This window comes from Modestobacter sp. I12A-02662, assembly GCF_041028325.1.
In the GTDB taxonomy this organism is placed as follows: Bacteria; Actinomycetota; Actinomycetes; order Mycobacteriales; family Geodermatophilaceae; genus Modestobacter.
In genome coordinates this window covers 343,065-398,034 of record NZ_JABGDE010000004.1, presented here as the reverse complement: position 1 = coordinate 398,034, position 54,970 = coordinate 343,065, and the positions used below count along the sequence as shown (strand labels likewise).

The 54,970-nt window shown below is 75.4% G+C and carries 62 protein-coding genes (2 of these 62 only partly in view); 38 read left to right on the top strand and 24 right to left on the bottom strand.

The window, feature by feature from the left end; all coding sequences use genetic code 11:
* A protein-coding gene (locus HL189_RS07100) for a hypothetical protein (protein ID WP_369132984.1) crosses the window boundary here: on the bottom strand, positions 1-562 show its 5' portion. 245 nt of this gene lie to the left of the window's left edge; only the first 562 of its 807 coding nucleotides appear in the window; it begins with the start codon at positions 560-562; its stop codon lies off the left edge, out of view.
* 191 nt (positions 563-753) lie between these two features.
* Here HL189_RS07100 and HL189_RS07095 point away from each other — a divergent pair, with 191 nt between their 5' ends.
* Positions 754-2,994: a LytR C-terminal domain-containing protein gene (locus tag HL189_RS07095; RefSeq protein WP_369132983.1), complete on the top strand. Its 2,241-nt coding sequence runs from the start codon at positions 754-756 to the stop codon at positions 2,992-2,994.
* 33 nt (positions 2,995-3,027) lie between these two features.
* On the opposite strand, the gene pstB is transcribed toward HL189_RS07095, so the two are convergent.
* The 6 genes from pstB to HL189_RS07065 all read right to left on the bottom strand — a co-directional run bounded on the left by pstB (position 3,028) and on the right by HL189_RS07065 (position 9,005).
* Entirely contained in the window at positions 3,028-3,807 is a 780-nt protein-coding gene (gene pstB / locus HL189_RS07090; RefSeq protein ID WP_369132982.1) for a phosphate ABC transporter ATP-binding protein PstB, read from the bottom strand.
* Between the two features lie 23 nt (positions 3,808-3,830).
* Entirely contained in the window at positions 3,831-4,910 is a 1,080-nt protein-coding gene (pstA, locus tag HL189_RS07085; RefSeq protein WP_369132981.1) for a phosphate ABC transporter permease PstA, read from the bottom strand.
* On the bottom strand, positions 4,910-5,854 hold the full coding sequence (gene pstC, locus HL189_RS07080; RefSeq protein WP_369132980.1) for a phosphate ABC transporter permease subunit PstC: 945 nt from the start codon (positions 5,852-5,854) through the stop codon (positions 4,910-4,912). The genes pstA and pstC overlap by 1 nt, the downstream gene beginning before the upstream one ends.
* 109 nt (positions 5,855-5,963) lie before the next feature.
* Positions 5,964-7,085, bottom strand: a complete 1,122-nt coding sequence (pstS, locus tag HL189_RS07075; protein WP_369132979.1) for a phosphate ABC transporter substrate-binding protein PstS — start codon at positions 7,083-7,085, stop codon at positions 5,964-5,966.
* Positions 7,086-7,299: 214 nt separating this feature from the next.
* On the bottom strand, positions 7,300-8,211 hold the full coding sequence (mshD, locus tag HL189_RS07070) for a mycothiol synthase (RefSeq protein WP_369133065.1): 912 nt from the start codon (positions 8,209-8,211) through the stop codon (positions 7,300-7,302).
* Positions 8,212-8,264: 53 nt separating this feature from the next.
* A complete protein-coding gene (locus HL189_RS07065; RefSeq protein WP_369132978.1) occupies positions 8,265-9,005 on the bottom strand; it encodes a winged-helix domain-containing protein in 741 nt (246 codons plus the stop codon).
* 112 nt (positions 9,006-9,117) lie between these two features.
* On the opposite strand from HL189_RS07065, the gene HL189_RS07060 reads away from it, so the two are divergent.
* The 6 genes from HL189_RS07060 (at position 9,118) to HL189_RS07035 (ending at position 13,212) form a co-directional block, all read left to right on the top strand.
* Entirely contained in the window at positions 9,118-9,930 is an 813-nt protein-coding gene (locus tag HL189_RS07060) for an alpha/beta fold hydrolase (RefSeq protein WP_369132977.1), read from the top strand.
* On the top strand, positions 9,927-10,748 hold the full coding sequence (locus HL189_RS07055) for a hypothetical protein (RefSeq protein WP_369132976.1): 822 nt from the start codon (positions 9,927-9,929) through the stop codon (positions 10,746-10,748). The genes HL189_RS07060 and HL189_RS07055 overlap by 4 nt, the downstream gene beginning before the upstream one ends.
* Positions 10,745-11,458 carry a DUF2993 domain-containing protein gene (locus HL189_RS07050; RefSeq protein WP_369132975.1) on the top strand — a complete coding sequence of 238 codons (714 nt, stop codon included), beginning with the start codon at positions 10,745-10,747 and terminating at the stop codon, positions 11,456-11,458. The genes HL189_RS07055 and HL189_RS07050 overlap by 4 nt, the downstream gene beginning before the upstream one ends.
* A gap of 47 nt (positions 11,459-11,505) precedes the next feature.
* Positions 11,506-11,838 carry a thioredoxin family protein gene (locus HL189_RS07045; RefSeq protein WP_369132974.1) on the top strand — a complete coding sequence of 111 codons (333 nt, stop codon included), beginning with the start codon at positions 11,506-11,508 and terminating at the stop codon, positions 11,836-11,838.
* 246 nt (positions 11,839-12,084) lie between these two features.
* Positions 12,085-12,912, top strand: coding sequence for a sulfurtransferase (locus tag HL189_RS07040; RefSeq protein ID WP_369132973.1), 828 nt, complete (start codon positions 12,085-12,087; stop codon positions 12,910-12,912).
* 6 nt (positions 12,913-12,918) lie between these two features.
* Entirely contained in the window at positions 12,919-13,212 is a 294-nt protein-coding gene (locus tag HL189_RS07035; RefSeq protein WP_369132972.1) for a DUF1416 domain-containing protein, read from the top strand.
* Between the two features lie 95 nt (positions 13,213-13,307).
* On the opposite strand, the gene HL189_RS07030 is transcribed toward HL189_RS07035, so the two are convergent.
* A complete protein-coding gene (locus HL189_RS07030; RefSeq protein WP_369132971.1) occupies positions 13,308-13,985 on the bottom strand; it encodes a TetR/AcrR family transcriptional regulator in 678 nt (225 codons plus the stop codon).
* Positions 13,986-14,111: 126 nt separating this feature from the next.
* Here HL189_RS07030 and HL189_RS07025 point away from each other — a divergent pair, with 126 nt between their 5' ends.
* From HL189_RS07025 to HL189_RS07015, 3 genes are all read left to right on the top strand, one after another.
* Positions 14,112-15,044, top strand: a complete 933-nt coding sequence (locus HL189_RS07025; RefSeq protein ID WP_369132970.1) for an NAD-dependent epimerase/dehydratase family protein — start codon at positions 14,112-14,114, stop codon at positions 15,042-15,044.
* A gap of 144 nt (positions 15,045-15,188) precedes the next feature.
* Positions 15,189-15,761, top strand: a complete 573-nt coding sequence (locus HL189_RS07020; protein WP_369132969.1) for an FABP family protein — start codon at positions 15,189-15,191, stop codon at positions 15,759-15,761.
* A gap of 5 nt (positions 15,762-15,766) precedes the next feature.
* Positions 15,767-17,482: a DUF885 domain-containing protein gene (locus HL189_RS07015; protein WP_369132968.1), complete on the top strand. Its 1,716-nt coding sequence runs from the start codon at positions 15,767-15,769 to the stop codon at positions 17,480-17,482.
* Between the two features lie 91 nt (positions 17,483-17,573).
* On the opposite strand, the gene HL189_RS07010 is transcribed toward HL189_RS07015, so the two are convergent.
* From HL189_RS07010 to HL189_RS07000, 3 genes are all read right to left on the bottom strand, one after another.
* Entirely contained in the window at positions 17,574-18,299 is a 726-nt protein-coding gene (locus HL189_RS07010) for a hypothetical protein (RefSeq protein WP_369132967.1), read from the bottom strand.
* 322 nt (positions 18,300-18,621) lie between these two features.
* Entirely contained in the window at positions 18,622-19,923 is a 1,302-nt protein-coding gene (gene nhaA / locus HL189_RS07005) for a Na+/H+ antiporter NhaA (RefSeq protein ID WP_369132966.1), read from the bottom strand.
* Between the two features lie 70 nt (positions 19,924-19,993).
* Positions 19,994-20,854, bottom strand: a complete 861-nt coding sequence (locus HL189_RS07000; protein WP_369132965.1) for an aminotransferase class IV — start codon at positions 20,852-20,854, stop codon at positions 19,994-19,996.
* Positions 20,855-20,893: 39 nt separating this feature from the next.
* Here HL189_RS07000 and HL189_RS06995 point away from each other — a divergent pair, with 39 nt between their 5' ends.
* The 8 genes from HL189_RS06995 (at position 20,894) to HL189_RS06960 (ending at position 26,752) form a co-directional block, all read left to right on the top strand.
* Positions 20,894-21,349, top strand: a complete 456-nt coding sequence (locus HL189_RS06995) for a Fur family transcriptional regulator (RefSeq protein WP_369132964.1) — start codon at positions 20,894-20,896, stop codon at positions 21,347-21,349.
* Positions 21,346-22,470, top strand: a complete 1,125-nt coding sequence (locus HL189_RS06990) for a folate-binding protein YgfZ (RefSeq protein ID WP_369132963.1) — start codon at positions 21,346-21,348, stop codon at positions 22,468-22,470. Before HL189_RS06995 ends, HL189_RS06990 begins: the two co-directional genes overlap by 4 nt.
* Positions 22,467-23,315, top strand: coding sequence for a 3-keto-5-aminohexanoate cleavage protein (locus HL189_RS06985; protein ID WP_369132962.1), 849 nt, complete (start codon positions 22,467-22,469; stop codon positions 23,313-23,315). Before HL189_RS06990 ends, HL189_RS06985 begins: the two co-directional genes overlap by 4 nt.
* Complete coding sequence (locus tag HL189_RS06980) at positions 23,312-23,875, top strand: aerial mycelium formation protein (RefSeq protein WP_369132961.1); 564 nt, start codon at positions 23,312-23,314, stop codon at positions 23,873-23,875. The genes HL189_RS06985 and HL189_RS06980 overlap by 4 nt, the downstream gene beginning before the upstream one ends.
* A 134-nt stretch (positions 23,876-24,009) precedes the next feature.
* Positions 24,010-24,951 carry an asparaginase gene (locus tag HL189_RS06975; RefSeq protein ID WP_369132960.1) on the top strand — a complete coding sequence of 314 codons (942 nt, stop codon included), beginning with the start codon at positions 24,010-24,012 and terminating at the stop codon, positions 24,949-24,951.
* Positions 24,952-25,033: 82 nt separating this feature from the next.
* Positions 25,034-25,510 carry a helix-turn-helix domain-containing protein gene (locus tag HL189_RS06970; RefSeq protein ID WP_369132959.1) on the top strand — a complete coding sequence of 159 codons (477 nt, stop codon included), beginning with the start codon at positions 25,034-25,036 and terminating at the stop codon, positions 25,508-25,510.
* Entirely contained in the window at positions 25,507-26,310 is an 804-nt protein-coding gene (locus tag HL189_RS06965) for a hypothetical protein (RefSeq protein ID WP_369132958.1), read from the top strand. Before HL189_RS06970 ends, HL189_RS06965 begins: the two co-directional genes overlap by 4 nt.
* Before the next feature lie 151 nt (positions 26,311-26,461).
* On the top strand, positions 26,462-26,752 hold the full coding sequence (locus HL189_RS06960) for a DUF2516 family protein (RefSeq protein ID WP_369132957.1): 291 nt from the start codon (positions 26,462-26,464) through the stop codon (positions 26,750-26,752).
* Between the two features lie 16 nt (positions 26,753-26,768).
* Here HL189_RS06960 and HL189_RS06955 read toward each other — a convergent pair whose 3' ends face one another.
* From HL189_RS06955 to HL189_RS06940, 4 genes are all read right to left on the bottom strand, one after another.
* On the bottom strand, positions 26,769-26,981 hold the full coding sequence (locus HL189_RS06955; protein WP_369132956.1) for a PspC domain-containing protein: 213 nt from the start codon (positions 26,979-26,981) through the stop codon (positions 26,769-26,771).
* A 33-nt stretch (positions 26,982-27,014) separates the two neighbouring features.
* The gene (locus HL189_RS06950) at positions 27,015-27,875 is read right to left on the bottom strand and encodes a spermidine synthase (protein ID WP_369132955.1); all 861 of its coding nucleotides are present in this window, start codon (positions 27,873-27,875) and stop codon (positions 27,015-27,017) included.
* A gap of 67 nt (positions 27,876-27,942) precedes the next feature.
* Complete coding sequence (locus HL189_RS06945; protein WP_369132954.1) at positions 27,943-28,455, bottom strand: cupin domain-containing protein; 513 nt, start codon at positions 28,453-28,455, stop codon at positions 27,943-27,945.
* Positions 28,456-28,565: 110 nt separating this feature from the next.
* On the bottom strand, positions 28,566-29,423 hold the full coding sequence (locus HL189_RS06940) for a class I SAM-dependent methyltransferase (RefSeq protein ID WP_369132953.1): 858 nt from the start codon (positions 29,421-29,423) through the stop codon (positions 28,566-28,568).
* A gap of 44 nt (positions 29,424-29,467) precedes the next feature.
* Between HL189_RS06940 and HL189_RS06935 the strand changes: the two genes are divergently transcribed.
* Positions 29,468-30,496 (top strand): UDP-N-acetylmuramate dehydrogenase, encoded by a 1,029-nt coding sequence (locus HL189_RS06935; protein WP_369132952.1) that lies wholly within the window; start codon positions 29,468-29,470, stop codon positions 30,494-30,496.
* Between the two features lie 280 nt (positions 30,497-30,776).
* Here HL189_RS06935 and HL189_RS06930 read toward each other — a convergent pair whose 3' ends face one another.
* Positions 30,777-31,559: an SDR family oxidoreductase gene (locus HL189_RS06930; RefSeq protein WP_369132951.1), complete on the bottom strand. Its 783-nt coding sequence runs from the start codon at positions 31,557-31,559 to the stop codon at positions 30,777-30,779.
* An 85-nt stretch (positions 31,560-31,644) separates the two neighbouring features.
* On the opposite strand from HL189_RS06930, the gene mshA reads away from it, so the two are divergent.
* The 4 genes from mshA to HL189_RS06910 all read left to right on the top strand — a co-directional run bounded on the left by mshA (position 31,645) and on the right by HL189_RS06910 (position 36,537).
* The gene (gene mshA / locus HL189_RS06925) at positions 31,645-33,000 is read left to right on the top strand and encodes a D-inositol-3-phosphate glycosyltransferase (protein WP_369132950.1); all 1,356 of its coding nucleotides are present in this window, start codon (positions 31,645-31,647) and stop codon (positions 32,998-33,000) included.
* On the top strand, positions 32,997-33,533 hold the full coding sequence (locus HL189_RS06920; protein WP_369132949.1) for a YbjN domain-containing protein: 537 nt from the start codon (positions 32,997-32,999) through the stop codon (positions 33,531-33,533). The genes mshA and HL189_RS06920 overlap by 4 nt, the downstream gene beginning before the upstream one ends.
* Positions 33,530-35,089 carry a DHA2 family efflux MFS transporter permease subunit gene (locus HL189_RS06915; protein ID WP_369132948.1) on the top strand — a complete coding sequence of 520 codons (1,560 nt, stop codon included), beginning with the start codon at positions 33,530-33,532 and terminating at the stop codon, positions 35,087-35,089. Before HL189_RS06920 ends, HL189_RS06915 begins: the two co-directional genes overlap by 4 nt.
* Before the next feature lie 197 nt (positions 35,090-35,286).
* Positions 35,287-36,537, top strand: a complete 1,251-nt coding sequence (locus HL189_RS06910; protein ID WP_369132947.1) for an aminotransferase class I/II-fold pyridoxal phosphate-dependent enzyme — start codon at positions 35,287-35,289, stop codon at positions 36,535-36,537.
* Between the two features lie 127 nt (positions 36,538-36,664).
* Here HL189_RS06910 and HL189_RS06905 read toward each other — a convergent pair whose 3' ends face one another.
* Positions 36,665-37,423: a class I SAM-dependent methyltransferase gene (locus HL189_RS06905; protein WP_369132946.1), complete on the bottom strand. Its 759-nt coding sequence runs from the start codon at positions 37,421-37,423 to the stop codon at positions 36,665-36,667.
* A gap of 56 nt (positions 37,424-37,479) precedes the next feature.
* Here HL189_RS06905 and HL189_RS06900 point away from each other — a divergent pair, with 56 nt between their 5' ends.
* Positions 37,480-38,235, top strand: coding sequence for a phosphoglyceromutase (locus HL189_RS06900; protein ID WP_369132945.1), 756 nt, complete (start codon positions 37,480-37,482; stop codon positions 38,233-38,235).
* A gap of 31 nt (positions 38,236-38,266) precedes the next feature.
* Here the strand turns inward: HL189_RS06900 and phoU are convergent, their stop codons facing one another.
* Positions 38,267-38,929 (bottom strand): phosphate signaling complex protein PhoU, encoded by a 663-nt coding sequence (gene phoU / locus HL189_RS06895; RefSeq protein WP_369132944.1) that lies wholly within the window; start codon positions 38,927-38,929, stop codon positions 38,267-38,269.
* A gap of 208 nt (positions 38,930-39,137) precedes the next feature.
* Here phoU and HL189_RS06890 point away from each other — a divergent pair, with 208 nt between their 5' ends.
* Positions 39,138-40,415 carry a sensor histidine kinase gene (locus HL189_RS06890; protein ID WP_369132943.1) on the top strand — a complete coding sequence of 426 codons (1,278 nt, stop codon included), beginning with the start codon at positions 39,138-39,140 and terminating at the stop codon, positions 40,413-40,415.
* On the top strand, positions 40,412-41,092 hold the full coding sequence (locus HL189_RS06885; protein ID WP_369132942.1) for a winged helix-turn-helix domain-containing protein: 681 nt from the start codon (positions 40,412-40,414) through the stop codon (positions 41,090-41,092). The genes HL189_RS06890 and HL189_RS06885 overlap by 4 nt, the downstream gene beginning before the upstream one ends.
* Positions 41,093-41,105: 13 nt before the next feature.
* On the opposite strand, the gene HL189_RS06880 is transcribed toward HL189_RS06885, so the two are convergent.
* Positions 41,106-41,318: a DUF3072 domain-containing protein gene (locus HL189_RS06880; protein WP_369132941.1), complete on the bottom strand. Its 213-nt coding sequence runs from the start codon at positions 41,316-41,318 to the stop codon at positions 41,106-41,108.
* 10 nt (positions 41,319-41,328) lie between these two features.
* A complete protein-coding gene (locus HL189_RS06875; protein WP_369132940.1) occupies positions 41,329-41,592 on the bottom strand; it encodes a hypothetical protein in 264 nt (87 codons plus the stop codon).
* Between the two features lie 81 nt (positions 41,593-41,673).
* Between HL189_RS06875 and HL189_RS06870 the strand changes: the two genes are divergently transcribed.
* Positions 41,674-42,768, top strand: a complete 1,095-nt coding sequence (locus tag HL189_RS06870; RefSeq protein ID WP_369132939.1) for a helix-turn-helix domain-containing protein — start codon at positions 41,674-41,676, stop codon at positions 42,766-42,768.
* Here the strand turns inward: HL189_RS06870 and HL189_RS06865 are convergent.
* On the bottom strand, positions 42,664-43,503 hold the full coding sequence (locus HL189_RS06865; RefSeq protein WP_369132938.1) for a hypothetical protein: 840 nt from the start codon (positions 43,501-43,503) through the stop codon (positions 42,664-42,666). The two genes, HL189_RS06870 and HL189_RS06865, sit on opposite strands and share 105 nt — an antisense overlap.
* A gap of 38 nt (positions 43,504-43,541) precedes the next feature.
* Here HL189_RS06865 and HL189_RS06860 point away from each other — a divergent pair, with 38 nt between their 5' ends.
* The gene (locus HL189_RS06860; protein ID WP_369132937.1) at positions 43,542-44,486 is read left to right on the top strand and encodes a hypothetical protein; all 945 of its coding nucleotides are present in this window, start codon (positions 43,542-43,544) and stop codon (positions 44,484-44,486) included.
* A gap of 467 nt (positions 44,487-44,953) precedes the next feature.
* On the top strand, positions 44,954-45,514 hold the full coding sequence (locus tag HL189_RS06855) for a hypothetical protein (protein WP_369132936.1): 561 nt from the start codon (positions 44,954-44,956) through the stop codon (positions 45,512-45,514).
* Positions 45,515-45,539: 25 nt separating this feature from the next.
* Here the strand turns inward: HL189_RS06855 and HL189_RS06850 are convergent, their stop codons facing one another.
* Positions 45,540-45,893 carry a DJ-1/PfpI family protein gene (locus HL189_RS06850; protein WP_369132935.1) on the bottom strand — a complete coding sequence of 118 codons (354 nt, stop codon included), beginning with the start codon at positions 45,891-45,893 and terminating at the stop codon, positions 45,540-45,542.
* Between the two features lie 250 nt (positions 45,894-46,143).
* Between HL189_RS06850 and proC the strand changes: the two genes are divergently transcribed.
* From proC to HL189_RS06825, 5 genes are all read left to right on the top strand, one after another.
* Positions 46,144-46,965 carry a pyrroline-5-carboxylate reductase gene (gene proC, locus HL189_RS06845; RefSeq protein ID WP_369132934.1) on the top strand — a complete coding sequence of 274 codons (822 nt, stop codon included), beginning with the start codon at positions 46,144-46,146 and terminating at the stop codon, positions 46,963-46,965.
* Between the two features lie 560 nt (positions 46,966-47,525).
* Positions 47,526-47,744, top strand: a complete 219-nt coding sequence (locus tag HL189_RS06840) for a helix-turn-helix domain-containing protein (protein WP_222194786.1) — start codon at positions 47,526-47,528, stop codon at positions 47,742-47,744.
* A 225-nt stretch (positions 47,745-47,969) separates the two neighbouring features.
* Positions 47,970-48,068, top strand: coding sequence for an AURKAIP1/COX24 domain-containing protein (locus HL189_RS06835; protein WP_012854759.1), 99 nt, complete (start codon positions 47,970-47,972; stop codon positions 48,066-48,068).
* A 10-nt stretch (positions 48,069-48,078) separates the two neighbouring features.
* Entirely contained in the window at positions 48,079-49,194 is a 1,116-nt protein-coding gene (locus HL189_RS06830; protein WP_369132933.1) for an NAD-dependent epimerase/dehydratase family protein, read from the top strand.
* Complete coding sequence (locus tag HL189_RS06825; protein WP_369132932.1) at positions 49,187-50,089, top strand: lysophospholipid acyltransferase family protein; 903 nt, start codon at positions 49,187-49,189, stop codon at positions 50,087-50,089. Before HL189_RS06830 ends, HL189_RS06825 begins: the two co-directional genes overlap by 8 nt.
* 59 nt (positions 50,090-50,148) lie before the next feature.
* On the opposite strand, the gene HL189_RS06820 is transcribed toward HL189_RS06825, so the two are convergent.
* On the bottom strand, positions 50,149-50,901 hold the full coding sequence (locus tag HL189_RS06820) for an isocitrate lyase/phosphoenolpyruvate mutase family protein (protein WP_369132931.1): 753 nt from the start codon (positions 50,899-50,901) through the stop codon (positions 50,149-50,151).
* A gap of 60 nt (positions 50,902-50,961) precedes the next feature.
* Positions 50,962-51,876, bottom strand: a complete 915-nt coding sequence (locus tag HL189_RS06815; protein WP_369132930.1) for an HAD family hydrolase — start codon at positions 51,874-51,876, stop codon at positions 50,962-50,964.
* Between the two features lie 343 nt (positions 51,877-52,219).
* On the opposite strand from HL189_RS06815, the gene HL189_RS06810 reads away from it, so the two are divergent.
* The 4 genes from HL189_RS06810 to HL189_RS06795 form a co-directional block, all read left to right on the top strand.
* Positions 52,220-53,830, top strand: a complete 1,611-nt coding sequence (locus HL189_RS06810; protein WP_369132929.1) for an AMP-binding protein — start codon at positions 52,220-52,222, stop codon at positions 53,828-53,830.
* The gene (locus HL189_RS06805; RefSeq protein ID WP_369132928.1) at positions 53,823-54,074 is read left to right on the top strand and encodes a glutaredoxin family protein; all 252 of its coding nucleotides are present in this window, start codon (positions 53,823-53,825) and stop codon (positions 54,072-54,074) included. Before HL189_RS06810 ends, HL189_RS06805 begins: the two co-directional genes overlap by 8 nt.
* A gap of 214 nt (positions 54,075-54,288) precedes the next feature.
* A complete protein-coding gene (locus HL189_RS06800; RefSeq protein ID WP_369132927.1) occupies positions 54,289-54,966 on the top strand; it encodes a redox-sensing transcriptional repressor Rex in 678 nt (225 codons plus the stop codon).
* Positions 54,963-54,970: the start of a glutamyl-tRNA reductase gene (locus HL189_RS06795; protein ID WP_369132926.1), read on the top strand. It continues 1,414 nt past the right edge of the window; only the first 8 of its 1,422 coding nucleotides appear in the window; the start codon lies at positions 54,963-54,965; its stop codon lies off the right edge, out of view. The genes HL189_RS06800 and HL189_RS06795 overlap by 4 nt, the downstream gene beginning before the upstream one ends.

Genomic DNA, 54,970 nt, shown 5'->3' with positions numbered 1-54,970 from the left:
CCTCCGCCGGGCTGAACTCCGTGGCGAGCCGGCCGACGACCGGGGCGAGGTCGGTGAGCACCGGGCGGTAGGCGTCCAGCAGCGGCTGGACGGCGGACAGCATCGCCTCCGCCCGGTCCAGGGTGCCGTTGGCCCCGTCGGCGGTGCCCGCGATGTCCACGACCAGCTGCGCGGCCGCGTCGGTGCTGCGGCGCACGGCCACGACGGCCTCGTCCGCGGCGCCCTGGCTGGACCGCACGGCTGCGATCGCGTCGTCCGCGGAGCGGCGGGTCCCCTCCATCGCGGTGATGGCGACGTCGGCCGCCTCCTGGGACCGCGTAATCCGCTCCATCGCCTCGTCCGCCCGGGCGCGGGCCTCGTCGACGCGGGTCATCGCCACCTCGGCGCGGGCGGTGGCGGCCTCGATCCGGTCCAGCAACCCCGACGTCCGGTCCAGCAGCTGCTCGGCGGCGCCCACCGCGGCGACCACGCGGGGGAGGAGCGCGAGGCCCTGCGCGACCCCGTCCCGCAGCCCCTCTACGGCACCCAGGACGTCGGACGGGCCGGGGATCGAGAGCCTCATCCCGCGCACGCTACGCAGCAGCGGGCGCGGCCGCCGGTCGGCTGAGCGGTGGTCGGCCCGCGTGCCCGCCGGGCAGTGGCCTCGTGCACACGTATCGTCAACGGCCTGTGTGCGGCCCGTCCGGCCGGGCGCGGAGACGGACGGCGGCCCACCCCCGGGCCGAGCACCACGACGATGGGAAGTCGACACACGTGGCCGACGAGCCGACGCGGAACGGAGCCGACGGCACCTCCGCCGGGGACCCGTCCGGGCCGAGCACCCGGGCCGGGAAGGCCGTTCCGGGCGGGGGACCGCCGGCCCCCCTGACGGTGCAGGAGCTGATCGCCCGGTCGGGCGGCACCGGGGTCGGCCGTCGCCGGGCCGAGCGGCGCGGCGCGCCGCCGGCTCCCGGCGGCCGGCAGCCGGCCGACCCGGCGCCCCGGACCGGCCCGCCCGCGCCCCCCGTGCTGCCCACCGGCTGGCAGCCCGCGATGCCGAGCACCCCGCCGGAGGACGACGAGGCCCCGCGGCCCGCCACGCCGCCGTCGTCGCCGTCGCCGTCGCTACCGCTACCGCCACCGCTGTCGGCGTCGCCGTCGGCGCCCGAGCGGCCGGCCGGCCCGCCGGTGCGCCGGTCCGCCGCGCCCGAGGTCGCCCCCGAACGCCGGCCCACCGCCCCGCCCCGCCCGCCCGCCCGGCCGGCACCGCCGGCCACCGGTTCCACCGCTGCGCCGTCGTCCCCGCCGGTCCCGGTCCCGCCCCGCCCGTCGGCCGGGCCGGCCACGCCGGCCACCCCGGCCGCACCCCCCGCGGTGCCCGACCGGCCGCGGCCGACGCCCACCCCGACGCCCCGGCCCCGACCGGCCGTTCCCGCCGCCGCGCCACCGGCGGCGCCGCCGCGGCCACCGGCGGCCGAACCGCGGCCGGTGCCCGCGTTCCCGGGGACGGCGCACCCCTCGGCCCCGGTGCCGGGGGTGCGGCGCAGCCTGCCGATCCCACCGATCCCCGGCCTCGACGTGCCGGCCGGCGGGAACTCGGCCGCCGACCCCGGGCCGGGCGCCGAGCGGCCCCCGCCCAGCGCCCGCCGCCGCCGGCTGACCCGCATCGCCGTGGCCGTGAGCGCGCTGCTCGGCCTCGTCCTCGCCTACCACGTGGCTCTCTACTTCTACGTGGACCGGTCGATGAGCCGGGTCGACGCGCTGGTCACCGATGGTCCCGAGGTGGTGGCCCCCCAGCTGCAGGAGTCGTCGCAGACCTACCTCGTGGTCGGCACCGACCTGCCCGGCCGCTCCGGGTTGGCCTCGGTGAGCACGCTGGTCGCGCACCTCTCCGCCGACGGCGAGCGCGCCACGCTGGTCTCGGTCCCGCCGACCGCGGCGACCGACACCCCGGCCTGCCGCACCGGCGAGGACGACGTCCGCCCACCGGTCACCGAGCCGTTCGCCGCCGCCCTGCTCGAGGGCGGGCCCTCCTGCCTGGTCCGCTCGGTGCAGCAGCTCACCGGCCTGCGGATCGACCACTACCTGGCCGTGGACCTGGGCCGGCTGCCGGGGCTGGTCGACGCCCTCGGGGGTGCAGCGGGCTGCCTGCCCGGCGCCGCCGGGGAGCCCACCGGCGAGCAGGCGCGCGAGTACCTGGCCGGCAGCGTCGGGCCGAACGGGACCGACGTCACGGGGGCGGCCGCGGCCGAGCGGCAGCGGCGGCTGCTGGCCGCCACGCTCGGGCCGGGCATGTCGGCCGGCCTGGTCACCGAGCCGGTGACGCTGGCCCGGTTCCTCACCCGGGCGGCCGGCGCCTTCACCGTCGACGAGGACACCACGCTCGCCGAGGTGCGGACCCTGGCCTCGACCCTCGGCGACCTCTCCGGCGACGCACTGCAGACCGCCACGGTGCCGGTCGCCGCAATCGGTTCCGTCCCGGCCGGCGGCGACCAGGCAGCGGTGGTCGTGGACGGGACGGCGACCCGCGCGCTCTTCGACGCCGTCATCTACACCGGCCGGCTCCCGGAGGACGACCCGGCGGAGGCCGCGGCCGCACCGGCCGAGCCGGCGCCCGCCCCGGCGGCGGTCGACCCGGTGCCCGAGGGGACGACGGTGACGGTCGTCCCGGCCGCGGTCACCGTCGACGTGCTGGACGCCACCGGCGGCGGCCGCACCGCGGAGGTCGCCGACGCACTCGTCGGCCAGGGCTTCCGCGTCGGGGCGCGCGGGGCCGAACCGGCCGCCGTCACCCGGACCGTCGTCCGGTACGCCGCCGCCTCCCTCGAGCTGGCCCGCACCGTCGCCGCGGCCGTGCCCGGCGCGGTGCTCGTGGAGACACCGGAGGTGGGCAGCGCGGTGCAGCTGGTCATCGGCCCCGACGTCGCCGGTCCGGTCCCGGTCGACATCGGCACCCCGGTGCCTCCCGCCGCCGCGCCGACGGCCCCCCCGGCCGCGTCGTCGTCCTGCGGCTGAGGGGGCCGTCGAGGCGCCCGGATCAGGTGCGGCTCATCCGAAGCGGCCGCTGATGTAGTCCTCGGTCGCCTTCTGGTCGGGGTTGCTGAAGATCTTCTCGGTCGGGTTGAACTCGACCAGCCGCCCGGGCTGGCCCACCCCGGCGAGGTTGAAGAACCCGGTGGACTCGCTCACCCGGGCCGCCTGCTGCATGTTGTGGGTGACGATGACGATGGTGAAGCGGTCCTTCAGCTCCGTCATCAGGTCCTCGATGGCGAGCGTGGAGATCGGGTCGAGCGCGGAGCACGGCTCGTCCATCAACAGCACCTCCGGCTCCACCGCGATCGCCCGGGCGATGCACAGCCGCTGCTGCTGGCCGCCGGACAGCCCCGAGCCGGGGCGGTTGAGCCGGTCCTTGACCTCGGTCCAGAGGTTGGCCCCGCGCAGCGACCTCTCCACCAGGTCGTCCAGCTCGGACTTCTTCATCCGCGTGCTGTTCAGGCGCACGCCGGCGACGACGTTGTCGTAGATCGACATCGTCGGGAAGGGGTTGGGGCGCTGGAACACCATGCCGATCTGCCGCCGGACGTCGACCGGGTCGATCTCGGCGCCGTAGAGATCCTGGCCGTCGATGACGACCTTGCCTTCGACGCGCGCGCCCGGGATGACCTCGTGCATGCGGTTCAGCGACCGCAGGAAGGTCGACTTGCCGCAGCCCGAGGGGCCGATCAGCGCGGTGATGCTGCGGGGCTCGATGGAGATGTTGACGCCCTCCACGGCCTTGAAGTTGCCGTAGTAGATGTCCAGGTCCGAGACGTCGATGCGCTTGGCCACAGTGTCCTCCGGGTGGGTCGGTCTCAGCGACCGGTCTTGGGGGCGAAGAAGCGGCTGATCAGGCGCGCGACGACGTTGAGCGCCATGACCAGCATGATGAGCACGAGCGCGGCCGTCCAGGCCCGCTCGATGGCGAGCTCGGGCGGGAAGCCCGGCTGGGTGAGCTGGTAGAACGCGAAGACCGGCAGCGTCGCCATCCGGCCCTCGAACGGGTTCAGGTTGGTGCCGTTGATGATCCCGACGGTGACCAGCAGCGGGGCGGTCTCGCCGATCACCCGGGCCACCGCGAGGGTGACACCGGTGCCGAGGCCGGCGATCGCGGTCGGGATGACGACCTTGACGATCGTCCGCCACTTGGGCACGCCCAGCGCGTAGCTGGCCTCGCGCAGCTCGTTGGGGACGAGCTTGAGGACCTCCTCCGAGGACCGGACGACGACCGGGATCATCAGCACCGACAGCGCGACCGCGCCCATGACGCCCAGCCGGATCCCCGGGCCGAAGAACAGCGCGAACAGGGCGAAGGCGAACAGGCCGGCGACGATCGACGGGATGCCGGTCATCACGTCGACCAGGAAGGTGATCGCCCGCTTCAGCCGGCCGGTGCCGTACTCGACGAGGTAGATCGCGGTCAGCAGGCCGATCGGCACGGAGATCACCGTGGTCAGCAGCGTGATGATCACCGTGCCGAGGATGGCGTGGTAGGCGCCGCCGCCCTCGCCCACGACGCCGAGCATCGAGGAGTTGAAGAAGGTCCCGTCGAAGCGCCGCAGCCCGTTGTCCAGGACGGTGTAGACCAGGGAGACCAGCGGGACCATCGCGATGGCGAACGCCGTGGTCACGATTGCGGTGACCAGCCGGTCGGTGCTCTTGCGGCGGCCCTCGACCGCCCGCGAGGTCAGCCAGACGGCGAGCGTGCCCAGGACGGCGCCGTAGACGACGGTGAGCGCGACGCTGAAGCCGGTCACCGCCGACAGCAGCGCCCCGAGGACGAGACCGGCCAGGTACACGCCGGTCGCGGCGAACCGGGGCAGGCGCCGGTGGCTCCGGACCGGGCCCGGGTGCTCGGTGACCGGAGCCGGAGCGGAGGGGGTCTGGGTGCTCATCAGTTGGCTCCGGAGAAGTCGGCGCGCCGGTTGACGATCCAGCGGGCGAGCATGTTGACCGCCATGGTGATCACGAACAGGGCGAGCCCGCTGGCGATCAGGGTGTTCACGGCCAGCCCCGTCGACTCGGGGAACTGCAGCGCGATGTTCGCCGCGATGGTCGAGGGGTTGCTGCTGGAGATCAGGTTGAAGGTGATGCCGCCCGACCCGGAGAGCACGATCGCGACGGCCATCGTCTCGCCGAGCGCGCGGCCCAGGCCGAGCATGGCGCCGCCGATGACACCGGACTTGCCGTAGGGCAGCACGGCCATCCGGATCATCTCCCAGCGGGTCGCGCCCAGCGCGAGGGCGGCCTCGCGGTGCAGCGCGGGTGCCTGGCTGAACACCTCGCGGGAGATCGCCGAGATGATCGGCAGGATCATCACCGCCAGCACCAGGCCGACGGTGAGCATCGTGCGGCCGGTGGCCGAGGCCGGCCCGGCGAAGAACGGGATGAAGCCGAGGTTGTCCTCGAGCCAGCCGTAGAGGGGGACCAGGGCGGGCGCGAGTGCCGCGATGCCCCAGAAGCCGTAGACCACGCTGGGGATCGCGGCGAGCAGGTCGATCACGTACCCCATGCCCGCCGCCAGCCGGCGCGGCGCGTAGTAGGTGATGTAGAGGGCGATCGCCACGGCGAGCGGGGTCGCGACCAGCAGCGCGATGACCGAGGCGATCAGCGTCCCGAAGACCAGCGGCCCGATGTAGGCCGTCAAGGTGTGGCCACCGGGGAGATCCGCGGCCTGTGCGGTGATCGCCGGCCAGGCCTCGGCGATCAGGAAGATCGCGACACCGGCCAGCACCAGCAGGATGAGGATCCCGGAGCCGGTGGCGCTGCCGGCGAAGATCCGGTCCCCGGCGCGCCGCTTCGGGCGCGGGGGAGTGGGGGGTGCGCTGGTGAGGGTCACCGATCGCTCCGTGGCTCGTCGCAGGGGGTGGTCAAGGGGTGAGGGGGGACGCGCCACGGCGGCCCGGAGTGTCCGTGGGACTCCCCGGGCCGCCGCATCGGTCCGTCGATCAGCCGGCGGCCGTGATGGCGTCGACGGCGGTCTGCGCCTGCTGACGCAGGGTGTCGGAGATCGGGGCGCTGCCCGCGGCGTCGGCCGCGGCCGACTGGCCCTCCTCGCTGACGACGTGGCCCATGAACGCCTTCACCGCGTCGGCCTTGGCCTGGTCGTCGTACTCGACGCAACCGATGTGGTAGCTGACGAGGACGATCGGGTACTCGCCCGAACCCTCGGTCTGCCGGTTGACCTCGATCGCGAAGTCGTACTGACCGCGGCCTTCGAGCGCCGGGCTGTTCTCGACGACCGCCGCAGCGGTCTCGGCGCTCGGCGCGACGAACTCGCCGCCGACACCGATGCTGGCGACCCCCAGCTCACCGGCCTGGCTGGCGTCGGCATAACCGATGGCGCCGTTGCCGGCCTGCACCGCGGAGATCACGCCGGAGGTGCCGTTGGCGGCCTCACCGCCGGGCAGCGGCCACTCGCCGTCCGGCTCCGAGGTCCACACCTCACCGGCCGTCTGGAACATGTAGTCGGTGAAGTTGTCCGTGGTGCCCGAGTCGTCCGCGCGGTGCACCGGCGTGATCGCCAGGTCCGGGAGGGTGACGCCGGCGTTGTCGGCGGCGATCGCCGGGTCGTTCCAGTTGGTGATCGTGCCGGCGAAGATGCCCGCGACGGTCGCCGGGGAGAGGTTCAGCTGGTCGACGCCCTCGAGGTTGTAGACGACGGCGATCGGCGAGATGTAGTTGGGCAGCTCGAAGACCTCGCCCCCGGCGCAGCGCTCCTGTGCCGAGGCGAGCTCCTCGTCGTCCAGGGCGGCGTCGGAACCGGCGAAGTCGGTGCCGCCGGCGATGAACTGCTCACGGCCACCACCGGAGCCGACCGGGTCGTAGCTGAAGGAGACGCCGGGCTGCTGGCTGTTGAAGCCGGCCTGCCAGGCCTGCATGGCGGCCTGCTGGCTGCTGGCGCCCGCGCCGACCAGGTCGCCGCTGAGCTGTTCGGCGCCGGCGTCGCCGCTGCCCGCGGCGCCGGCGCCGCCACTCGTCTCGTTCGCGGCGCCACAGGCGGCGAGGGCGAGGGTGGCGGCGAGCCCTGCGGTGAGGGCCGCGGCGCGCGTCGTGGTGCTGAGCTTCAACGCAGTGCCTTTCGATGGAGGTGACCCGGACGTCGATGCCGGGTGGCGAGTTCCTACGAGGCACAGCGTGGGCGGCGCAGATGGACGGATCCGGGTGCCCGGGTGAACGCCCGGTGAACGACTGTCGAGGCTTCGGTCACGACTCGTCAGACACTGTCCGTCCAACGGGTGAACGCGCTCCGGAAAGGTCCCTGGACGGGGGAACGCGGCCGGTTCAGCGAGGAGCGGGCGAGCGTTCCCAGGAGACGTCGACGGCGTGCCGGGTGAACCCGCTGCGCTCGTACAGCGCCACCGCCGCGGTGTTGTCCGCGTCCACGTACAGCAGCACGGTGGACAGCCCGGCCCGCCGCAGGTGGGCCAGCCCGGTGTCGGTCAGGGCCCGACCCAGCCGCATGCCCTGGGCGTCGGGGTCGACGCCGAGCACGTAGATCTCACCGACCGGTTCGTCGCCGGCCTCACCGGCCGGGTGCACCTTGGTCCAGTGGAAGCCGAGCAGCCGGGGACCGGCCGGCTCCGCGCGCCAGGCGAGGAAGAAGCCGGCCGGGTCGAACCACGGCTCGGCCTGCCGGATGGCGAGGTCCTCGGGGGTCCAGCGGCCCTGCTCGGGGTGGTGCGCGAAGGCTCGGGCGTTCACGGCCAGCCAGGCCGCCTCGTCGACGCCGGGCCGGAACGTGGCGATCGACAGCCCCGGCGGCAGGGACGGGCGCGGGTCGGTGTCGACGCCGGACAGCGGACGGCGCATCTGCAGCAGCACCCGGGCCCGCCGGTACCCGCGCGCGGTGGCCAGCTCGGTGGACCCGGGCAGCTCGCCGTGTGCCCACACCCGCAGCGGCCGGTCCCCGGCCAGCTCCTCGAGCCGGGCGAGCAGGGCCTTGCCGACGCCCCGCCGCCGGGCGCCGGGGGCGACGACCAGCTCGGCCTCGGCCTCGGCCGGCTCCTCCGGCAGCTCCAACCGGGCGTAGCCGACCAGCGCGCCGTCCGGCGTGCGGGCGGTCAGGTCGCTGCCCCCGGGGGGACCCCCGTGCTGCAGGCGCAGCTCGGACTCCTCCGAGACCGGGCGCACGCCGTCGGCCGCCAGCGCGGCACCGAGCAGGTCGAGGACCTCGGCCACCGCGGGCGGGGTCAGCCGCCCGGTGCGCTCGATCGCTGCCGGGCCGGGGCCGGCGGCGGGGGTGGGGGTCAGGAGACCGGGGAGGCGGCGTCGGCCGGCGACACGCTCGCGGCGGCCGCGGTCGCGTCGGCCACCTGCTGGTCGAGCTTGTAGCCGACGTTGCGGACCGTGCCGATCAGCGCCTCGTGCTCGGCACCGAGCTTGGCGCGCAGCCGCCGCACGTGGACGTCGACCGTCCGGGTGCCGCCGAAGTAGTCGTAGCCCCAGATCTCCTGCAGCAGCTGCGCGCGGGAGAACACCCGGCCCGGGTGCTGGGCCAGGTACTTGAGCAGCTCGAACTCCTTGTAGGTGAGGTCGAGCGGGCGACCCCGGAGCTTCGCGGAGTAGCTGTGCTCGTCGATGACGAGCTCACCGGCCCGGGTCACGGCACCGTCGCCGCCGTCGGCCGGCGCCGCGGCGGCCAGCCGCCGGGCAGCGGCCCACTTCAGCCGCGCGTCGACCTCGGCCGGGCCGGCCGTGTCCAGGACGACGTCGTCGACACCCCAGTCGGCCGACAGCGCCACCAGCCCGCCCTCGGACAGCACGGCCACCAGCGAGGCGGCCACCCCGGTCGAGGACAGCAGGGCGCAGAGCGTGCGCGCGGAGACCAGGTCGTGCCGGGCGTCGACGAGGACGACGTCCCCGGCTTCACCGTCGAGCAGGCTGGACAGCTCGGGAGCGACCACGCGCACCTGGTGGGCGAGCAGGCCCAGTGCCGGGAGGACCTCCGTGGTCGCCTGGCGGGCCGAGGTCATGAGCACGAGCCGCATGTCGTCTCCTCATCGTGCTGCCGTACCGGGGCCGTCGACCGCACTGTCGAGGTGGGAGGGCAGGATAACTGATGTGCCCCGCCGTCCTCCCCGAGCTGCGGAGGAGCGCACGGTGCGTGTCCGCGCCGCGGACGGCGTCGAGCTGTCGGGCATCGTCGTGCCGGCGCTGCCCGGGGCCGCCGCGGCCGGCCGGCCGGTCACCTTCGTCCTCGCGCACGGCTTCACCAACTCGGTGTCCCGGGAGCCGTTCCGCCGGCTCGCCGGGTGGCTGCGGGCCTTCGGCGAGGTCCGGGCGCTGGACTCGCGGGGGCACGGGCGCTCCGGCGGCGGCACCACCGTGGGAGGCGATCCCGAGCTGGGTGACGTCGACGCGGCGGTGCGGGCCGCTCGGGCCGACGGCGCCGACGCGGTGGTGACCCTGGGCCTGTCCATGGGCGGTGGGGTCGCGCTGCGCCAGGCCGCCCTGGGCACCCACCGGCCGGACGCGGTGGTGTCGGTCAGCGCGGTGAGCCGCTGGTACGTGCGGGAGACCCCGCCGATGCGGCGCGTGCACTGGCTGCTGGAGACCACCGCCGGTCGCCGGGTCGCCGCCGGGCTGCTCGGCCTGCGGCTGGGCGTGCCGTGGGAGACCGTGCCCCCGGCACCGGTGGAGGTCGTCGCCCGGATCGCCCCGACACCGCTGCTGCTGGTGCACGGCGACCGGGACGAGTACTTCCCGCTGGAGCACTTCCGCGCCCTGGTCCAGGCCGCCGGGCCGGCGGCGACGGCCTGGGTGGTGCCGGGCATGGGGCACGCCGAGAACGGGATGACCGGCCCGCTCGCCGAGCGGATCGGCCGGTGGGCGTGCGCGGCCGTGGCCGGGCCCGACACGGCCGGCCGGCCTGCCCCGGTCACCCCGCCGTCCTCTGCGACGATCGTCGGATGACCTCCGCCGCGCCGGACGCCCCGGTGTCCCCGCGGGCCCACCACCTCCCGGCGGCGGGCCTGGCCGTGGTCGTCACCGCCCTGCTCGCCGGCCTCCCGCTCGCGCTCGACGGGATCGGCCGGGTCGTCGCGGTGGCGGCGCTGCAGGCCGCCCTGATCGCCGCCTGGGGCCGGGCCACGGGCATCCGCGGGCCGGCCGGCGCGCTGGTGGTCGGCGCGGCTGCCTCGCTCGCGGCCGACGTCGTCCTGCTGCTGCCCGAACGGCCCACGCTCGACCCGCTCGCCGCGGTGCTCGGCCTGGGCCTGCTGGCCGCGGTCGTGCACCAGATGACCCGGCCGGCACCCCGGGCGCAGCTGGTCCCCTCGCTGGCCGGTGTGGTGCTGCTGCTGTGCGCGGTGTGCGCGCTGGCGGTGCTGCTGGTCGTCGGCCGGCTGGACGACGGTCCGGGCGCGGTGATCGGTACGGCGCTCGTCGTGGGGGCCGCGCTGGTGGTGCGACACCTGGTCGACCTGGCGCTGCCCCGGCCGGCGGTCGCGCCGGGCGTGCCGTGCGGTGCGGCTGCGCTGGTGCTCGCGGTCGCCGCCGGCGCGGGGGCCGCCCTGCTGCTCGGCGACCGCGGGTCGCTGGCCGACGTGCTCTCGGCCGTGACCTCCGGTGCCGCGGTCGGCGCGGTCGCGGCGCTGACGTCGCTGGGTGCGTCCTTCGTCGTGGTGGAGCGCGCGGAGTCCGGCTGGGCCGCGGCGGTGCTGCAGGCGGTGCTGCCGCTGGCCGCGGCCGCGCCGGTGGCCTACGCGCTCACCCTGAACGGGCTCGGGTGAGCCGGCGCCGGGCCGGGTGCCTGCCCGTCCTGGTGGTGCTGCTGCTCCTGCTGGTCGGCGCGCTGGTGGTGGTCGACCGGGTCGCCGTGGGCGTCGCCGAGGACCGGGTGGCCGAGCAGGTCGCCGCTCGCGGCGGGCTCACCGCGCCGCCGGAGGTCGACATCGCCGGCTTCCCGTTCCTCACCCAGGCGCTGTCCGGGGAGTACGAGGACGTCCGCATCCGGCTCACCGCCGAGGAGCTGGCCCAGCCCACCGGCACCCGCGCCGACGTCGTCCTGCGCGGCGTACACCTGCCGCTGTCGGACGCGCTGTCCGGGCAGGTCTCCGAGATCCCGGTCGACCGGGTCGACGGGACGGCGACGCTGTCCTACCCGCTGCTCGCCGAGCGGATCGGCGGCGACACCGCGCTGGCGCAGGAGGGGGACGGCATCCGGGTCACCCGCACCGTCGAGGTGCTCGGCCTCGAGCTCCCGGTCACCGCGACCGGCACGGTGGGCCTGGACGGGCAGGACCTCGTCATCGACGTCGGCAACGCCTCCGCCGGCGCGGCCGACGTCCCCGACGCGGTGCTCGACCGGGCCGCCGGCCTGCTGGAACTGCGCTACCCGGTGCCCGCCCTGCCGTTCGGGCTGCAGGTGGTGGGCGTCACCCCGGCGGCGGACGGCGTCGTCGTCCGGGTGCAGGCCGCCGACACCGTGCTGCGCGGCTGATCCCGGCCCACCGGAATGCACCCGGCGGTGCGCCCGTTGCCGGGAGCGTGAGCGCAGCGGGTCTGGCGGTGCTGGAGCGGTTGGGCGTCCGGCCGGCCGAGGCCGACCTCACCGTCGTGCAGTTCTCGACCGCCTTCTGCGGCCCGTGCCGGGCGACGCGGGCGCGGATCCGGCAGCTGCAGGCCACCCGGCCGGGCCTGGCCTACCTGCACGTCGACGCGGAGAGCCACCTGGAGGCGGTGCGCGAGCTGGACGTCCGGCGCACCCCGACGCTGTTCTACCTGGGCCGGGACGGCACCCTGCTGGGGCGCAGCTCGGGGGCGCCGCGGCCGGCGGAGCTGACCGCACTCGTGGACGCCCACACGGGGGTGGACCGGTGATCCGCTACCCTTCGGCCGTGGGCACCTTGCTGACCTCGCGCCGCACAGTGGACCTGTGCCGCGTCGGCAGCTGCCTCTGTCCGACCTCCTGAGGGGACGATCGCTCGTCCCGGAACGCGCCGTCCCGCCGTCCCGAGGTCCTCTCCGCCGCCCGTTCCGCTGGGGTGCGGCGACCGTGGCGGGTGCCGGCCCCGCGAGTACCGACACACCTTCCCGCACATCCCCGGACAACTGATGGAGGAACACATGGCTCGCAACGACGTGCTCGTCACCGCCGACTGGGCGCAGGAGAACCTGGGCAAGCCCGGCCTGGTCTTCGTCGAGGTCGACGAGGACACCAGCGCCTACGACGGCGGTCACCTCGAGGGTGCCGTCAAGCTGGACTGGAAGCAGGACCTGCAGGACCCGCTGCGCCGCGACTTCGTCGACAAGGCCGCCTTCGAGGCGCTGCTGTCGGCCAAGGGCATCAGCAACGACGACACCGTCGTGCTCTACGGCGGCAACAACAACTGGTTCGCCGCCTACGCGTACTGGTACTTCAAGCTCTACGGGCACCGCGACGTCAAGCTGATCGACGGCGGCCGCAAGAAGTGGGAGCTGGACGGCCGCCCGCTGTCCAAGGACACCGTCGAGCGCCCGGCCACGCAGTACCGGGCCAGCGAGCCGGACCTGTCGATCCGCGCCTTCCGCGACGAGGTCGTCGCGTCGATCGGCTCGAAGAACCTCATCGACGTCCGCTCGCCCGACGAGTTCTCCGGCAAGATCCTGGCCCCGGCCCACCTGCCGCAGGAGATGGCGCAGAAGGGCGGCCACGTCCCGACCGCGAAGAACATCCCGTGGAGCAAGGCGGCCAACGAGGACGGCACCTTCAAGTCCGACGAGCAGCTCGCCGCCCTCTACGCCGAGCAGGGCTACGACGACAGCAAGGCCACCATCGCCTACTGCCGCATCGGCGAGCGCTCCAGCCACACCTGGTTCGTGCTGCGCGAGCTGCTCGGCAAGCCCGACGTGAAGAACTACGACGGCAGCTGGGTCGAGTACGGCTCGCTCGTCGGCGTCCCGATCGAGAAGTGAGCTGACATGTGCGGAGCCCCGAAGCAGGGCGGGACCCTCGCCGGCATCGACCTGACGACCCAGACGGTGATCCAGGGCCAGGTGTGGCACGACGGCGCCCCGGTCGCCGGCGCCTACGTCCGGCTGCTGGACGGCACCGACGAGTTCACCGCCGAGGTGGTCACCAGCCCCGAGGGCGAGTTCCGGTTCTTCGCCGCCCCGGGTGAGTGGAAGCTGCGCTCGCTGTCCCCGGTGGGCAAGGGTGAGCGCGTCGTGAGCGCGGACGTCGGCCTCAACGAGACCACCGTCGTCCTCGCATAAGGACCCCTTCCTCCCCGCCCTTCGCAGGCTCAGGGCGGGCCCCTGGAAGGGGGCCTACGGGCCCGTCTCCCCGGGAGGCGGGCCCGTCGCGTTCCCTACAGGCCGAGGAGGCCGGCGAGGTCGCGCATGGCGGCGTCGAAGAACGCGTCGGCGTCGGTGACCGCGCCGGTGAAGTGGCCGAACAGCTCGAAGCTGATCGCGCCGAACAGGCTGCTCCACGCCAGCAGCCCACGCGCGCGCACCGTGTCGTCCAGGGCCGGGTGCTCCCCGCCGAGCACCTCGGCCGTCGCCTCGCTGATCGTGCCGGTGACCGCGCCGGAGGCCGCCGGGAGCCGGCCGGCCCGGGCGGCGTCGCCGAGGACCCGGCCCAGGACGACGCCCACCCGGATCGCGGCCGGGACCGTGTCCCGCGGCGCCTGGTAGCCCGGCACCGGGGAGCCGTACAGCAGCGCGTACTCGTGCGGGTGCGCCAGCGCCCACCCGCGCACCGCCCGGCAGACCGCGAGCCACCGCTCGGCCGGGGCGGCCGTCGGGTCGTCGGCCTCCTCCGCCGTCGCGCCGAGGGCGTCGTACCCGTCGATGATCAGCCGGGTCAGCAGGTCGTCGCGGCTGGGGAAGTACCGGTAGACGGCGGAGCTCACCATCCCCAGCTCCCGCGCGACGGCCCGGAGCGACAGGCCGGTCGCCCCGACGGTGGCCAGCTGGGCGCGCGCCAGGTCGGTGATCTCGGCGGTGATCTCGGCGCGGGCGCGTTCACGGGCGGTGGGCGGCACCCGTACAGGATGCCTCACGAGATCGGTGCACGCAATCGAGGGCAGTGCTCTTGACATGGCCGGCCCGACGCGGCACGGTGGTCATCGAGCGAGAGCACCGCTCTCGACCGAGGGGAGGATCAGAAGATGGCGCGACACGTGGTGGTGGGCAAGGGCCCGGTGGGCTCGGCGACAGCCCAGCTGCTGGCCGAGCGGGGGCACGAGGTGCTCGTGCTCTCGCGCAGCGGCGGCCGGAGCACCGACGCCGTCGAGCACCGGGCGGTCGACGCCGCCGACGCCGGAGCGCTCACCGCGGCGGTGGGGCGGGCGGACGTCATCTACAACGCGGTGAACCCGCCTGCCTACGACCGCTGGACCCAGGACTGGCCGCCCATCGCGGCGGCGCTCCTGCAGGCCGCTGAACGCAGCGGGGCGCTGCTCGTCGTCATGGGCAACCTCTACGTCTACGGCCGGCCCAGCGGGCCGATGACCCCGCGGAGCCCGCTGGCCGCCACCGACGTCAAGGGCCGGATCCGGATCCGGATGTGGGAGGAGGCGCTGGCCGCGCGCGAGGCCGGACGGGTCCGGGTCACCGAGGCGCGGGCCTCGGACTTCGTCGGCCCGACGGTGCCCGCGGGGCAGTCGCACCTGATGCGGCAGCTGGCCACCCTCCGCCGCGGCCCCCGCGCCTGGGTGATCGGCGACCCCGACGCCCCGCACAGCTGGTCCTACGTCCCCGACGTCGCCGCCACCCTGGCGGCCCTCGGGACCGATCCGCGGGCCGAGGGCCGGGCCTGGCACGTGCCCACGACACCGCCCCGCTCGCAGCGCCAGGCGCTGACCGACCTCGCGGCGGCGATGGGCGCTCCACCGGCGCGGGTGAGCGGTGTGCCGTGGCCGGTGCTGCGGGCCGTCGGGGCGACCAACGGCCAGATGCGCGAGATCGTGGCCATCCGGCACCAGTGGGACCAGCCGTTCGTCATCGAGGCCACGGAGACCACCGAGGTGCTCGGCCTGACGGCGACCCCCTGGGACGACGTCGTCCGGGCCACCGTGCAGGCCGTGCCCGCGGGGGCCTGACGGGCGGCCCGAGCCGCGCGGATACCGTGACGGCATGGGTCTGGTGTCCGCCTGGGTGTTGGTCGCGCTGACCGCGCTGACCTCGATCGGCCTCGCGGCCTCGGCCTGGCGCGTCGCGCGGCGCGACGGCGGGGAGCGCACCCGATGAGCGCCCCGACGCCGCCCGGCCTGCCCAGCGGTCCCGTCCCGGGGCCCACGGAGCTGCCGGTGCCCGACACCGTCGACGTCCGGGAGGGGCCGGAGGTCGCCCCGGAGCTGCTCTCGGTCCTGCCGCTGCTCGGCGAGTGGCACGGCGAGGGGCAGGCCGCCGGGCCGGCGGGCGACCACCGGTTCGGTCAGTGGGTCCGCTTCGCGCACGACGGTCGGGACTTCCTGTTCTACGAGTCGCGCACCTGGCGGCTGTCCGACGACGGCCAGGTGGACGGCCCGGACCAGCGGGAGACCGGCTTCTGGCGCCCCCGTGGGGACGAGGAGGTGGAGCTGCTGGTCTGCTCACCGGCCGGCCTGGTGGAGATCTACGCCGGCCGGGCGCGGACGACGACGAGCTGGGAGCTGGTCAGCGACGTGCTGGCCCGCACGCCCGACCACCCCGACACCAGCCGGGCCACCCGGCTGTACGGCATCGTCGACGGCGCGCTGATGTACGCCGTCGACCGGGCCGCCGGCGACCAGCCGCTGCGGCCGACCATGTCCGCCCGCCTGGAGAGGATCCGCTGACCCCCGTGACCGCCACCGCGCCGTCCCCCCGCCCCGCCACCCCGCGCCAGGTCGCCGACGCCTACGTCGACGCGCTCACCGAGCTCGACCCGCTGCTGGCCACGGCGCTGGGCACCCGGCCCGGCGACGACCGGCTGCCGGACACCAGCCCGGCCGGCGCCGAGGCGGAGGCGGAGCTCGTGCGCCGGACCCTGGCCGAGCTGGACCGGGTGCTGGCCGAGGACCCCGCGCTGGCCGAGGACCCGGTCGAGCGCCGCTGCGCCCGGCTGCTGCGCGAGCGGCTGGACGCCGGACTGGCCCTGCACGAGGCGGGGGAGCACCTGCGGGCGGTCTCCAACCTCTTTTCGCCGGTGCACGCGATCCGCCAGGTGTTCTCGATGATGCCGACCCGGGACACCGAGGACTGGGCGGTGCTGGGCCGCCGCCTGGCCCGCGTGCCGGAGGCCTACCGGGGCTACCGGGAGTCGCTGGCCGCCGGCGCGGGCCGGGGGCTGCTCGCCGCGCCGCGGCAGGTCCGCACCGTCGTCGGGCAGCTGGACGAGTGGCTGGCCGGTCCGTACTTCGCCGGGGTCGTCGCCGGCGGGCCCGAGGAGCTGCGCGGTGAGCTCGACGCGGCGGCCGCCGCGGCCGACGCCGCCGTCGCCGAGGTCCGCGACTTCCTGCGCGACGAGTACGCCCCGGAGGCGGAGGGCACCCCGGACGCCGTCGGCCGGGACCGCTACGCCCGCTTCGCCCGCTCGTGGAACGGCGCGGACCTCGGCGTCGGCACCCGGCTGGAGGAGGCGTACGCCTGGGGGTGGGCGGAGCACCGGCGGATCCTGGCCGAGCAGCGCGCCGAGGCCGAGAAGGTGCTGCCCGGGAGCACGCCCATGGCGGCGATGCGCTGGCTCAGGGAGAACGGCGAGGCGGTCGAGGGCGTCGAGGGGATCCGGCAGCGGCTGCAGTCGATGATGGACCAGGCGATGGACGCCCTCGACGGCGAGCACTTCGACATCGCCGGGCCGGTCCGCCAGGTCGAGGCGATGATCGCCCCGCCCGGCAGTGCGGCGGCCCCGTACTACACCCGCCCGGCGCAGGACTTCTCCCGTCCCGGGCGGACCTGGCTGCCCACGCTCGGGCAGGAGCGGTTCCCGCTCTGGGACCTGGTCTCCACCTGGTACCACGAGGGCGTTCCCGGCCACCACCTGCAGCTGGCCCAGTGGGTGCACGTCTCCGGTCAGCTGTCGACGTACCAGACGTCGGTGGGCTCGGTCGGCGCGAACGTCGAGGGCTGGGCGCTGTACGCCGAGCGGCTGATGGACGAGCTGGGTTTCCTGCAGGACCCGGGCGCGCGGCTGGGCTACCTGGACGCGCAGCAGATGCGCGCGGTGCGGGTGGTCGTGGACATCGGCATGCACCTGGAGCTCCCGGTCCCCGAGGGCGTCGAGGGGTCGGTGGCCGGGCACGCCGGGCAGCCGTGGACGCCGGAGCTGGCCCGGGCCTTCTTCGGCGACCACTGCGGCCGCGACGAGGCGTTCCTCGACAGCGAGCTGGTGCGCTACCTGGGCATGCCGGGGCAGGCGATCAGCTACAAGCTGGGGGAGCGGGCCTGGCTGGAGGGCCGGGAGGCGGCCCGGCGCGCCCGCGGCGCGGAGTTCGACCTGAAGGCCTGGCACATGGCCGCCCTCTCCCAGGGCAGCCTCGGCCTCGACGACCTCGCCGCCGAGCTCGCCCAGCTCTGAGGAAGGGCCACGCTGCCCCCCACCGCTCGCAAGCTCGCGGCGGGCCCTTGCAGCGTGGCCGGATCAGGGGCCATGTTGGCCAACATGGCCGCTACTCCGGGGCGTCGGCGGGGACGGGGTTGACCTCGTCGGCGTCCCAGGTGGTCCTGTCCCGCGGGTCGGCGGGCGCGATCTCCAGCCCGGCGACCGCCAGCAGCTCGCCGATGCACGCGGCGGTGCCCCCGACGTAGGTGGTGACCAGGTCGACGTCGGTCACCACGCACCACGCGCGGTCCGCCGGCCACCAGAGGTTCGCGCTCTGCTCGAAGGGCTCGGCCGCGAAGTTCGCCATCGCCAGCTCTATCGGACCGTTGACCAGCCAGTACTCCCGAGAGGGCAGGACGAGCGGGGTGTGGTCGGTGATGATCGTGCCGCCGACCGCCACGCCGAACCAGCAGACGTCGGGGGTCGTGGTGTGCCGGGAGAGGACGGGGACCATCCGCTCGGCCACCGGCACCGGCAGGTGGCCGCGCGCGGGGGCGCCGTGCCACAGCGGTGCCTGGTCGTCGTTCTCGAAGTAGTCCATCGCGCCGGTGACCGAGCCCCACTGCATGAGCGGGTGCGGGGTGGTGGCGTTGGCCGCGGCCACGGCGGCCCAGGGCACCTCGACGTCGTCGTCCCCGACGTACCGGACGGCGGGGTGGAAGACGCGGGCCACGGCCTCGAAGCGGGCCGGGACGTGCGCGGCCACGGTGTCCGCGCGGGCGCCGCGGGTGGCCTCGGCGAGCCACAGGCCGGCGGAGGTGTCGAGCGCGACGGCCCGTCCGGCGAACTGCACGCGGCCATTCTCGCAGAGAACAGACAACCCCCGGGCTGCTCCGCGGCGCTGGACCCCGCCGGAGCGGGGGAGCTGCACGCGGGCCGACTGGACAATGGTCGGCGGCCCGGGGGTCGGGTGACTGTCCGGTTCTCGCTCGCCGCCGTACGACGGACGGGCGATCATGCCTCCGTTCGGAATCCACTCCGAACGGGCGGCCCATCTGGACGGCGGCTAGCGGACAGCCACCTCACGAGTCCGATCAGCATGCAAGTTACGGACCACCTCCTCTCTCGTGTGCCACGACGGTACGTCGGGATCCGGAGAGCGGCAACGCGCTTTTTCAGCCCTCGGCGGACGGCCGCTGGTAGACGTCGGGCACCCCGTCGGCGTCCGCGTCGGCGGTCTCCGCCTCCTCGATCAGCCGGTACCGGCGGTCCCGGAGCCGCAGCAGCACCGAGGCGAGCGCGGCGGCGGTCAGGGTGCCGACCAGGACGCCGACCTTGACGTGCTCGTCGCGCGTCGACCCCTCGCCGTAGGCGAGTGCGCCGATGAGCAGCGAGACGGTGAAGCCGATGCCGGCGAGCATCGCCAGCCCGATCACGTCGGGCCAGCCCAGCGACTCGTCGAGCTGGGCGCGGGTGAACCGGGACACCAGCCAGGTGGCCAGGGTGATGCCGATGGTCTTCCCGGCCACGAGGCCGACGACGATGCCGATCGCCACCGGGTCCGACAGCGAGTCGACCAGGCCGGAGAACCCGCCGATGGTGACGCCGGCGGCGAAGAAGGCGAAGACCGGGACGGCGAACCCGGCGGAGATCGGCCGGATCCGGTGCTCGAGGTGCTCGGCCAGGCCGGGGCCGGCGCCCGGCCCACCGGCCGCCTCGCTGCGCACCACCGGGACGGTGAACGCGAGCAGCACACCGGCGACGGTGGCGTGCACGCCGGACTCGTGCATCAGCACCCAGGTGGCGACGGCCAACGGGATCAGGAGCCACCAGGAGCGGACCCGCTTCTGCACGAGGAATCCGAACACCGCGATCGGCACGAGCGCCAGCAGCAGCGGCGTGATCGCCAGGGAGGAGGTGTAGAAGATCGCGATCACGGCGATCGCCAGCAGGTCGTCGACGACGGCCAGGGTGAGCAGGAACGTGCGCAAGGCGGTCGGCAGGTGGGTGCTGATCACCGCGAGCACGGCGAGGGCGAAGGCGATGTCGGTCGCCGTCGGGATCGCCCACCCCCGGAGCGCGCCGTCCCCGGTGCGCAGGTTGACCAGGATGAACAGCACGGCGGGGACGATCATCCCGCCGACCGCGGCGGCGACCGGGAGGACGGCCCGCCGCGGCTCGCGCAGGTCGCCGGCCACGAACTCCCGCTTGAGCTCGAGTCCGACCACGAAGAAGAAGACCGCCAGCAGCCCGTCCGCGGCCCAGGTGCCCAGCGTCAGGTCCAGGTGCAGGGATTCCGGCCCGACGCGCAGGTCGCGCAGCGACTCGTACGCCGCCGACCACGGGCTGTTGGCCCAGATGAGGGCGATGACCGCGCCGATGATGAGCAGTACGCCACCGACGGTCTCCCTGCGCAGCACCTCGGCGATCCGCGAGGTCTCGGCCCAGGAACCGCGGCGGAAGAGGGGACTGGTCATCGGGCGGCTCCAGGGTGCGGCGTCGGTTCGGGAGTTGCCGACCAGACTTCCCGGCGCACCACGGCGGAGCTTACCGGGCGAGCAGTTCGCGGATCGCCCGGGTGAGCCCCGCGTCGCCGCGGTCCACCCCGTCCAGCCGGGTCACCGGCGCCGCGCCGCGGATCCCCGACAGCAGCCAGACCGCGTCGGCGGCGTGCAGGTCCTCGACGGTGCCCGGCGTGACCGCCGTGGGCCGGCCGTCGGCCTCGGCCGCGGCGAACAGCCGGGCCTGCGTGGTGCCGGCGAGGATCCCGGTCTCCACCGGCGGGGTGTGCAGCCGGCCGCCGGTCGCCCAGACCACGGTGGACGTCGGCCCCTCGAGCAGCTGCCCGTCCAGCGAGGTGAAGACGACGTCGTCCGCGGCGGCCGCGCGGGCGTGCCGCAGCGCGGCCATGTTCACCGCGTAGGACAGCGTCTTCGCCCCGCCCAGCAGCCACGGCGCCCGCGCGCGGAGGTCGGCCGGCACCCCCAGCGACAGGGAGACGACGGCGACGCCCTCGTCCCGCTGCCGGATCGTCTCCGCGGGGACGGGCGCCAGCAGCGCGACCAGCGTGGGCGGCGTGCCGTCGCCGAGGCCGCGGGTGAGCAGCACCCGGCAGGCGCCCTCCACGTCGGCCGGCCAGCCCTCGACGACCGCGGCGACCACGGCGCGGACCGCGTCGTCGCCGGGGTGGGCGAGGTCCAGCAGCCGCGCCGAGCGGCCGAGCCGGGCCAGGTGGGCGGGCAGGCGCGGCGTCGTCCCGCTGGTGACGAGCACGGACTCGAAGGCGCCGTCCCCGCGGCCCAGCCCGAGGTCGAAGGCGCTGACGACGGGCTCGTCCCAACCCGCCGTGCGGGCCGCCCCGTCCCGCCAGGCCGCCACCCGCGCACCCGTCTGCTGCAGCTCGATCACGGCCCCACCCTGCCGTACCGGCTGACTAGGCTCGGCAGGGTGTCCGGTGAGGAGAGCGTCCCGCTCGCCGCGCAGCTGCGCGCCCGGGGCATGCGGCTGACCAGCCAGCGGCAGCGCGTGCTCGCCGGGGTGGCCGCGCTGGAGCACGGCACGCCGGAGGAGATCCACGCCTGGCTGAAGGCCGAAGCCGGAGCGGGGGGCGCCGCGCCGGACACCTCGACCGTGTACCGCAACCTCGAGGTGCTGGAGCGGCTCGGCCTGGTCTGGCACACCCACCTGGGCAAGGGCGCGCCGGTCTACCACGCCGCGCAGCACCCGCACCTGCACGTGGTGTGCCAGTCCTGCGGGCAGATCATCTCGGCCGACCCCGGGCTGCTGGACAGCGCCGCGGAACGTCTGGCCGCCGACCTGGGTTTCACCGTCGACGTGGGCCACGTGGCGCTGAGCGGCACCTGCCGGGCCTGCGCGGAGAAGACCCGAACGGAGCACCGATGACCACCCCGTCCCCCCTGCTGTCCCGCCCCGGCGCGGTGGCGTTGGCGCTGCCCGACGGCGGCACCGGCACCGTCGCCGGCCACTACGGCGACCCGCTGCCCGAGCAGCGCCGGCTCGCCGAGGGCGCCGGACTGGTCGACCGCAGCGACCGGGACGTGCTCGTCGTCCCCGGCGCCGACCGGCTGACCTGGCTGCACAGCCTCACCAGCCAGCACCTGGAGCGGCTCGGCGACGCCACCGGCAGCGAGGCGCTGGTGCTCTCGCCGCACGGGCACGTCGAGCACCACGTCGTCCTCACCGACCTGGGCGGCACCACCTGGGGCGACGCCGAGCCGGGCACCGGTGGCGCGCTGGTCGACTTCCTGCAGCGGATGCGGTTCATGCTCCGGGTCGACCCGGCGCTGGTCACCGGCGAGTGGGCGCTGCTGTCGCTGGTCGGCCCGCGCGGTGACCAGGTCCTGCGCGCGGCCGGCTGGCCGGTGCCTGCGGGCGCGTACGCCGTGGCCGCCCTGCCCGGCGGCGGGTGGGTGCGCCGCATGCCGGCGATCGGCGACGGGAGCGCCGCCGTCGTCGACCTGCTCGTGCCGCGCGCCGACGTGTCCGCCCGCGCCGACGAGCTGCTGGCCGCCGGGGCGACCCTGTCCGGCCTGGACGCCTACGAGGCGCTGCGCGCCGAGGCCCGCCGGCCGCGGGCCGGGGTCGACTCCGACCACCGCACGATCCCCAACGAGCTGGAGTGGCTGCGCACCGCCGTCCACCTGGAGAAGGGCTGCTACCGCGGCCAGGAGACCGTCGCCCGGGTGCACAACCTCGGGCGCCCGCCGCGCCGGCTGGTGCTGCTGCACCTGGACGGGATGAGCGAGACCCTGCCCGTGCCCGGGACGCCGGTCACCGCGGGGGCGCGGGAGGTCGGCCGGGTGGGCACCGTGGTGCGCCACCACGAGCTCGGGGTCATCGCGCTGGCGCTGGTCAAGCAGTCGGTGCAGCCCGGCACGGCGCTGCACGTCGGGGAGGCGGTCGCCGCGATCGACCCGGACGACGGCCCGCAGGGGGTCGACGCGGACGTCGCGGCGGCCCGTGAGCGGGTGCGCGCGGTGCGGTCTGCCACGATCAACCGGTGACCTCCGGCACGCTCATCACGCTGGCCCCCACGGGTGCCGAGTCGGCCAAGGCCGACGTGCCCGCGCTGCCGGTTACCGTCGAGGAGGTCGTCGCCACCGCGCGGGACTGCCAGGCGCTCGGGGCGGCGGTGCTGCACCTGCACGTCCGCGGCGCCGACACCCGCCCCACCCTCGACCTGGGCCGGGTGCGCGAGGTGGTCACCGCCGTGCGGGAGGCCACCGACCTCGTCGTCCAGCTGTCCACCGGCGGGGCGGTGACCGACCCGTTCGACGCGCGCCTCGCCGTGCTGGACGCGGCACCGGACGCCGCCTCGCTGTCGCTGGGCACGGTGAACTTCGGCCGCGACGTCTTCAGCAACCCCTGGGACCTCATCGTCGAGCTGCACTCCCGGATGCAGGAGCGCGGCATCGTCCCGGAGTACGAGGTCTTCGACCTCGGGCACCTGGCCACCCTCGCGCGGTTGCTGGACCGGCACGGCCTGCCGCACGGTGGGCACGTGCACGTCGACCTGGTCATGGGCGTGCCCGGTGGCATGCCCGGGACGACGGCGGCGCTGGCCGCGTGCCTGCCCTTCCTGCCGCCCGGCGCGACGTTCGCGGCGACCGGGGTGGGCCGCACCTCGCTGCCGGTGATGCTGGCCGCGCTGTCGGCCGGCGGTCACCTGCGGGTCGGCATGGAGGACACCCTGACCTACGCGCCCGGTGAGCCGGTGCGCGACAACGCCCAGCTGGTGGCCCGCGCGGCCGGGCTCGCCCGGATCGCCCAGCGGCCGCCGCTGTCGACCCTCGAGGCCCGGCAGCTGCTGGGCATCCCCGTCCGACGCACCGTGGAGGTCTCCCCGTGACTGCCCCGACCCCGGCCGCCGGCGGCGCCGCCGTCGACGCGCTGCTCGACCCGGCCTTCCTGGACGGCATCGAGGAGCTGTCGATGGCCCAGGTGCGCGCCGTGCGGCACCAGGCCGAGCAGGAGGAGGTCAACCTCTCCTACACCCGGCGCCTGCTGCAGGGCCGGCTGGACATCGTCCGCCGGGAGCTGCAGCGCCGGGCCGAGCACGACGGCCGCTCGCTGGTCGACCTGCTCCCGGAGATCCTCTCCGAGAAGGGCCGCGGTCCGGCGCACGGGCTGGGCCGGCACCAGACGGTGCAGCCCACCGCGCCGGAGCACATGGAGCACTGGGTCAACAGCCTGGCCCCGGACGTCGACCTCTCCGACGTGCCGGCCCTGCCGGACGACAAGCTGGAGTCGGCCGCCCGCGCGCTCGGCGCGGGCGAGCGCAGCCTGTCCGAGCGACGCCGCGGCGTGCAGCAGGTGATGGACGCCGTCGCCGGTGAGCTCGCCCGCCGGTACCGCGACGGGCTGGCCGACGTGGCGCAGCTGCTGGCCGACGAGTCCCGGCACCGGTGAAGGTGGAAGGACCCCGTCCCCCTCAGCACTCGCACGCTCGCGCTGAGCCTCCGGACGGGGCCGACCACTCGCGAGCTCGCGGCGGGGCCCTGCAGGGCGGCCGTTCCGGCACGTCACCATGGCCCGACGCCCCGGTGCTGGTGGAGGTGTGGCGCTCGGGTTTCCTCGAGTCGGTGCACCGCGGGGCGCTCGTCGTCCTGGACGCCGAGGGCCGGCCGCTGGTGCAGGCCGGGAACGTCACCCGGCCGGTGCTGCCCCGCTCGTCGAACAAGCCGGTGCAGGCCCTGACGTACCTGGCCGCCGGCTGGGAGCCGCGCGACGACCGGGACCTGGCGATCGCCGCGGCCTCGCACAACGGGGAGGACGGGCACCGGGAGCTCGCCGGTGAGCTGCTGGCCACCGCCGGGCTGGGCCCCGACGACCTGGGCTGCCCGCCGGCCCTGCCGCAGCACGAGGACACCCGTGCCCGGTGGCTGGTGGCCGGCCGGGCGCCGGAGCGGCTGGCGATGAACTGCTCGGGCAAGCACGCCGCGATGCTGGCGGCCTGCGTGGCGGCCGGCTGGCCCACCGAGGGCTACCTGGAGCGCGAGCACCCGCTGCAGCAGTCGATCGAGGCGCGGCTGGGTGAGGCCGCCGGTGAGCCGGTGACCGCGGTGGTCGTCGACGGCTGCGGCGCGCCGCAGCACGCGCTGTCGCTGACCGGGCTGGCCCGCGGCGTCCTCTCGCTGGTGCAGTCGGCGGTCGGCACGCCGGAGCGGCGGGTGGCCGACGCGATGCGCGCCCACCCGTGGCTGGTCGCCGGCACCGGACGCGACGACACCGAGCTCATGCAGGGTCTGGCCGGGCTGCTGGTGAAGGGCGGGGCCGACGGCGTGCACGTCGCCGCGCTGCCCGGTCGCGGAGCCGTCGCGCTCAAGTTCGACGACGGCGGCGACCGCGGCCGGCTGCCCGCCCTCGCCGCCGGGTTGCGGTGGCTCGGCGTGCCGGCCGAGCAGCTGTCCCGGTGGCTGGTGACGCCGGTGTCCGGCGGCGACGGCGTGGTCGGCGAGGTCCGGGCGGGCGCCGTCCTGGCCTGACCGGCCGGTTGCGCCGGATGGGTCGGCTGACACTGCTAGCCCGCCGCTTGCAAGAGCTAGCAGTCCTGGTTACCGTGGTGGTGTGCAGCGACCCACCGAGTTCGTCCGCGAGCAGGTGAGCGCGGTCCGCGAGACCGTGACCACCGCCGCGGCCAGTGCTGCCGCGGAGGCATCCACCGTGCCCGCGCACGTCGGCGACTTCATCCGCAGCCAGCGCAACGCCGCCCAGGTGTCCCTGCGCGAGCTCGCCCGGTCCGCCGGCGTGAGCAACCCCTACCTCTCCCAGGTGGAGCGCGGGCTGCGCAAGCCGTCCGCGGAGATCCTGGGTCAGATCGCCCGCGGGCTGAAGATATCGGCCGAGACGCTGTACGAGCAGGCCGGGATCCTCGACCGCCGGTCCGGCACGGCGGGCACCGTGGCCGCGATCCGCGCCGACGAGGCCATCTCCGAGCGCCACAAGGCGGTCCTGCTCGAGCTGTACGAGACCTACGCCCGGGAGCACGCCCGTGAGCAGGTCGCACCGCCCACCCACGACCCATCCCAGGAGGAGACGGCATGAACGCCACCGACACCCTGAAGCACTACGGCGAGACCCTCGTCGACACCGGCCGCACCGGTCTGCTCGCCGTGATCGGCGCCGGCGACGTCGCCGTCGAGCAGGCCCGAGCCGTCGTCGACGGCCTGCGCTCGCGCGCCGAGGCGCTGCCGGGCGAGGCCCAGGTGCAGGCCGACCTGGCCGCCAAGGAGGCGCGCACCCGCGCCGAGCACGCCCGCGCTGCGGTCACCTCCGCCGCGGCCACCGTGCGCCCGGAGACCGTCGTCGGCACGCTGGCCGGCTTCGTCGGGACCGCCCGCAGCCAGGCCGTGCACACGATCGAGGAGCTGGCCGGCCGCGGCACCAAGGTCGTCGGCGACCTGCGCACCCAGCCGGTCGTCCAGCGGGTCGTCGGCCGCACCGAGTCGACCGTCGACGCTGCCGCCGACACCGTGCAGGACGCCGTCACCGACCTGGTCGAGAGCACCGAGGACGCGGTGGACACCGCGTCCAACCGGGTGACCTCCATCACGCAGAAGACCAGGTCGCGCGCCGACCGGGCGCTCGACGAGCTGGCCGAGGAGACCGGGGCTGCGACGTCCTCGGCGAAGCGCCGGGTGCGGGCGGCCACCGCCCCCGCGAAGACCGACGCGCCGGTCGCGACGGCGGCTCCGGCGGCTCCGGAGGCTCCGGAGGCTCCGGAGGCTCCGGCGAAGAAGCCGGCCGCCAAGCGCACCGCCAAGGCGTCGCCGGCCGAGGCCGCCACCGCCACGCTGCCCGACCCGACCGCGGTCCCGGCGAAGAGCCCCGACGCGACCCGCTGAGGAAGGACCTCCTCGTCCCCCTGCAGGGGGCCGTACCGCCGCCCCGTCACCCACCTCGCGTGGGTGGCGGGGCGGGGTCGTCTCACCCGCCGGGGCGCGGCGCCTCCGTGCCGGCCCCGCCGGGACGCCCGACGCGCCTATCCTGGCGCGCATGGTCAGCTTCGACGGGCTCCTCTACCTGGTCGTCTTCTACGCGACCCTCGCCCTCGCGGTGTGGGCCTTCGTCGACGCGATGATCCGCCCCGCGGCCGGCTTCATCGCGGCCGGCAAGCTGACCAAGCCCGGCTGGATGGCGATCACCGGGATCGCCCTCCTGGTGCTGCTGTGGATGCAGAACCCGCTGAGCTTCCTCGGGCTGCCCGCGGTCATCGCGTCCGTCGTCTACCTGGTCGACGTGCGCCCCGCGGTGCGCGGCCTGCGGCGGGGCAACAGCAACTGGTGAGCTGCGCCGCGCGCGGTCACCAGCTCTGCGGCCGGTCGTCGGCCGGCATGATCACCCACAGCACCAGGTAGGCGATGAACTGCGGGCCCGGCAGCACGCAGGAGATGACGAACGCCAGCCGCAGCCCGTTCCGGGAGATGCCGAGCCGGCGGGCCAGTCCGGAGCACACCCCGGCGATGACCTTGTGCCGGGTGTCGCGGGTCAGGCGGCGGGACATGGGGGCGGTCATGGGCCGACCCTACGGCGGCGACCCGTGTGGTGGTCAGGCGAAGACGCCGGCCGGGGGTTCCGGGGAGGGCTGCGCCTCGGCGTCGGTCACCGGCCCGACCTGCCCGACGAAGGTCCGCAGCGACTCCCCGTCCACCAGGCGGGCGGGCATGGGGTCACCGGCGCACCGGCGGGTGAGCGCGGCGATCGGCAGCTCCGCATCCGAGGCCACCGCCACGAGGTTGCCGAACCGCCGGCCGCGGAGGGTGCCCGGCTCGGCGATCAGCGCCACGTTCGCGAAGACCGCCGCGAGGGTGGCCGCCTCCGCGCGGGCGAAGCGCAGGGGGGGACCGTCGGAGACGTTCCACACGGTCGTGCCGCCCGCCCGCAGCACCCGGGCGACGTCGGTGGCGAACTCGACCGTCGTGAGGTGCGCGGGGGTCCGGGCGCCGGCGAAGACGTCGACCACGACGACGTCGGCACTGCGCGGCGGCAGCGCGGCCAGCCCCGCGCGGGCGTCGGCGGCCCGCACCCGGACGCGGGCACCGCGGGGCAGCGGCAGCCTGCTGCGGACCAGGTCGGTGAGCCGCTCGTCGACCTCCATCACCCGCTGCGGGGAGCCCGGCCGGGTCACGGCCACGTAGCGCGGCAGGGTCAGCGCGCCGCCCCCGAGGTGGACGACGTCCAGCGGCCCGCCCGGATCGCCGGCCAGGTCGAGCACGTGGCCGATCCGCCGGACGTACTCGAACTCCAGGTACGTCGGGTCGGTCAGGTCCACGTGCGACTGCGGGACGCCGTCGATCAGCAGCTGCCAGGAGCCGTCCCGGTCGGCGTCGGCCAGCAGCTCCGCGGTCCCGCCGGCGACCTCGGTGCGCCCGGGGAGCGGGGTCAGGTGCGAGCGGTCCCGCCGGCTCACCGTGCTCTCACGCCGTCATCGTCCCCGACGCGTCCGCCGGCCGGGGCGGTCCCCCGGGCAGCGGTCCTCAGGACGGCGGGTGGAGGCCGTAGCGGCGGACGACGTCGGCCTCCCAGTCCGGCTCGCCGAACTGGAGGCCGTACGCGTCGGCGACGGCCAGGAACGCCGACTCGTCCGTGGTCCCGGCCTCGGCCAGGTCGGCGACGTCCCGGAAGAACCCCTCGAACCCCGCCGGGCTGATGATCTCGATCATCCGCGCGGGCACCTGCCCGGCGTTCCACATGGCGTGCAGCTCACCGCGCGGCTTGGTGATGTAGCCGCCCGGGCCGAGGACCACCTCGCGGTCCCCCGAGCGGAAGCCGATCTCCCCCTCGAGCACGATCGAGTACTCGTCCTCGCGCGTGTGCAGGTGCGCCGACACGTAGGTGCCCACGGCGAACGGGTGCTCGACGACCGCGATCGACCCGTCGGTGTCCTCCCCCCACAGCTTGAAGGCCACACCCAGCCCGTCCCCGAGGTCGGCCAGCCGGCCCTCCCCCGACCGGACGACGGTGAGCGGCGGTGGTGCAGCGGCGTCCATCGCGACCTCCTGCCCAGGGGACCAGGCGCATGGTCCCGCGCCCGGCACCCCGCGTCGAGATGCCCGCGGCTGCCGGGTCCGGCGTCCGGGACCCGACGGCCGGATGCATCTCAGCGCGGCGCCACCGCCGACCAGCGCACGGTCACCTCGCCGTGCTTCCACCGGCGGCTCGAGCCGACCAGCGGCCACCCGTCCTCGGCCAGCGTCTGCACCGCGGCGGCCCACCGCTGCCGCGGGCCGAACGTCGACAGCCCGGCCGCCGAGGCCCAGGCGGTGTCGAACGCGCGCAGGAACTCGTGCACCGGCTCGCCGGGGACGTTGTGGTGGATCAGCGCCTTGGGCAGCCGCTCGGCGAGGTCGGCGGGGCGGTCCAGGTCGGCGACGCGGGCGGCCAGGGTCAGGGTGAGCGGCCCGTCCTCGTCCAGCGCCACCCAGGTCGAGCGCCGTCCCCACTCGTCGCAGGTGCCCTCGACCAGCAGCCCGCCGGGTGCCAGCGCGCCGCGCATGGTGTCCCACGCCCGCGCCGCGGAGTCCTCGTCGTACTGGCGCAGCACGTTGAACGCGCGGACGAGGACCGGGCGCAGCCCGGCCAGCTCGAAGCCGCCGACCCGGAAGTCCAGCCGCGGCGGATCCCGCTGCTCGGCGACCGCCTCGACCCGCGCCGGGTCAATCTCCAGCCCGACGACCTCCAGGCCGGGGACCTCCGGGGCCAGCCGCTCGAGCAGCTCCAGCGTGGTGACGGCGGAGGCCCCGTAGCCCAGGTCGACGACCAGCGGTCGGGCGGCGTCGCGCAGCCGCGGCACCTGGGTGGCCACCAGCCACCGGTCGACGCGGCGGAGCCGGTTGGCGTTGGTGGTGCCGCGGGTGGGCAGGCCGAGAGCGCGGGCGCGGCCGGCGGCCAGGCGGGGGGCCTTCTTCAGCGGCGGCAGACTGGCCCGCTGGGTGTGGTCGCCCCCGGCCCGTGTCATGTGGGTCGAGGATAGCCGGGGCCGGGCCCGGTTACCGTGGGCGTGTGCTGGTACGCCGAGACGCCCGCCTGGCGGACCTCACCACCCTCGGGGTCGGCGGGCCGGTCGAGCGGCTGGTCGAGGTCGCCACCGCCGACGAGCTGGTCACCGCCGTCCGGGACGCCGACGACGCCGGCCGGCCGCTGCTCGTGGTGGGCGGCGGCTCCAACCTGATCGGCCCGGACGACGGCTGGCCGGGCGACGTCGTGCTGGTCCGCACCCGCGGCGTGACCCGCACCGACGACGGCGACCTGGCCCTGCTGGAGGTGGCGGCCGGCGAGCCGTGGGACGACCTGGTCGCCGCCACCGTGGACCAGCAGCTCGCCGGGCTGGAACCGCTGTCGGGGATCCCCGGCTCGACCGGGGCGACCCCGGTGCAGAACGTCGGCGCGTACGGCCAGGAGGTCGCCACGCTGATCACCTCCGTGCGGACCTACGACCGGGCGGCCCGCGCCGAGCGGGTGTTCGGGCCCGCGGAGTGCGGGTTCGCCTACCGGGACAGCCGGTTCAAGCAGCACCCCGGCGCGTACGTCGTCCTGTCGGTGACCTTCGCGCTGCGGCCGCAGCCGACCTCGGTCGCGATCAGCTACGCGGAGCTCGCGAAGGAGCTGGGCGTGGAGCTGGGGGACGCCGCGCCGCTGACCGACGTCCGGCAGGCGGTGCTGGAGCTGCGCCGGGGCAAGGGCATGGTCTGGGACCCGGCTGACCCGCACACCCGCAGCGCCGGGTCGTTCTTCACCAACCCGATCGTGCCGGTCGCCGAGGCGGTGCCCGGCTGCCCGAGCTGGCCCGCCGGGATCGGCGCCGACGGCGCCGAGCAGGTCAAGCTGTCCGCCGCCTGGCTCGTGCAGTCCGCCGGCTTCGGCAAGGGCACCCGGGACGGCCGGGTCGGGACGTCGCCGCGGCACAGCCTCGCGCTGACCACCGAGCCCGGCGCGACCTCCGCCGAGCTGATGGCCTTCGCCGGCCGGATCGTCGCCGCCGTGCGGGAGCGGTTCGGCGTCACCCTCGTCCCGGAGCCGGTCCGCCCCTGATCCGCCGCCGGCCGCTAGAGGTGCGGCGGCAGCAGCGGTTCATGGGGCCCCGGCCGGTCCCACGTGCAGGTGAAGGTGGCGCGCACGTACGCCTCCGGCTCGCCGGGACGGTCGACCCGCGCATGGACCACGCGGCCGGCACCGCCACAGCGACAGAGCACCACGCGGTCGGCATCCCGCCGCGCCCGGTCAAGGACCACCGTGTCCCCGGTCACGGGAGGCAGCGTCGACGTGCCGGCGGCTCCTGGCAAGAGGGCCGGGCGCGCCGCGCGGCCGGCGGTCACTGCTCGCGGGCGACCTTGTGGTGGGCGGCCTGCGCCCGCGGCCGGACGACGAGCAGGTCGACGTTGACGTGGTGCGGCCGGGTGACCGCCCAGCCGATCACGTCGGCGACGTCCTCGGCCACCAGCGGCTGCCGCACCCCCGCGTACACCGCGTCGGCCTTCTCCTGGCTGCCGGTGCGGTTGCGGGTGAACTCCTCGGTCCGCACCATGCCGGGTGCGATCTCGATCACCCGGACCGGGTCGTAGACCAGCTCCAGGCGCAGCGTCTCGGCCAGCGTGTGCACGCCGTGCTTGGCGGCCGTGTACGAGGCCCCACCCTCGTAGCTGACCAGCCCGGCGGTCGACCCGACGAACACCAGGTCCCCGGCCCCGGACGCCTTCAGCGCCGGCAGCAGCGCCTTGGTCACCCGCACCGTGCCGAGCACGTTGACGTCGTACGTCCGCGCCCACGAGTCGAGGTCCGCCTCCGCGACCGGGTTGACGTCGAACGCCCCACCGGCGTTGTTCACGAGCACGTCGACCCGGTCCAGCCCGGCGGCGAGGGCCTCGACCGACGCGGCGTCGGTGACGTCCAGCTGGACCGCTCGCCCGCCGGTGCGCTCGGCCAGCGCGGTCAGCCGGTCGATCCGGCGGGCGGCCAGCACGACGGAGAAGCCGTCGGCGGCGAGCCGTTCGGCGGTCGCGGCGCCGATGCCGCTGGAGGCGCCGGTGACGACGGCGACCCGCCCGTCGCCGGGGAACGGCAGGGCGGCGGACGGGGGTGGAACGGGGCTGGACATGTGCCCATCCTGGCGCTGTAGGACACTGGTCAGTCGACAGGGGTGGCCCGACCGGGCGCCGTGATGCCCGAGCCGGAGGAGACCCGTGCCTGCTCGCCGCTCCCGTCGGTCCACGCCGTCCTGGTCGGGCGCGCCCTCGCTGCCCCGCCGGGTGGCCACCCTCTCGGTGCACACCAGCCCGCTGGAGCAGCCCGGGGCCGGTGACGCCGGCGGCCTGAACGTCTACGTCGTCGAGGTGTCCCGCCGGCTGGCCGAGCGCGGGATCGCCGTCGACGTGTTCACCCGCGCCACCTCCAGCGAGCAGCCGCCGGTGGTCGAGATGAGCCCGGGCGTCACCGTCCGGCACGTCAGCGCCGGGCCGTTCGAGGGGCTGGGCAAGAACGAGCTGCCGGCGCAGATGTGCGCCTTCACCGCCGCGGTGCTGCGCGAGGAGGCCCAGCACGAGCCGGGCCACTTCGACGTCGTCCACTCGCACTACTGGCTCTCCGGGCAGGTCGGGTACCTGGCCCGGGACCGGTGGGGCGTGCCGCTGGTGCACTCGGCGCACACCCTGGCCAAGGTGAAGAACGCGGCGCTGGCCGAGGGGGACGACCCCGAGCCGCGGGCGCGGGTGTTCGGCGAGGAGCAGGTCGTCGCCGAGGCCGACCGGCTGGTGGCCAACACCGCCGAGGAAGCCCGCCAGCTGGTCGACTTCTACGGCGCCGACCCCCGCCGCACCCTGGTGGTCCCGCCCGGAGTCGACCTGCGGACCTTCCGCCCCGGCGACCGGCAGCGGGCCCGCGAGCGGATCGGGGTGGCCGCGGACGCCGTCGTCCTGCTGTTCGTCGGCCGCATCCAGCCGCTCAAGGCACCCGACATGCTGCTGCACGCGGCAGCCCGGATGCTCGCCGACGACCCGGCGCTGCGCCCGCGCCTGCAGGTGCTGGTGGTCGGCGCGCCGAGCGGCTCGGGGCTGGCCGAGCCGCAGCGGCTGCAGGAGCTGGCCGCCCACCTGGGCGTGACCGACGTCGTCCGGTTCCTGCCGCCCCAGCCGCCGGCGCAGCTGGCCGACCACTACCGAGCCGCCGACGTCGCCGTCGTGCCCAGCCACAACGAGTCCTTCGGCCTGGTCGCCCTCGAGGCGCAGGCGTGCGGGACGCCGGTGGTCGCCGCCGCCGTCGGCGGCCTGCACACCGCGGTCGCCGACGGTGTCTCCGGCCTGCTGGTCGCCCGGCGCGACCCGGCCGAGTACGCCGCGGCGATTTCCCGGGTGCTGGACCGCCGGGAGCTGCTCGGGCACGGCGCCCGCCGGCACGCCGCCGCCTTCAGCTGGGACCGCACCGCGGACTCCCTGATCGACGCCTATGCCGCGGCGATCGCCGAGCAGGCGCTCCGGACCGGCCGGGTCGTCCGCGCCGCCGGCGACCGGCTGCTCACCCCGGTGCGGCTGCGCGCCCGATGAGCGGGCGCAGCGTCGCCGAGCTCGACGCGGTCGTCGAGGAGACCCTGCGGTCGGCGGAGCTGGAGTTCGAGCACCCGGGGGAGGGGCGGTTCGTCGTCACCCTGCCCGGTACCAAGAAGCTGCGGACGGTCGTCGGGCTGACCGTCGGCGGGCACGGGTTCCGGGTCGAGGCGTTCGTCTGCCGGCAGCCGGACGAGAACCGTGAGCAGCTGTGGGCCTGGTTGCTGCAGCACAACGCCCGCATGTACGGCGTCGCGTACTCCATCGACACCGTCGGCGACGTCTACCTGACCGGCACGCTGGGGCACGGCGCGGTCACCCCCGAGGAGATCGACCGGCTGCTCGGCGCGGTGCTCACCTACGCCGACGACCACTTCAACACGATGCTGGAGATCGGCTTCGGCTCCTCGATCCGCCGCGAGTGGGCGTGGCGGGTCGAGCGCGGTGAGTCGCTGCGCAACCTGGAGGCCTTCGCCGCCTTCGCCGACCCGGCGCGCCGACCGAGCACCACGGGGGAGCACACCCCGGAGTGAGCAACGCGCACCCCGCCGAGACCGCGTCCACCCCGCTCCCCGCGGGCTACGAGCGGCGCTGGTGGGTGCTGGCGACCATGATCGTCTGCCTGCTGATGGTGATCATGGGCAACACGATCCTCAACGTCGCGCTGCCCACCCTGCAGCGGGAGCTCGCGGCCACCCAGGGCGAGCTGCAGTGGGCGATCGACTCCTACATCCTGGTCTTCGCCGGGCTGCTGTTCAGCTGGGGCGTGATAGGCGACCGGATCGGCCGGCGCAAGGTGCTGCTCGCCGGGCTGACCATCTTCGCCGTCGGCTCGGTGCTGGCGGCGTTCAGCGGCTCGCCGCTGGAGCTGATCGCCTGGCGGGCGCTCATGGGCGTCGGCGGCGCCGCCGTGCAGCCGGCCACGCTCGCGGTGATCACCAACGTCTTCCCGCCCGGCGAGCGCGGGCGGGCGATCGGCCTGTGGGCCGGCGCCTCCGGGCTGGCGGTCGCGGGCGGCCCGCTGGCCGGGGGCCTCGTGCTCGAGCACTTCTGGTGGGGCGCGGTCTTCCTGCTCGGCGTGCCGGTGGCCGCGCTCGGCGTCGTCGGCACCCTGCTCGTCGTCCCGGAGTCCAAGGACCCCGACCCGGGCCGGCTCGACGTGCCCGGCGTGCTGCTGTCGATCGTGGCGCTGGCCGGGCTGGTGTTCGGGATCATCCGCGGCGGCAGCGAGGGCTGGGCGACGCCGACGACCTGGGGCCCGTTGGCCGGCGGCGTGCTGCTGCTCGCGTTCTTCATCTGGTGGCAGAGCCGCACCAGCCACCCGGCGCTGGACCTCTCGCTGTTCCGCAACCCGGCGTTCTCCTCCGCCGCCGGGGCGCTGGCGCTGAACTTCTTCGCCCTCCAGGGCGCCACCTTCTACCTGGTGTACTACCTGCAGGGCGTGCGCGGGCTCACACCGCTGCAGGCCGGGGCGACTCTGGTGCCGGTGGCGCTGGGCATCGCGCTGATGGCGCCGCGAACGTCCACGCTGGCCACCCGGTTCGGCGCCAAGGCCGTGTGCGTGGCCGGCTTCGCCGTCATCGCGCTCTCGTTCGCCGGCATCCAGCTGTTCGGCGTCGACACCCCGGTGTGGCTGATCCTCGTCGTCTTCGCGGTCCAGGGCCTGGGCATGGGCGCGGTGATGGCGCCGGCCACCGAGGCGATCATGTCCGTCGTGCCCCGGGAGAAGGCCGGCGCGGGGGCGGCCGTGAACAACGCCGTCCGGCAGGTCGGTGGTGCCCTCGGCGTCGCGATCCTCGGCTCGGTGCTCACCGGCGCCTACACCGCCCGGCTCGGCACGCACGTCGACGGGCTGCCGCCCGCCGTGCGGGAGCAGGCCGGGGAGTCGATCGTGGCCACGCTGGCCGCGATCGAGGACGCGCAGCGCGCGGGTGGGGACGCCGCCCGGTCAGCCGCCGCGGTGGCCGACCCCGCCCGGGAGGCGTTCGTCAGCGCGATGCACCTGACCGCGATCGGCACCGCGGGGTGCGCGGTGATCGCCGCGCTCGTCGTGCTGATCTGGCTGCCGGGACGCACCCGCGCCTCGTGAGCGCCGTCCGGGTGTCACCCGGACGCGTCGCGGTCCGTCCCGTTCGGGCTCCGCTCCGTGGACCGGTGACGCGCGACACGCCGGGTCGGGTGTCACCCGTAGGTAGCTCAGGCCAGTCAGTTGACTACGCAGGGTTGCGACCGACAGGGTCAGAGCCGACCCGGGCGGGAACGCCGCACGGGCAGGAGGAGGAACCCGTGCTCGACGTCCGTCCCGTCCGCCCGGCCGCCCGCCGCGACGCGTTCGCGCCGCTGCTGGACAACCCGCGGGCGGAGATGATGCGGCGGCACGTGCGGGACGGCGTGGCCACCCACTCGGTGCCGGCCGCCGGTGCACCCCAGGCGGTGACCCTGTTCGCCGACGGCCGGTCGCGGGTGAACCTCGGCACCAACAACTACCTGGGCCTCGCCGGTGACCGGCAGGTCGTCGAGGCGGCGGTGGCCGCGCTGCGCCAGTACGGCACCAGCACGTCGGGCAGCCGGATCCTCAACGGCACCACCCGGCTGCACCTGACCCTGGAGCAGGAGCTCGCCGACCACTACGGCACCGAGGCGGCGGTGCTCACCTCGGCCGGGGTCAACGCCAACGTGGCGGTGCTGTCCACCGCCGGCGCCCCCGGCGACGTGCTGCTGGTCGACGCGCACGCCCACGCCAGCCTGCACGCCGCCGCGGCCGCCAGCCCCGGCACGGTGGTCCGCTTCCGGCACAACTCCGTGGAGTCGCTGGCCGGGCGGCTTGCGCGGCTGGCACCCGACGCCGGCGCGGTGGTCGTGGTGGACGGCGTGTACTCGATGACCGGCGAGTCCGCGCCGCTGGCGGAGATCGCCGACCTCTGCACCCGGTACTCCGCCCGGCTGGTCGTCGACGAGGCGCACGGGCTCGGCGTGCTGGGGGAGCGGGGCCGCGGCGCGGCCGAGGCCGCCGGGGTGCTCGACCGGGTCGACGCCGTCACGCTGGCGTTCAGCAAGTCCCTGGCCAGCGTGGGCGGCGCGGTGATGACGTCGGCGGCGGTGGCCGACGGGATCCGGGCCACGGCCCTGCCCTACGTCTTCAGCGCCTCGAACGACCCGGCCGCCGTCGCCGCCGCGCTGGCCTCGCTGCGGGTGCTGCGCCGGGAGCCGCAGCGGATGGCCCGGCTGGGCGAGAACGGCGCGCTGCTCCGCCGGGTGCTCACCGAGCACGACGTGCCCCCGGTCCCCGGCCGCGGCGCGGTGCTCGCGGTGCCCACGGGGGAGGACGAGGTCACCGTCGCCGCCTGGAACGCCGCCCACGAGGCCGGCGTCTACACCAACGCGGTCTGCTACCCGGCCGTCCCGCGCGGGCAGGGGGTGCTCCGGCTCGCGGTGATGGCCACGCACACCGAGGAGCAGCTCCGGCTCGCCGGTGAGGTGGTCGCCGCCGCCGTCCGGTACGCGCGTGGCGGGACCGCCCGGGAGACCGCAGCTTAGGGGGGACCCCGTCTCCGCCGGAGCAGCGTGGCGCCGCCACGGACTTCCCCACGGACGCTTGTGCTCTGAGTCGCCTCGCGACTCAGAGCACAAGCACTCGGAAGGGCAGGGACGGGGTCTGCATGCCTCACCTGCCGGCCGCGCCGGCCCACCAGAGCGTGGTGGCGGTCCGCGGTCGGGCGTCGGCGAAGCGGCTCATCGCCTCGGCCACCTCCGGCTCCCTGTCGGCGGGCAGGCACAGCCGCCGCCGGGTGAACGCCAGGACGACGTCGGCCGGTGCGTCGCGCCAGGGGTCGTCCCGCTGCCAGGTGACCGACTCCGCGGCCAGCCCCAGCTCGGCCAGCACCTCGCCGAACAGATCCGCCGTCGGCCCGGCCGGCCGGTCCTGGCCGTGGAAGTGCCGCCACAGCCCGGCCATCGACGTCCAGGGGTGCACATCGGTGAGCTCGACGACGACCCGCCGGCGGGCGTGCGTGGTCAGCGCGGTCACGAAGCCGGCGACGTCCGGCACGTTGTAGACCACGTTGGCGCAGACGACGACGTCGGCCGCCGGGACCTCCCCGGCGACGTCCGGCCAGCGGCCCGGGAAGGTGCGGGCACCCGGCCCGGCCGCGGCTGCGAACCGGGCCAGCAGCTCCGGGGACTCGTCCACCCCGAGCAGCTCCGGCGCCCCGACCGGCACGCTCGCCGCCCCACCGCCGCAGCCGACGTCCAGCACGCTGCGCGGCGCCACGGCCCGGACCGCCTCGTGCGTGGCCGCCGCGCCCCGGTCGGCACCGAACAGGCCCGCCGGGAACCCGTAGGGCGACTCGGGAGCGGCGGCCAGCACCTCCGGGTCGATCGCCCACCCGGCCAGCTCCGCCGCCCACCGCTCCGTAGCCCGCACGGGCAGATCCTGCCTGCCGGTGCCCCGGGGTGGCCCGGTCGGGCAGGATGGCCGGCGTGACTGACACCGCGACGCTGGTCCTGCTCCGCCACGGCGAGAGCGAGTGGAACAAGGCGAACCTGTTCACCGGCTGGGTGGACGTCCCGCTGTCGGAGAAGGGGCGCACCGAGGCAGCCCGCGGTGGGCAGCTGCTCGCCGAGCAGGACCTGCTCCCCGACGTGCTGCACACCAGCGTGCTCAAGCGCGCGATCAGCACCGCCGAGCTGGCCCTGGCCGAGGCCGACCGCCAGTGGATCCCGGTGAAGCGCTCGTGGCGGCTCAACGAGCGGCACTACGGGGCGCTGCAGGGCAAGGACAAGGCAGCCACCCTCGCGGAGTTCGGCGAGGAGCAGTTCATGCTCTGGCGCCGCTCGTACGACACCCCGCCGCCGCCGATCGACCCGGGCAGCGAGTACTCCCAGGACGGCGACGCGCGCTACCTGTTCCTGCCGCCGGAGGCCCGGCCGGCGACCGAGTGCCTGAAGGACGTCGTCGTCCGGATGCTGCCCTACTGGTACGACGCGATCGTCCCGGACCTGCGCAGCGGGCAGACGGTGCTGGTCGCCGCGCACGGCAACAGCCTGCGGGCCCTGGTGAAGCACCTCGACGGCATGGGCGACGAGGAGGTCGTGGGGCTCAACATCCCGACCGGCGTCCCGCTGCGCTACGACCTGGACGCCGACCTGCGCCCGGTGAAGCCCGGCGGCGAGTACCTCGACCCGGAGGCCGCCGCCGCCGCCATCGAGGCCGTCAAGAACCAGGGCAAGAAGTAGCGGACGGCGTTGTTCAACGAAGGGGGCTCAGTCAGCCGGCGGCGGGGGCCATGCTGTGCTCGCCGGTCACCAGGTAGACCACCCGCCGGGCCACGCTCACCGCGTGGTCGGCGAACCGCTCGTAGTAGCGGCCGAGCAGGGTCACGTCGATCGCCGACTCGATGCCGTGCGGCCAGTCGTCGCTGAGCAGCTCCCGGAACAGCTGGGCGTGCAACCGGTCCATGACGTCGTCGTCGGCCTCCAGCTCGACGGCCGCCGCGATGTCCCGCTTCGCGATGACCGTGCCGGCCTTCGCGACCAGGTTCTCGGCGACGTGGCCGGCCTCGAGGAAGACCGGCCGGACCTCCTGCGGCACCGCGTGCTCGGGGAACCGCATCCGGGCCACCTTGGCGATGTGCTCGGCCAGGTCGCCCATCCGCTCCAGGTCGCCGACGATCCGCATGGCGGTGGTGATCGTGCGCAGGTCGGTGGCGACCGGCTGCTGCCGCGCCAGGAGGGTGAAGCAGCGCTCCTCGATGCTCTCGCGCACCGCATCGATGCGGGCGTCGCCGGCGATCACCAGGTCCGCCAGGGCGACGTCGGCGTCCAGCAGGGCCGTGGTCGCCGTGCTCATGGCCGAGCCGACGGTGTTCGCCATCCCCACCAGGCAGGCGTTGATGTCGTCCAGTTCCTCGCGGTAGCTCTCCCGCAGCACGTTTCCTCCTCCGGCCGCCGCCCGCGCCGGGGAACGGGCTCCCCTCGACGTCGCGACCTGCGTCACCATGAGCGTAGGCAGCCCCGCGGCCGCCGACGAGGCCGCCGGGTGAACGACCGGGAGCCGCCCGGTGAACACTGCCCACCCGACGGGGTGAGGACCGGGAGAGTTCCTGGTGGGGCGCCTTCCCGTGGCTAGCATCGACTCCGTGGAAGCGGTGGTCGCCCTGGTGGCGGGCCTCGTGATCGGCCTGCTCCTGGCGCTCTCGGTGGTCCGCGCCCGCCGCCGTGCCCTCGACGAGGGCACGGCCGAGCGCGTGGTCGCGCGTCCCGGGGACGACGCCGCGCTCACCCGCCGCCTGGTCGACCTGATGGACCCGGCGGTCGTGCTGGTCGGCCCGGACGACGAGATCCTGCTGGCCAACCCCTCCGCCCGCGCGTTGGGCATCCTGCGCGGCGAACGGCTCCAGGTGCCCGCCCTCCTCCAGGTCGCGCGCAGCGTGCACACCGCCGGGAGCCGCCGGGCGGAGATCCCGCTGGCCGGCGACGTCGTCGGCAGCGGGCCGCGCACGGTCGGCGTGCACGCCATCCGGCTCTCCAGCGGGCCGGTCGTCGGCCCCGGTCCGGTCGCGCTGGTGCTGCAGGACGTGACCGAGGCGCGCCGGGTGGAGGCGGTCCGCCGGGACTTCGTCGCCAACGTCGGGCACGAGCTGAAGACGCCGGTGGGTGCCCTCACCCTGCTGGCAGAGGCGGTGCAGGGCGCCGCGGACGACCCGGAGGCGGTGGAGCGGTTCGCCGCGCGGATGCAGCACGAGGCCGACCGGCTGGCCCGGCTGGTCCGGGAGCTGATCGACCTGTCCCGGCTGCAGGGCGCCGATCCGCTGCCCGAGCTGGCGCCGGTCGCCGTCGCCACCGTCGTCGGTGAGGCCGTCGACCGCACCCGCGCCGCCGCGGCAGCCAAGGGCATCGAGCTCGCCGTCGCCTGCCAGCCGGGCCTCGTGGTCCGCGGTGTGGAGGCGCAGCTGGCGACCGCGCTCACCAACCTGCTGGCCAACGCGGTCGCCTACAGCCCGCCCGGCACCACCATCGCGGTGGGCGCGCGGGCGCGCTCCGGTTTCGCCGAGATCGCCGTCACCGACTCGGGGATCGGCATCCCGCGCACGGACCGGTCCCGGGTCTTCGAGCGCTTCTACCGGGTCGACCAGTCGCGGGCGAGCGCCACCGGGGGCACCGGCCTGGGCTTGGCGATCGTCAAGCACGTCGCGAGCAACCACGGCGGCTCGGTGAGCGTGTGGAGCGAGGAGGGCATCGGCTCCACGTTCACGCTGCGGATCCCGCTCGCCTCGCGCGCCGACCGGGCGGTGGACGACGTCGCCCCCGAGCGCCCGCCGGTGCCCCCGCTGCACCCCCTCCGGAGCCCTGACGCCGGCGGCCCGGAGACCACGGACCACGGCCCCACCGGGGTCGCCGAGAGAGGACGGTCATGACCCGAGTACTCGTGGTGGAGGACGAGGAGTCGTTCTCCGACGCGCTGTCCTACATGCTGCGCCGGGAGGGGTACGACACCGTCGTCGCCGCGAACGGCCCGGACGCGCTCACCGAGTTCGACCGGGCCGGGGCCGACATCGTCCTGCTCGACCTCATGCTGCCGGGGCTGCCGGGCACCGAGGTCTGCAAGGCGCTGCGCGCGAGGAGCTCGGTCCCGATCATCATGCTGACGGCCAAGGACACCGAGATCGACAAGGTCCTGGGGCTGGAGCTCGGCGCCGACGACTACGTGACCAAGCCGTACTCGGCGCGCGAACTGGTGGCCCGGATCCGCGCCGTGCTGCGCCGCGGCACGGAGACCGAGCCCGCCGTGGACACCTCGCTGGCGGCCGGGCCCGTCCGGCTGGACGTCGAGCGGCACGTCGTCGCGGTGGACGGGCAGCCGGTCGCGCTGCCGCTGAAGGAGTTCGACCTGCTGGAGGTGCTGCTCCGCAACGCCGGCCGGGTCCTCACCCGGGGTCAGCTCATCGACCGGGTGTGGGGCGCGGACTACGTGGGGGACACCAAGACCCTCGACGTCCACGTCAAGCGGCTGCGCGCCAAGCTCGAGCCGGACCCCGCCAACCCCAAGTACCTGGTGACCGTGCGGGGCCTCGGCTACAAGTTCGAGGTGTGACGGCGGGCCGGGGTCACTGACCTCGGCCGGTCTCCTCCTGGAGCTCGTCGATCTTGATCGAGGCGTCCGCCTTGGAGATGTCCTCCGGGACGTCCTCGCCCGCCTCGCGGGCCAGCGTGCCCAGGTAGCTCTTCTGCGCGCCGGTGGCGGGCTCGTCACCGGTCACCCAGTCGGACGGGTCCTTCTCGGTGCTGCGGGCGCTGTCGGGTCCGGTCGATTCGCTCATGTGTTCGAACTTACGCGGGGATGCTCACGCGCGCAGCCCGAGCGGCCGTGTCCGCCGCCGCGGCGGCCGCGGCGGCCGCGGTGCGGGTGGCGGCGCGCTGCAGCACCCGGGCCCGCGCTTCCTCCCAGCGCCGTCCGGTGCGCACGACGTGCTCGGCCCCGCAGGGGCAGGCGACCGTGACGGCGATGTGCGTCCGGTGGTTGACGACCGATCGGATGCGCCGGTCGGCGACCAGCTCGTCGGTCCGGGTCACGGGGCAGTGGATCAGCAGCATGGGATGAGCGTGCTCGTGGTCGGCACAACCCACGAGTGGCAGAAGTGACCGACAACGCAACTTCTCTGCCATCATGTGTCCGTGGGCACGCAGGGCCGTCCGATGGTGGTCAGCGGGGTCGTCGCCGACGGGGTGGTGGGCAGCTTCGGGATCGGCGTGACCTCGGAGGTGTTCGGCTACGACCGGACCGCGCTGGGCCTGCCGCGCTTCGACTTCGCGCTGGTCAGCGAGTCGCCCGGCGTCATCCGCACGGACACCGGGCTCCAGCTGGTGGTCGAGCACGGCCTCGAGCGGCTCGCCCGCTCCGACATCGTCACGCTCACCGCCTGGGAGCTGTTCGAGCGGGTCCCCTCGCCGGAGCTGGTGGCGGCGCTGCGCGCCGCGCACGCCCGCGGCGCGATCATCGTCAGCCAGTGCACCGGCGCCTTCGTGCTCGCCCACGCCGGCCTGCTCGACGGCTGCCGGGCCACCACCCACTGGCGCTACGCCGGCGAGCTGGCCGCCCGGTACCCGGCCGTGACGGTCGACCCGGCGGTGCTCTACGTCGACTGCGGCCAGATCCTCACCGGGGCCGGCACCGCGGCGGGCGTCGACACCCTGCTGCACCTGGTCCGCCGCGAGTGGGGGTCCACCGCGGCCAACGCGATGGCCCGGGACATGGTCGTGCCGCCGCACCGCGACGGCGGGCAGGCGCAGTTCATCGACAACCCGGTGGCCCCGTGCGAGGACGACCTGCTCGGCGCCGTCCTGGAGTGGTGCCGCGGTCACCTGGCCGAGGAGATCAGCGTCGAGACGCTGTCCCGGCGGGCGCTGATGAGCCCCCGCAGCTTCGCCCGCCACTTCAAGGCCACGACCGGGACGACGCCGCACGCCTGGCTGCTGGCCCAGCGCCTGGCCGCGGCCGAGTCGCTGCTGGAGGAGAGCGACGCCCCCGTGGAGGAGATCGCCCGGCTGGTCGGCTTCGGCACCGCCGCCGGCCTGCGGGAGCAGTTCGCCCGCCGCCGGGGGGTCTCGCCGCGGGCCTACCGGCAGACCTTCCGGGCCGGCCGCACGGGCCGGACCGCGGGCTCCTCAGCCGGGGCGGCGGCGGTGGAGCTGCACCGGCACCGGCCGGGGGCTCGCGGGGTGCGGGGCGATGAGGCCGGCGTCGAGGCGGGCCTCGGTCAGCCGGCGTAGCTCGGCGTAGGCGGCCGGGCCGAGCAGCGCGGTCAGCTCCGGTCCGTAGGTCTCCACCAGCGGCTGCGCGGAGACGTGGGCGACCGGCGACCCGGTGCACCACCAGTGCAGGTCGTGCCCGCCCGGTCCCCAGCCGCGGCGGTCGAACTCCCCGATGGTGGACACGAGCACCCGGGTGTCGTCCGGCCGGTCCACCCACTCCTGCTCCCGGCGGATCGGCAGCTGCCAGCACACGTCGGGCTTGGTCTCCAGCGGGTGCCGGCCCTGGCGGAGGGCCATCGCGTGCAGCGCGCACCCGGCTCCGCCGGGGTGCCCGGGTCGGTTGAGGAAGATGCAGGCCGCGTCGGCGACCCGGGTGCGGAGCGCCTGCTCGGCGACCTCGCCGGGTGGGGCCTCGGTGAGGGTGTCGGGTTCGGTCCACTCCTCCCGCCCGACCGGGCGGCCGGGATGGCGCTGCCAGTCCGAGGGGGTCAGCTCCGCGACGGACGCCGCCACCCGGGCCAGGTCGTCCTCGTCGGTGAAGAAGGCCCCGTGGTTGCAGCACCCGTCCTCGGCCCGTCCCTCGACCACGCCGGCGCAGCCGCGACCGAACACGCACGTCCACGCGCTGGTCAGCCAGGTGAGGTCGGCGCGGACGAGGTGCTCGGGGTCGGCGGGGTCGAGGAACTCGATCCACTCGCGGGGGAAGTCCAACCCCACCTCGGACGGCGGGCCGACGGGCGTGCTCGGGTCCACCGACGCAGCGTAGGCGTCGGCCCGGCAGACTCTCGGCCATGCGGCTCGGGGTGCTGGACGTCGGATCGAACACGGTGCACCTGGTCGTGGTCGACGCGCACCGCGGGGCGCACCCGACGCCGATGCACGACGACCGGTGGCTGCTGCGCCTCGCCGAGCACGTCGGGGACGACGGCGACCTCTCCGAGGCGGGGGAGAAGGCGCTGCTCACCGCGGTGCAGCAGGCGCAGCGCCAGGCCGCGGACCGCACGTGCGACGAGCTGCTCGCCTTCGTCACCTCCGCCATCCGGGAGGCCGGCAACGGTGCCGCGGTGCTGCGCCGGGTGCGGGAGGAGACCGGCGTCGACCTGCAGGTGCTCACCGGGGAGGACGAGGCCCGGCTCACCTTCCTCGCCGCGCGGCGGTGGTTCGGCTGGAGCGCCGGCCGGCTGCTCGTGATGGACATCGGCGGCGGCTCGCTGGAGCTGGCCAGCGGGATCGACGAGGAGCCCGCCGTGGCGATCTCGCTACCGCTGGGCGCCGGCCGGATGACCCGCCGCTTCCTCCCGGAGGCCCTGACCGGGGGGCGGCCCGACCTCGCGGCGCTGGCCGCGCTGGACGAGCACGCCGCCGACCTGCTCGCCCCGGTGGGGGACCAGCTGCGCGCGGGCGGCCCGCCGGACCTCGCGGTCGCGACCTCCAAGACCTTCCGCACGGTCGCGCGGCTGGCCGGGGCCGCGCCCTACGGCGCCGGGCTGCGGGTGCTGCGGGAGCTCAGCACCACCGGGCTGGACCAGGTGCTGGGCTTCGTGGCCCGGATCGAGTCCGGCGCGCTGGCCGAGCTGCAGGGGGTCTCACCGCAGCGGGCGCATCAGGTCCCGGCCGGCGCCGTCGTGGCGCGGGCCGCCATGCGGGCGGTGGACGTACCGTCTGTCCGTATCTGCCCGTGGGCGCTGCGTGAGGGGATCATCCTGCGCCGCCTGGACCAGCTGGAGGGAGCGTGATGTCGCAGCCGACCACGGGGGACTTCAGCGTCCGCACCCTGGCCGAGATCCTGCGGGAGCACGGCCTCGAGAGCGAGCAGGGGACCCGTCCGGGCCGCCGCCGTCGTCAGCCCGGCGATCCCGCGACGAACGGTGGCCCGGCGCGCGTCGACCCCGAGCGGTCCGCGCCGGCCCGTCCGGCGGCCGGACGGCCGGAGGCCCCCGGCCGGGCGTCGGCGCCGCCGGGCCCGCCCGCCCGCGGCGCCGCGCCGTCCGCCGCACCGCTGCCGTCCACGCCGCCCCCCGCGTCGCCGTCCTCCGTGCCCGCGGCCCGCGCACCTGCACCACGCCCGGCTCCCCGGACACCCGGCGCGGGTCGGACGGAGGGCGGCCGTCGCGAGGGGCCGTCCAACGGCAGCGGACTCGGCTCGCTGGCGGGGCCGGGAGGGCCCGCCGCGCCGAGCGGTCCGGCCTCCACGACCGGGCCGGTGGCCAAGCGGGCCGAGGTCGGGCCGCCGTCGGCCCAGACGGGCCGCCGCTGGCGCGACGCCGAGCCCGCCGCCGCCCCGCCCCGCGTGGCCAAGCCGGTGCCGCCCGAGCCGGCGCCGGTCCGCACCCCGGGTCCCTCGACCGCCGCCATCCCCGCACTGCAGACCTCGGGCGGCACGGCCGCGGTCGGGGCGAGCACCGAGGAGCGACGCCGCGCCGGGGCGCACCGCACCGGTCCGCAGCCGGCCGTCGCGGCCGACGAGGAACCGCTCACCGGGCGGCAGAGCGCGCTGGCGTGGTTGCGGTTCGTCGGCGAGATGGTCGTCGCGCTCGCGGTGGGCGTCGGCGTCTACTTCGCGTTCACGGTGCTGTGGGAGGTCGTCCCCTACGGGGCGCTCGTCGCCGCGCCGCTCACGATCACCGGTCTGGTCGCCGGCGTCAGCGCCTACCGGCAGAAGCGCGGTGAGGGCCCGCCGGGCGTGTGGCTGCTGGCCGGCCTGCTGCTCGCCGCGGCCGTCCTGGTGATCGCGCCGGCCGCCGGGCTGCTCGCCACCCCCTGAGGCGTTCGGCCCCGGCAGGGGCCGGTCACCCGGCGGCGAACTGCTCGACGACCGCCTTGCCGAACGCGGGCAGGTCGTCGGGGTTGCGGCTGGTGGTGAGGTTGCCGTCGACGACGACCTCCTCGTCCACCCACTCGGCCCCCGCGTTGCGCAGGTCGGTCCGCAGCGAGGGCCACGAGGTCATCCGCCGTCCGCGCACCACGTCGGCCTCGGCCAGCACCCACGGGGCGTGGCAGATCGCGGCCACCGGCTTGCCGGCGTCGAAGAACACCTTCACGAACGCGACCGCGGCCGCGTCGGCCCGCACGAAGTCGCCGTTGACCACGCCGCCGGGCAGCAGGAGCGCGTCGAAGCTCCCGGGGTCGGCGGCGGCGAGCACGGCGTCGACGGTCTGGTGTCCCCCTTGTCGATGTGCTGGAAGGCGGTGACGGTGCCGGCCTCCAGCGAGACAAGCTGCGGCTCGGCGCCGGCGTCGACCAGCGCCTGCCAGGGCTGGTCCAGCTCGACCTGCTCGACACCATCGGTCGCCAGGACCGCCACCCGCTTGCCGTCGAGTTCTCCGGACATGGTGGCGCGGCTACCCGGTGCCCGCGGGGTCGCACGTCCCGCCGGCCCACTACCGTCGGCGCATGACCACCGCGGGACGCTCCGGTCTGGCCATCGTCGGCGGCGGGAAGATCGGCGAGGCGCTGCTCGCCGGCCTGGTCCGTCGCGCCGGCACGGGGGAAGGCCTCCTCGTCGTCGAGCGCAGCCCGCAGCGGGCGGCCGAGCTGGCTGCCGCGCACGGTGTGACGACGGTCGACCTGGCCGAGGCGGCCGCCCGGGCGCGGGTGCTCCTGATCGCGGTCAAGCCGCAGGACATCGACGTCCTGCTCGGGCTGCTCGGGCCGCACGTCACCGCCGAGCACCTCGTCGTCTCCGTGGCGGCCGGCGTGCCCACCAGCCGGATCGAGGCCGCGCTGCCCGCGGGCACGCCGGTGGTGCGGGTCATGCCGAACACGCCGGCGCTGGTCGACGCCGGCATGAGCGTGATCTCCGCGGGCGCGCACGCCGGCGAGGAGCACCTGGACGAGGCCGAGGCGCTGCTCTCGCCGGTCGGGCAGGTCCGCCGCGTCCCGGAGAGCCAGCAGGACGCGGTGACGGCGCTGTCGGGCAGCGGCCCCGCGTACTTCTTCTTCCTCGTCGAGGCGATGATCGACGCCGGCATCCTGCTCGGCCTGCCCCGCACGCTGGCCGCCGACCTCATCGTGCAGACCGCCTACGGCTCGGCCGTGATGCTGCGCGACTCGGGGGAGCACCCCGTCCAGTTGCGCGAGGCGGTCACGAGCCCCGGGGGGACGACGATCGCGGCGATCCGCGAGCTCGAGCGGCACGGCGTCCGGGCCGCGCTCATCGCCGCCATCGAGGCGGCCCACCAGCGCTCCGTGGAGCTCGGCCGGACCACGGACTGAGCGTCCGGCAGTTCTCGACGACAGCCCACGGTCGCCGTCCGCACGCGTTGGTGATCGCCGCTGTCCGGTGTCCGTGCGACTGCGGAGAGCTGCGGTCGTGGGACGACCGATGGGCGGGATGACGCCGGCCAACGTGGCCGGCCTCCGTGTGATCCGGCTCGCTCACCAGCGGAATGACATGGCTGTGTTCATCCACAGGATCTGTGGAGAAGTGGCCGGTGCGAGCGGTCGACTTGGGGACAACACGCCGTGACGGGTGTGTCACAGGGTGTTTCTGTCCACTTGTGCCCAGGACGGACCGGTCCGCATGTCCGTTTCACCCATCGCTTCCGTCACTCCGGTCGCCATATGGTTCTTTCCAGCACGTGCGTGTCCCGTCCGCCGGTGGGGAAGCCGGTGGCCCGACTCGTGCTGAACCGGAGATGAACGACATGACCATGCCCCACCGCGCCCCGCTGCAGCAGACCGCTCGCCCGGGCGTCCCGGCACCTCGGTCCATGGGTCGCCCCATGTCGGCCGCTGCACTGTCCCGTCCGGTCCCCGCGGCCCACCCGGCCGCCATGCCCGTCGGCCGTCCGGCCGCCGTCCCGGCCCCCCGTGCCGCCGTCGCCTTCCTGACCGTCGCCGAGGTCGCCGCCCTGATGCGCGTCTCGAAGATGACCGTCTACCGCCTCGTCCACGGCGGCGAGCTGTCCGCCGTGCGCGTCGGCCGCTCCTTCCGGGTGCCCGAGCGCGCCGTGCACGACTACCTGCGCGACGCCTACACCGACATCGCCTGAAGAACGACCGTTCCAGCACGTCACCTCGGCTCGCGGCGGGACCCTGCTGCGGGGCCGTTCCAGAACGTCACCAGGTAGGCTCGGGCGCCGAGCGGCTCAGCCCCCGGACCGGGGGCCGGCCGCGCACGAGCTGATCACCTCGCACGGTGCACCGGACTCCGAGCGGCGGGCCCTCCGCGGCCGCCGCTCCCGGACGCCGCGCGACCACGACGTCGGGAGCGGGACATGGGTTCGGTCATCAAGAAGCGCCGCAAGCGGATGGCGAAGAAGAAGCACCGCAAGCTGCTCAAGAAGACCCGCGTCCAGCGGCGCAACAAGAAGTGAGCTGACGCTCGTGCCGCCCGCGGTCGTCCTGGTCACCGGCGTGAGCCGGTGGCTGGGCGGCGCGCTGGCGGCCGAGCTCGCTGCGGACCCGTCCATCGACCGGGTCATCGGGGTGGACACCGTCCCCCCGTCCGCCGAGTTGCTCCGCAGCCTCGGCCGCACCGAGTTCGTCCGCGCCGACATCCGCAGCCCGTTGATCGGCAAGGTGGTCGAGTCGGCGTCGGTGGACACGGTGGTCCACATGAACATCAGCGCCACGCCGGCCGGTGCCGGCGGGCGGGCGCCGATGAAGGAACTCAACGTCATCGGCACCATGCAGCTGCTGGCGGCCTGCCAGCGGTCCTCGACGGTGCGCCGGCTGGTGCTCAAGTCGACCAGCGCGGTCTACGGGGCCAGCCCCCGCGACCCGGCCGTCTTCACCGAGACCATGCAGGCGCGGCGGGTCCCCCGGGGCGGCTTCGCCCGGGACAGCCTCGACATCGAGGGCTACGTGCGCTCCTTCGCCCGCCGGCGTCCGGACGTCGGGGTCGCGGTGCTGCGCTTCACCGACGTCATCGGGCCGCGGATCGACTCGCTGCTGACCGGGTTCTTCCGGATGCCGGTGGTCCCCACCGCGCTCGGCTACGACGCCCGCCTGCAGCTCCTGCACGAGGACGACGCGGTCGCCGTCCTCGCCCGGGCCGCCACCGGCGACTTCGCCGGCACGGTCAACGCGGGCGCCCCCGGCACCCTGCTGCTGTCCCAGGCGATCCGCCGGCTGGGCCGGGTGCCCCTCCCCTTGCCACCCGGCGCGATGGGGGTCGTCGGCCGGCTCACCCGCCGGGCCGGGCTGCCGGACTGGTCGCTGGAGCAGATGAACGCCCTCACCTCCGGTCGCGTCGTCGACATCCGGGTGCTCCGCGAGGAGTTCGGCTACGTCCCCCGGTACACCACCGAGGAGGCGCTGGCCGACTACGCGCGCACGGTGACGCCCGTCGTCCGGCCGGAGGTCGTCGCCGACGTCACCGGCACCGCCCGGTCGGTGGTGCACCGGGTGGCCGCGGGCGTCTCCGCGGTGGAGTCGGTGGTGGCCGACCGGCGCCCGGCTCCGTCGGTCCCGGGGCTGCGGGCGGTGCGCGATGCCTGAGGCCCGCGTCATCCCGCTGCGCCCGGACGAGGACCCGCCGCCGCCGCCGGGCAGCGCCTCGTGGGAGGAGCAGGTGGCCGGTGGCCTGGAGTTCCTGCGCCGCCGGCTGACCGGTGAGTACGACACCGACGAGTTCGGCTTCGACCCCGACCTCACCGACCACGTCCTGCTGCCGATGCTGCGCCCGTGGTTCGAGCGCTGGTTCCGGGTCGAGACCCAGGGCCTGGAGAACGTGCCGGACACCGGCGGCGCCCTGGTGGTGGCCAACCACTCCGGCACGATCCCGGTCGACGCCCTCATGGAGACCGTCGCCCTGCACGACCAGCACCCGGCCGGGCGCCGGCTGCGGCTGCTCGGCGCCGACCTGGTCTTCCAGGCCCCGTTCGTCGGCGCGCTCGCCCGGAAGATGGGCGTGACGCTGGCCTGCAACGAGGACGCCGAGCGCCTGCTGTCCGCCGGGGAGCTCGTCGGGGTCTTCCCCGAGGGGTTCAAGGGCGTGGGCAAGTCGTTCAGCGAGCGGTACACCCTGCAGCGGTTCGGCCGGGGCGGGTTCGTGAGCGCCGCCCTGCGCACCGGGGTCCCGATCGTGCCCTGCGCGATCGTCGGCGCCGAGGAGATCTACCCGATGCTGGGCAACGCGAAGACCGCGGCCCGGCTGCTCGGCCTGCCCTACTTCCCGATCACGCCCACGTTCCCGCTGCTCGGGCCGCTGGGCGCGGTGCCCCTGCCCTCGAAGTGGTTCATCGCGTTCGGGGAGCCGATCGAGACGGCGTCCTACGGCTCGGCCGCCGCGGACGACCCGATGATCGTGTTCAACCTGACCGACCAGGTGCGCGAGACCATCCAGCACTCGCTGTACCGGCTGCTCCTGCAGCGCCGTTCCGTCTTCAGCTGACGGCGTTCCCGCAGGAGCCGAACGCACGCTGACCGGCCCTGCCGGGTCTCCACGGGAGTTCAGTCCGTGGCGAGCCCGTCGACCTCGGCGTAGGACACCACCGCCGGGGCCCGCTCGCCGTCGCGCACGGCGATCGCCGTCTGCAGGCACTGCTGCAACGCGGCCCGGTACAGCAGTGATCCCGTGGAGACGCGCCGTACGCCGACCTCCGCCAGCGCCGGGACCGGGTGACGGACGGAGGCGAGTGCGTTGACGGGGGCCGGGACCTCGGCGCAGATGGTCGCGAGATCCGCGAGCTCGAGATCGCCCGGCACGAAGACCCCGTCGGCGCCTGCGTCCAGGTACGTCAGCGCGCGGGTCACCGTCTCGCGCACGGTGGCGTGCTGTCCCAGCCAGTAGGTGTCGACGCGGGCGTTGACGAAGAGATCCGGGCACCGCTCCTTGACGGCGGCCACCTTGGCCGCGTGCAGTGCGGGTTCCACCAGCGCTCCGCCGGAGCTGTCCTCCAGGTTGATCCCGGCGACGCCCAGCTCCGCCGCGAACCCGGCCACCGCGTCCGGCTGCTCCGAGTAGCCGTCCTCGACGTCCACGGAGATCGGGCACGGCAGTCGTCGCAACGAGGCGGCCAGGCTCTGCGTCGCCTCTCGACCGGCTCCACTGGCGTCGCGGACCCCGCGGGCGGCCGCGACACCGAGACTCGTGGTCCCGATGGCGGGGAACCCGGCGCGCAGCAGGATCGCGGCCGATGCGTGGTCCCACGCATTGGGCAGGACCAGGGGAGCGTCGCGGTGGTGCAGGTCGAGGAAGCTCATCGGGCCATCGTCGCCGATCGATCCACAGGCGCGGGTCGGGAGGGGCCGCTGCGGCGATGGTCAGAAGGGCCAGCGGTTGCGGCGGCGGAGGGCCACGAGGCCGCCCACGACCCCGCCGGAGAGGGCCGCGGCGCCGACCGTGGGGACGCCGATCCGCGCCGCCTTCCGGCCGGTGCGGAAGTCCTTGACCGTCCAGCCCCGGGACCGCGCGATCGCGCGCAGCTCGCTGTCGGGGTTCACCGCCACCGCGGTGCCCACCAGGCTCAGCATCGGCAGGTCGTTGGTCGAGTCGCTGTAGGCCGTGCAGCGGGACAGGTCCAGCCCCTCCCGGTCGGCCAGCGCGCGCACCGCCTGCGCCTTGGACTCCCCGTGCATCATCTCGCCGACCAGCCGCCCGGTGTACCGGCCGTCGACCACCTCGGCCACCGTGCCCAGCGCGCCGGTCAGCCCCAGGCGGTGGGCGATGACCTTGGCCAGCTCGACGGGCGTGGCGGTGACCAGCCAGACCCGCTGGCCGGCGTCGAGGTGCTGCTGGGCCAGCATGCGGGTGCCCGGCCAGATCCGGTCGGCCATCAGCTCGTCGTAGATCTCCTCGCCGGCGGTGCTGATCTCCTGCACCGACCGGCCGGCCACGAACGCCAGGGCGTTGTCCCGCACGGTGTGCATGTCGACGCTGCTCTCCCGGCCGGCGATCCGGAACTTGGCCTGCTGCCAGACGAACGAGGCGACGTCCCGCCCGGTGAAGTACTCGCGGGCGGCCAGGCCGCGGGCGAACCAGAAGATCGAGGCGCCCATCATCATCGTGTTGTCGACGTCGAAGAACGCCGCGCCCGTGGGGTCGGGCTGCGGCGCGGGCGGCATCTCGGTCTCTGCCGCGGCCGCGGACGCCTCACCGGCGACGAGCGCCCGGATCTCCTCGTCGTCGACCGCGGCGCCGATCCGCGCCGCGCGGCCACGGAAGGGCACTCGGACCACTCCGCACTCCTCCCGCACACCTCGTCGTCGCCGCGCCGACCCTAACGGGGGCGGTCCCTGCCGCGCCCGCGGGTCAGCGGGACCACGGGGATGCCCAGCGCAGTCACGCACAGCGGCAGCGGCACGTCGATCAGCGGCGGCGCGTTGGACGTCGGCGAACGCGTGGCCGGCGCCGCGCGGCCGGGTGCGGTGCCGCCGGCCGGCGGAGCGGGAGTCCCCCGGTCCGATCGCGCACGCCTGGACGGTGCGACCCGTGCCCCGTGGTGACAACATCGTGCCCCTGCGTCCCGGCAGCGCCGGAACCGGCCCGCCGGTCGGTGTCGCGCCGTCCCGAGGAGGTCCCGTGCCGCTCGACCAGGCCGCCACTGTGGTGGGTGGGGTCCGCTCCCTCTCTGCGCTCGTCCGCCGGGCGGCCACCACCGCGGGCGGGTCCCCGGCCCTCGTGGCCGGTGCGCGGCGGGTGACCTGGGCCGAGCTGGACGACCTGGTCGACCGGTCGGCGGCCGGCTTCGCCGCCCGCGGCCTCACGTCCGGGGAGCGGGTCGCGGTGCAGCTGCCCAACGGCGTCGACTGGGTGGTCGCGGTCATGGGCGCGCTCCGGGCCGGCCTGGTGGTGGTCCCGGTCAACACCGCCTACACCGACCCGGAGATCGCCCACCTGCTCGCCGACTCCGGAGCCCGGCTGCTCGTCGGCCCGCCCGGGCGCGGGGAGGTGGCCGGCGTCCCCGTCCTCGGCGCCGCACCGACGGCCGACGGTCCGGCCCCGGCGGACCCGGAGGACCCGGCGGCGCTCGCGCTGCTGGCCTACACCAGCGGGACGACGGGCCGGCCGCGGGGCGCGATGCTCACCCACGGCGCGCTCCTGGCCAACCAGCAGCAGTGCCTGGCGCTCGAGCCGCCGCCGGTGCGCGCCGGCGACCGGGTGCTCGTCGTCCTCCCGCTGTTCCACGCCTACGGCTTCACCAGCGGCTGGGGCCTGGTCGCGGCCACCGCGGCGTGCGCCGTCCTGGTCGACACCTTCGAGCCGGTCGCCACGCTGCGGCTGATGGCGGAGGAGGAGGTCACCGCGGTGCCCGGCGCGCCGCCGATGTACTCCGCCTGGCTCGCGGCGGCCGACGCCGCCGGCAGCGACGCCGACCTGCGCCGCGGCTTCGCCGCCGTCCGGACCGCCAGCTGCGGCGCCGCCCCGATGCCCGCCGAGCTGTTCGGCGCGATGCGGGAGCGGGCCGCGGTCACCGTCTGGGAGGGCTACGGGCTCACCGAGGCAGGGCCGGTGCTGGCAAGCACGCTGGCCACCGGCCGGCCCAAGCCGCAGTGCATCGGGGGTCCGCTGCCCGGCGTGGAGCTGCGGCTGCGGGACACCGCGGGAGGGCCGGCGGCCGGGCCGGACCCGGGCGACCTGGTCCGCGAGGACGTCTTCGGCGACCCCTTCGGAGCCGGCGAGGAGGACGGCGAGGCCGGTGAGATCTGCGCCCGCGGACCGAACCTCTTCTCCGGCTACTGGCCCGACGGCGCCGACGGGCCCGACGCCGACGGCTGGCTGACCACCGGGGACATCGCCTACCGGGACGCCGACGGCGACCTGCGACTGGTCGACCGGCGGCGCGACCTCGTCATCGTCAGCGGCTTCAACGTCTACCCGGGCGAGGTGGAGCGGGTGCTCGACGAGCACCCGGGCGTGGCCGAGAGCGCGGTCATCGGTCTCCCCGACGCCCGCACCGGGGAGGCGGTGCACGCCGTCGTCGTCCTGGTCCCGGGCAGCGAGGTCACCGAGGCCGAGCTGCGCGAGCACGCGGGCCGGTCGCTGGCCCGGTTCAAGGTCCCGGCCGCGGTGCACGTCGTCCCCGAGCTGCCGCACTCGCTGGCGGGAAAGGTGAGCCGGGCCCGGCTGCGCGAGCTCGGCCTGGAGCTGGCGGCGGCCGCCGCCGCGGACGATGAGGTGCCCGGTGACTGATCCGCAGCCGCGGCTGCAGCTGCTCACCCGCTCGGGCTGCCACCTGTGCGTCACCGCCGAGGAGACGCTCACCCGGATCGCCGCCGAGGCGGGGCTGGTGCCCGGGCTGGTGGACGTCGACACCGACGACGAGCTGCGGGCCGAGTACGGCGACCGGGTGCCCGTGGTCCTGCTCGACGGCCGGGAGCACAGCTACTTCACCGTCGACGTGACGCGGCTCCGCCGGGACCTCGGCATCGGCTGACCGGCCCGGACTACCCGTCCGCGGGTTCCCCAGGCGTGTCCTCTACCACAGCGGAGCGCGATCACCTGCGGGGACGTCTTCGCCGACTTTGTTCAGGCGTTCACAAGCGGCTACCGTGAGGACGCCGGGTGCGGACGCGCCCGTGCCCCTGTTCCCCGATCGTCCCACCGCCCCGGTCCGCCGGGACGGGGACGGACCGCTGTGGAGTTCGCTCGTGACCCAGTCGCGGCCCCGGATCATCCCGGAGGCCACCGTCGCCCGACTGGCCGTGTACCTGCGGGTGCTGGCCGGCCTCGCCGACGGCGGCCGGACGCACGTCTCCTCCGGAGAGCTCGCCTCGGCCGCCGGGGTCAACCCCGCCGGGCTGCGCAAGGACCTCTCCCACCTCGGCCCGTGCGGCGTGCGCGGCGTCGGCTACTCGGTGGCGGGCCTCCGGGGCCGGCTGACCGAGGTGCTGGGCGGCGAGCAGCCCCGCGCGTGCGTCCTCGTGGGCATCGGACGGCTCGGCTCCGCGCTGGCCGACTACTCCGGCTTCGCCAGCCGGGGCTTCGAGTTCGTCGGCCTGCTGGACGCCGACCCCCGCCGGGTCGGCGAGCGGGTGGGCGGGCTCAGCGTGCGCCCGGTCGACGACCTCGAGACCGTCGTCGCCGACAGCCAGGCGTCCATCGGGGTCATCACGACACCGGCCGACGTGGCCCAGTCGGTCTGCGACCGGCTCGTCGCGGCCGGGGTGAGGAGCATCTTGAACTTCGCGCCGGTGGCGTTGTCGGTGCCCGCGGGCGTCGACGTCCGCAAGGTGGACCTGTCCGTCGAGCTGCAGGTGCTGGCCTTCCTCGATCAGCAGCGGGACGGCGCCGGGCAGCTGCCGACCGCCGCGGGAGGTGCCCGATGAGCCT

What these genes read in the sequence shown, in the direction of transcription:
- pstA (WP_369132981.1), bottom strand. Translation starts at nt 4,910, where the DNA reads ATGAGCACCCAGACCCCCTCCGCTCCGGCTCCGGTCACCGAGCACCCG.
- HL189_RS07065 (WP_369132978.1), bottom strand. Translation starts at nt 9,005, where the DNA reads ATGCGGCTCGTGCTCATGACCTCGGCCCGCCAGGCGACCACGGAGGTC.
- HL189_RS07055 (WP_369132976.1), top strand. Translation starts at nt 9,927, where the DNA reads ATGACCTCCGCCGCGCCGGACGCCCCGGTGTCCCCGCGGGCCCACCAC.
- HL189_RS07040 (WP_369132973.1), top strand. Translation starts at nt 12,085, where the DNA reads ATGGCTCGCAACGACGTGCTCGTCACCGCCGACTGGGCGCAGGAGAAC.
- HL189_RS07035 (WP_369132972.1), top strand. Translation starts at nt 12,919, where the DNA reads ATGTGCGGAGCCCCGAAGCAGGGCGGGACCCTCGCCGGCATCGACCTG.
- HL189_RS07025 (WP_369132970.1), top strand. Translation starts at nt 14,112, where the DNA reads ATGGCGCGACACGTGGTGGTGGGCAAGGGCCCGGTGGGCTCGGCGACA.
- HL189_RS07020 (WP_369132969.1), top strand. Translation starts at nt 15,189, where the DNA reads ATGAGCGCCCCGACGCCGCCCGGCCTGCCCAGCGGTCCCGTCCCGGGG.
- nhaA (WP_369132966.1), bottom strand. Translation starts at nt 19,923, where the DNA reads ATGACCAGTCCCCTCTTCCGCCGCGGTTCCTGGGCCGAGACCTCGCGG.
- HL189_RS06990 (WP_369132963.1), top strand. Translation starts at nt 21,346, where the DNA reads ATGACCACCCCGTCCCCCCTGCTGTCCCGCCCCGGCGCGGTGGCGTTG.
- HL189_RS06965 (WP_369132958.1), top strand. Translation starts at nt 25,507, where the DNA reads ATGAACGCCACCGACACCCTGAAGCACTACGGCGAGACCCTCGTCGAC.
- HL189_RS06960 (WP_369132957.1), top strand. Translation starts at nt 26,462, where the DNA reads ATGGTCAGCTTCGACGGGCTCCTCTACCTGGTCGTCTTCTACGCGACC.
- HL189_RS06955 (WP_369132956.1), bottom strand. Translation starts at nt 26,981, where the DNA reads ATGACCGCCCCCATGTCCCGCCGCCTGACCCGCGACACCCGGCACAAG.
- HL189_RS06945 (WP_369132954.1), bottom strand. Translation starts at nt 28,455, where the DNA reads ATGGACGCCGCTGCACCACCGCCGCTCACCGTCGTCCGGTCGGGGGAG.
- HL189_RS06940 (WP_369132953.1), bottom strand. Translation starts at nt 29,423, where the DNA reads ATGACACGGGCCGGGGGCGACCACACCCAGCGGGCCAGTCTGCCGCCG.
- HL189_RS06930 (WP_369132951.1), bottom strand. Translation starts at nt 31,559, where the DNA reads ATGTCCAGCCCCGTTCCACCCCCGTCCGCCGCCCTGCCGTTCCCCGGC.
- HL189_RS06920 (WP_369132949.1), top strand. Translation starts at nt 32,997, where the DNA reads ATGAGCGGGCGCAGCGTCGCCGAGCTCGACGCGGTCGTCGAGGAGACC.
- HL189_RS06885 (WP_369132942.1), top strand. Translation starts at nt 40,412, where the DNA reads ATGACCCGAGTACTCGTGGTGGAGGACGAGGAGTCGTTCTCCGACGCG.
- HL189_RS06880 (WP_369132941.1), bottom strand. Translation starts at nt 41,318, where the DNA reads ATGAGCGAATCGACCGGACCCGACAGCGCCCGCAGCACCGAGAAGGAC.
- HL189_RS06875 (WP_369132940.1), bottom strand. Translation starts at nt 41,592, where the DNA reads ATGCTGCTGATCCACTGCCCCGTGACCCGGACCGACGAGCTGGTCGCC.
- HL189_RS06860 (WP_369132937.1), top strand. Translation starts at nt 43,542, where the DNA reads ATGCGGCTCGGGGTGCTGGACGTCGGATCGAACACGGTGCACCTGGTC.
- proC (WP_369132934.1), top strand. Translation starts at nt 46,144, where the DNA reads ATGACCACCGCGGGACGCTCCGGTCTGGCCATCGTCGGCGGCGGGAAG.
- HL189_RS06840 (WP_222194786.1), top strand. Translation starts at nt 47,526, where the DNA reads ATGCCCGTCGGCCGTCCGGCCGCCGTCCCGGCCCCCCGTGCCGCCGTC.
- HL189_RS06835 (WP_012854759.1), top strand. Translation starts at nt 47,970, where the DNA reads ATGGGTTCGGTCATCAAGAAGCGCCGCAAGCGGATGGCGAAGAAGAAG.
- HL189_RS06825 (WP_369132932.1), top strand. Translation starts at nt 49,187, where the DNA reads ATGCCTGAGGCCCGCGTCATCCCGCTGCGCCCGGACGAGGACCCGCCG.
- HL189_RS06820 (WP_369132931.1), bottom strand. Translation starts at nt 50,901, where the DNA reads ATGAGCTTCCTCGACCTGCACCACCGCGACGCTCCCCTGGTCCTGCCC.